We start from the raw sequence: 57,671 nt of genomic DNA, 5'->3' as shown, positions 1-57,671 counted from the left end.
ACAAGGCAAATAAAATAACTAAAGCTCCAACATAAAATATCAGAATTCTATAAATAACCTGATTGGTTGCTTTTGGAATGTTTTTTTCCGGATTTTCTGCTTCGGCTGCCGTAATGCCAATGAGTTCTAATCCTCCAAAAGAAAACATAATCAGTGCCATTGCCGACAATAAGCCCTGAAAATCTCCGGTTGCCGTTTTTTCAAAGATGCCTTTTGGAAAAAAACCTCCATCATTATATAAATTATGAATAGTTGCCTGCTCTCCTCCTGTTCCACTTACCAATAAGTAAGTACCAAAAAGAATCATAGCAATAATAGCTACCACTTTTATGATGGAGAACCAAAATTCTGTTTCTCCATAGACTTTTACGGAAGCAAAATTCAAAGCATTAATCACCAAAAAGAAAAACAAACTGGATGCCCACAGCGGAATTTCGGGCCACCAGAACTGGACGTAGACCCCAATGGCTGTAAGTTCAGCCATACTGACTAAAATGTATAAAATCCAGTAATTCCAGCCCGATGCAAAACCTGCAAAAGAACCGCAATATTTATAAGCAAAATAGCTGAAACTTCCTGAAACAGGTTCTTCGACAACCATTTCACCAAGCTGTCTCATAATAAAAAAGGCGATAATTCCAGCAATAGCGTATCCCAGAATTACAGATGGTCCTGCTAATACTGCTGCTGGACCAATACCAAGGAAAAGACCTGTTCCTATTGATCCTCCTAAAGCAATTAACTGAATGTGGCGATTAGTCAGTCCGCGTTTCAGCTGGCTGTCTTCTACATTTTCATGTTCTTTTTTCACAGATTAAATTTTTAAATGAGTGGAATGTACTCATAAATGTATAAACAGCGAAGATAAGTTAAAAAAGGAATCACACAAAGTATGTGCTATGCTAAAGAACAATCTCATTTTAAGCTGTCTCTTCTTCTTGAATTCGTACGTGTTGTATTTAATGTATCTCTTTCTCTAGGTCGGCGACGTTCTTCTGGTTTTAAATTTTTGAGTTCGCTTTCTTCTGCAAAACTGGTGTCTTCTTTGAATTTTCCAGTAGAAATTTCAAAATCATCTGCAGTACCTGTAATTTTCATTGGAATATTGATAAGTCCCATTGGCGGAAGCCCTAATCGGAAACCTACATTTATTTTTCCGTCCATTGTTACCTGACCTTCCAGTTTTCCCCTAAAACCAGCCATTTTCATAGTGGTAGGCGTAATCGTCATTACATTATTTTTAATGGTCGAATGAATGGCAACTTTATTAAAGGAAGCTTTTTCTAAATCGGCTGCATCTGCTTTTTTGGCTACGTGATTTAAAAGTTTAAAGTTTTTAAATTTAATGTCTTCCAGAGTTAATGTTCCTTCTCCATCAATAGATTTAAAATCAATATCCATATTTCGGTCAATACTTCCTCCAAGCTGATAATCAACTGAAACTAAACCGTACGCATCTTTAGCCATAGAAACCAGTTCAGCAAAAATCGGAATCTCTTTATAAGCACGCTGAATATCAAAATTACTTGCTTTAAAATTTGCATTATATTTCGCCAATAAACGATGCTGGGCTTTGTAATCTCCCGTCATTTCTATTTTGGTGCCCGCCATATTAAAAGCCGCTTGGGTCACCTGAACTTTGCGCTCGTTCACAACAAGGTTTCCAACAAAATCATTAATCTTATATGTATCAAATTCTAAATCGTTAACCTTTGCTGTAATCTTTAAATCGGCTGTTCGTGGAATTCTAATAACGAAGTTTTTGTTTTTATCACCGGCATTTTTAGCAATAGTACTTACAGCTGTAGTATCTGTTTTTTGCGTGGCTTCTTCTTCCGCTTTCTGATCGGTATATTTTGCAATCATATCAAAAAATTCATTGGCATTAATATGATTACTCGAAAGTTCAATATCTGCTTTAAGCTTTTCATTAGATTGTTGTAAATACTTTCTATTAAAAAGATAACGCAAAACATTATGAATATAACCATTTAAAACAATATCAGATTTACCATAAGTAGCGCTAATTTGCTCAAAACGCATTTTATCCTTAAAAAACTTAAATGTCCCTTTAGAAACCTGAAACGGCTCTGGAAACATGGCACTCTTGATTACTAAATTTCGAGCTTCAAGTTTGCCGCCATTTTTAATATTGTCGTAGTTTTTGGCATCTAAATCTTTCTTAGAACCTTTAGCAATAAGATTGGTCTGAATTATTCCTGAAACCGTAACATCTTTCACTGGAAATAATTGCGTTAATTTACCAACATCCAGCGTTCCCTGAGTTTTGATATTATACACTAAATCATAAAGATTAGTAACCTCCCCTTCTACTTTAAAAGGCGATCCAGCCAAAACAAATTCAGCTGGCTGCAATTTTACATTTAAATCTTCTCCTGTACCTCTATTACTGCTTACAGCAGCGCTCACATTTATATTCCCAATAGGAATGTTAGGGAATTTAAGTGATTTTAAATAGCCATTCTTAATATTTACGATGGTTTTCGATGAGGGATATTTTTTCTGCTTACGGTTTAAAACCCCGTGCATGCTAACTTTTAAATTCAAATCACCTTTGACTTCCAAGCTGTCCAAAGGATAAAATTGATGTATGGTGGCTAAGTTAATTTTAGATTCCAATTCGGTATCTACCGTAAAAGGATATAATTTATGAAGTTCAAATTGTCCATGAATAAAATTGCCCAGCGCTTCTGCATTCAAATTGGTTATTTTTCCTGAAACATTTCTTAAAATACTGTCTTTAGCCGTTAAACTCAGATTCAGATTAACATTTTTTATCGCATCTGGTGTTTTGGTATTTTTTAAATAGCCATTTTTTAAACTTAGATTCAGCTGAAACTTTGGAATACTTTTAATTATAGTGTCTATTTTATTCAAACGCGGACTAAATCCTAAATCTCTTAGAAAAATACCATCGGCTTTTAAGTCAAGTGCAATATTGCCACGAATATCATTATCGTTCAGATTCAGTGCATCTTTGAATTTCGCTACATCTAAATCAGCTTTTATTGCCGTTTTAATCTTTAACTTCTTAAAACCTTCTGAATGGAAATTAACCGTTGTTTTCTTTTTATCCAGATTAAACGAAAGATTATCCAAATCAAATTTCAACTTATTAATATCTAAATCTCTAACCAAAGCTTTGGCCGAAATAGTAATATCTTTTACAGGTTCTTTAATTTTTTTGTAGGCAATCGTACCGCTGTTAATTTGTAAATCTGCTGAAACAACTGGTTTCTCCGATTGGTCCTGCATGTATTTACCGCGTGCGAAAATTCCAAAATTAATATTACCCGTAATCGTCATTTGTTCGCGCCATTGGTCATAAGCCGGTGGTACAAGCGACAGCATTTCTTCTAAAGTAGAATTTTTAGAAATCATTCGCAGATCAAAATCGTAACCTCCTTTTATGAAAGCAAAATAACCATTAAACGAAAAAGGAAAATTTTTAATTCGAATAGCATTTCGTTCAAACTTAAATTTAAGGGCTTTTGTATCTATGTAAGTAACAATTTCAGCATTTATGGGTTTACTGCGTACATAATCGACTCCAGCTACACTGAAATCAAACGTCTTTATTTTTACATTAGAATTAAGATCAAAAAAATCGGCACTTAAGTCTCCTGTCCCTTTATAGTTAAGATCTTGAACTTTAAACTTTAAAAGGGTACTTTTATCATTGTAATGGATATTGGTTTTGCTGATAACGACTTTCCTTATCTTAAATTCTGTTTGAGTGGTATCTACAGGAGCTTTAGAAGGTTTTACGATATTAAAGTTCGCATGTCCTTTTGGATCTATCTCGAGGTTTAAATTAGCATCATCCAAATAAACGGCGTCTAAAATTATTTTGCCTTTTAGTAAACTATAAAAATTGACTCCAACAGCAGCTGTTTCAGCCTTAACCACATTTGATGACGTAAACTGAACTTTTTTGTTTACGATGCTGACATTTTTAGCATACAGAATAATTGCGGGAAAATGTTTGAAAGCAGAAAGACCAATTTCATCAAAGCGAACTTCGGCATCCAGCTTTTGATTGGCTAAACTTTCAATTTTAGCTGTTATTTCATCTTTAAAAAAATAGGGAACAATTGTCAGTACAATTACCAAAAGTAAAAATAGGGTTACAATACATATTGCAACTTTTTTTAAAATCTTCTTGATCATTATTGGGGGGCTTATTCTTTAAGATTTTAAAAATAGAGATTTAATAACTATTGATAGTTACTGGAGGTAATATTAACTCAAAAATAACAATTTCCTCTCCAAATCTTCTAGCTACTATTTTTTCGTCGCTGTTTCTAATGTAATTATGTCATTTAAAAGTTCTGTAAGTTTTCTAAAATTCTCATGCTTTTTCAAAAACTGCACTTTTTTGAATTTATCTACAGCCTCTTTCAGCAAAGTTCCTGAATGTCCCGAATAAAGTACAACAGGAATCTTTTTTAGTTCTTTTACACTGCGAAGCAATTTAAGAAACTCCGTTCCATCCAGATACGGCATATGATAATCAAGAAAAATCATATCAGGAGATAACTTTGAATGCTGTAACTTTTTAAGAGCTTCCAAAGCATTGTTTTCTACTGAATATTTTATCTTGTTATTAATTGTCTGTAAGGCGGTTACGAAGATTTCTGCATCATCAGTATCATCGTCTACTAGTAAAATATTTCTGTATTTCATACCTCTAAATTAAATTACACCGAAACCCAATATTTTACATAATTTCAGTCTAAATTTACACAATTCCCATATTTTCAGAATTTTACAAAATGTAATTCTGCAATAAAAAAGATCAAACATTCTGAAACGTTTGATCTTTTAATTTCATTTTAATACGTTTTTCAATCTTGACAGGAGACTTTTTATCTTCCCTCAAATTCCCTTCGGTTGTAAAAAGTATCATCATCAGCATTAAAACCTGACTCATCTGCTGGATAATAGGATCTTAGTACACTACGTTCATAATCCCTGTCGAAATTATTCAGGCTGTTATATCTGCTAGTGCGTCTAAAAGTATCATATCCGATACTATTTGCCATCACAGTCTTAGTATCTTTATTAATATTTACAGATCCAATCGGAATAATAATATGACTGTCTCCATCTTTGTATACAAATTCTTTTCCGTTATCGTATGCAATGGCATCATGCACTTCTTTTTTGCTGTCTTCAATCAATGCTTTATCTACACTTACATCTAGATAAACAACACGCATCATATCTTTATTGACCCAAAGATTATCTATTTTGCCAATAGTACGGTTGTCCGAATCTACGATCTTCCATCCTCTTACATCAGAATAGTTTGAAGCAATTTTATAGTCGGAAAGTTCGTCTAATCTATATAAGTTTTTATCTTTATTTCCCATGAGGTTATTTTTTAATATTGTATTTCTTGATTTAATTTATCGTGTCGGTTATAGTTGTATTTTCAACTTCGACCTCTCTTACAGGCTGCGCCTCATCATTTCTTAAAAACATATAATATATAATTGCGCCAATTAATAACAAGGCTACAACCCAAGGCCATACAGGCTTCTTTTTCTCAATTTTAATTTCTGCCATAACTCATTTATTTTTTTTGATTGTATAATAGTTTTAACGAGTACTAAAGGTACAACCGAGAAAAAGAGAAAGATGTATTTAATTTCAGAATGATATTACACAATTCCCAGTAAATCAGAATTTTAAACACTTAATTTATCTACATTAGCTGAAAATTCTGCAACATATTTAGCAAATAATATAAATACAATTTTACAGAAGATTTTACATTAGCATTATTACATATCATGTTACATTATCTAGACCATAACAGCAAAAATCTGACTGATTTAAAATGAAAACTTTTCTACTTTTTATTACCTGTTTATTGGCTATTTATTGCCAAGCGCAACCGCAAAACTATTCTCCAAAAGTGATGCTGGCAATCGAAACATATGCTTTTCTAAAAGGACAAGGATCTGCGCTGGAGAAAGTCGCAATGCAGTTTCCATCTCTTGAAGATGATGTAGAATCGGTACAAAAGAGTGCTGTATTACACGGAAGAGCTCAGCGAAATATAGAGCAGTTTTTAAAAGAGGAACTGAAAGAGAATCAATTTAAAATATTGCAAAAACATATTGATTCTTTGGTAAATCAGCAATTAAAATATCCGATTGAGCAAGAAAAACACGCAAAGGATTTTATAAAAAAAGTCAAAGACAAAATCCGTTTTAGTTATGATACTATTGGTGAAAAGGGCATCATGTCATTTGCTTACCTTGACGCGCCACATCAGGAATTTGCTGATGGACATACTATGTACTTTTCAACAAAAGATCATCCCAAGGCAGAAGAATCTATTGTCAAAATAGCCATTCCAAGAAGCTGGAATGCTGAAGAAGCACAGATGCCCGCAACCATCCAGCAATTCACCAGTCATGATGGAACTGGCGACGAGAGAATTTTAATCGTAATGTATGAATTAGAGGACGACCAAAATCTTCTCCTAAATGAAAAGACTGTTTCTGAAATGATAGCCCCAGAAAGCAAAATTATTAGAACAGAAAAAGTTAAGATTGACGGAATGCCTGCACTAATGGTAGAAATGGAAGAAATAATAGCTTTTAATACAGATAAAAAGAAAATACGAATGCTGCAGTTTATGTTCATTCATAAACAGAAATTATATTGTCTCCAAGGAAGTGTTGGACCAGCACCTTTGCATCATAATTTAGATCATAGGTTAAGAAAATACGAACCTTTATTCCGTCTTGTTGCTGCTGGTACAGATGTAGTTCATTAATAAAAACATGGATTTATTGCTCGGTTAATTCGGTTTTGGTCTGCAAAGCACAAAACCATTGATTTTTTTATTGAATCAATAAATTGAATAAATCCCTTTTATCATAATTAAACAATTATTGAAAATAATTATATAACTGAAACAGAATCTCTTACTCTAATTTTATACTTCCAAAAAACAAATAAAATTCTAACAATTAAAGAAATAGAATCATGGAAGATATACATAAACATAACAGCAACCTTAAAGGAAAAATTGTTGTTATAACTGGTGCCAGCAGTGGTGTTGGTCGTGCGGCCGCAGAAGCATTTGCTCGTGAGGGCTGTAATTTAGTGATTACAGCAAGAGGAAAAAAAGGTATTGATGAAGTAGTAGATTACTGTCGCGCTCTAAATGTTAAGGCTGTTGGTATTCCCGCAGACATGTCAATTGCAGAAGATGTGGAAAAAGTTGCCGCTGGAGCTCTGGCAATTGGCGGAAGAATCGATATTTGGGTTAACAATGCGGGCGTTATGGCCAGCGGAAAATTTGAGGAAATTCCTCTAGAAGTCCATCAGCAGGTTATTAAAACCAATTTGTTTGGCTATATGCATGGAGCTTACAATGCCATCAAAATTTTTAAGGAGCAAAATGAAGGAATTTTGATTAATAATATATCCATTGGAGGATTTATGCCTGCACCTTATAGTGCTGTCTATTCCGCATCAAAATACGGAATCAGAGGGATGATGGAATGTCTTCAAGGGGAGATTTCCAACAGAAAACATATTCATATCTGTAATCTTTATCCACAATTGCAAAACTCAACTGGTAATCTGCATTCGGCCAAATATTCCGGATTTGATATGACAATACCTTTTATCGCATCCGATCCTCGTGATACGGCCGCTAAAATAGTTGAATTGGCAAAAAATCCTAAAAAAGATTCGTTTCCCGACTTAAAAGCATCTGCAATTACAAAAACCTATAAATTATTTCCTAAAACGATTATGAATACAGCATCTGCTGTTGTAAGAACAAAAATGAAACTCAATCAGACCAAGGAAAATAATTCTGGAAATGTTTTGACAAATTCTAAAGAACCTTTGAGAGTTTATGGCATTCCCCCTTCAAAAACAGCAAATAGCAACTTTAAACTAGCATTGTTTGCAGGATTAGGAATTACTCTTGGTTTATTATTAGTCAACAAAAAATAATAATTTGGTTTAAAAATCTGAAAACCGAACAAAATACTTCGATTGTTCGGCTTTCTTATTTTTATATTTCTTTTAAGTTAATCTCCTTTTTCTCACCATCTTTATCAATGCTTACACGCTTTTCAATATTGGCTTTGTCTGTGTAATATTGTCTCGCTGTTCCATAATTTGTTGTAGAACCTTGATAGCCGAAATAATTATAATAATTGGTATATCCTGATACGTACGAATAGTTATAAGAATTTGAAAAATCAAAACTAACCATGACAATATAAGTTCCAGGCATTAGATCAGAAAACTCGAAATGTCCTTGATCGTCATACACTTTGGCTTTTTTAATAGAATATCCGAAATTGCTATCCAAAGGAACTTCAGGCATTTTTTTCTGTTTACGGATTTTCTTGTTGACTTCCACCCATTCTTCATAATAAGCTGAACTCGGAAAAAGCGTAATCTCTGTTCCTATTGGAGCATATTGTTTCTTAGCTGTATTGACTAAACCGCCTAGTCTCTTGCCAGAATCAGATCTTGCATAAGCTGTACCAATTATAACACTGTTACCGCCAGAGATTTGTCTAGCGACAGCTTCTTTATCAAATTTATTTTTAATAGGCTGATAATCTAGCTCTTCGTTGACTGTGATTTCCCACATTCCGTTTGCCATAGACATTTCGCGTTGCCACAAACGGCGGTCTTTTTTGTCTATAATATAATTATAAGTGGCATTGGTGCTTTCTTCCAAAACCGTAACCAGCCATGTTTCATGCTTGCCAGTTTTAGGAGAGTTATAGATGAAACTTTTTACTTCTTTAATGGTATAATATTCAACCAATACATCGGATCCATCATTATAATAAAATTGAGGAAAACGGGCCTTATACCCTACATCCAATGGAAGTGTTCCGATTAAGTGATCTGTCCAGTTAAAGTCAAAGAATTCCTCTTTAGGATTGAGTTTAAGTTTTTTATCCTTCTTGGTTTTCTTTGAATAATAATTACCTGTAATTGTTCCACCAAAATTAAGATTTAGCTTTGCATTCTTGGTTTCATCAGAGTAGCTAATCGCTTTAAGTGTTAAAGCATCTGCTGTACTAATTCGCGGGGTTGGCTGTCCATTATCTTTTGGAGTAAAAGTATTATTTAAAGTTAATTGATTATTTGCCAATGTAATATCATAAGTCAACGCTCCCATATTTTTCCATTCTTTACCTTTAACGTAATATACGGTATAAAGTGACTTTTCTGGTTTGATATACTTGGTATTGATATCTTTATTACCAGGTGCAATTGCCTTCTGACTGATTGCAATAAATGGAAACAGCATCAGTGCAAAAATAAAGGGATATAATTTCATTCTTTTACTATTGTAATTATCGTTTAACAAATTGGCTTTTATCATTTCGAATACTCTCATTTTGGACTAATAATATCTTCATAAGGAAGATTAAAAGTTCCTTCTGTAATTTCTATTGCTTTACCTGAATCTAAATTCCTAACCTTTCCAGAAAATGTTCCTTTGATGCCATTTTTACTAATAGATTCTATTTTTAATGTAAAAATATCATCTGCTGTGCTGGTGTTGTAAACAATCGTTCCGTTTGCAGTTTGAATAGCATAACGTGCTATCATTTCTGATTCAGCAGGTGTGGAATATATACCTGCTTTGATGTCTCCTCCTATTCTCCAAATTTCAAAATCTAAAGAAGGTGGTATTTGCTCGCCAACTTTTGTTGGATAAGGCGCCTCGAATCCTCCAACTGTGATATGTTCAAATCGATTATCGTTACCGCTTCCTTGAAAATTTACATCGTAAAAATCTATTTTTCGTCCGTCCAAAGTTGCTCTAAAATAATAATCGGATCCTGAATTATCTGATCCATTATCATCACTTGAACAAGAAACTAATACTAAAGCTAAAAAGAATATCTGAAAAAGCTGCTTCGCGAAACTTGATTTCATAACTAAAAATTGGTCTATACCTTTATTTCTCATGATGGCTTTCTTTGATTAGCTACAAATTTACTGACATCAAAGACAAAAAAAAATACCTGATTTCATGGTACTTTACATATATATGAATCAAAATGACTAAATAAAAAAGCTGTCTCAAAAAAATGAGACAGCTTTTATAGTACAGCACTTTACAAATTCTATATCGAACAGATGTAAAGTATTAATCTTTTTTGTTTTGCATAAAATCAGGAAAACCGCTTTCTGTCCACTCCACAACACGAGCTCGGGTTGCACGATTTACATCTGATAACTCATCTCCTTGAATTTCCTTGTAATCTCTCGCATGGTAAATCATTATCGTTGTTTTTCCATCTTCAGAAGTTGTAAATGAATTGTGGCCTGGACCATATCGCTTTAAATCTGGATTCGTATAAAAAACAGGAGCTGGAGATTTATTCCAATTAGCTACATTTAGCAAATCGGCATTTTCATTAATCCAAAGCAATCCCATACAATAATTATGATTCGTTGCACTAGCAGAATAACTAACAAATATTTTTCCGTTTTTTTGAATGACAGCTGGACCTTCATTTACATTATACTTTTCTCTTTCCCAGCCAAATTCAGGTTCTGTAATAACGATTTCTGGACCTGTAAGTGTAGTCGGATTTTTCATTTCTGATAAAACCAAAGCTGTACCATGTTTTCCTCCTCTTACATTCTGCGCCCAAATTAAATATCTTTTACCGTTATGCACAAAAGTTGTAGCGTCTAAAGAAAATGAATCTATTTTAGTTTTTATCTGACCTTCTTCTGTCCATTTACCCTGCATTGGATCTGCTGATGGATTGGACAATACCCAAATTCTGATATTCCATTTATTTTCAGCTTCACCAGCGGCAAAATAAATATACCACTTGCCATCAATCCTGTGCAATTCAGGAGCCCAAATATGATTTGCCATCACTCCTGTTGTATGTTTATGCCAGATTTCTTTTTCTTTGGCTTCTTTTAGTCCGTTAATACTATTTGCTTTTCGCAGTACTATACGATCATATTCGGGAACTGTCGCAATTAAATAATACTCACCCGAATTGGTCTTATACACCCACGGATCGGCACGTTTTTCTGCTATTGGGTTATTGAATTCAATGGACTGTGAATAGCTTTGGGATGAATACACCACAGCTAATAGGGTTAAAATAGATAATCTAATAAATTTCATTTTAGGCTTTTAATTTTTTCTTTAGTTAATAATACAAATATAAAAATGAATTACACCATTATTCGTTTTTAAAATCAACCAGCTTCTTTATTCCATTATTAAATTCTATGCTGACAGTCCCATTTTTCTGTTCTTTAATTTTTAGTGGCATCAATTCTTTATTCTTCCATTTTTCACCTGATTTTTTCCAAAGCATCAAAGTTGCGTAAATATTAGCTTTCTTATTATTCGGATTAAAACTAGCCGTAACATCAATCACTTTGCTGATTTCACTTTCGGGATGTAAATCTTTACAAGTAACAACTTCCGTTTTTTCCCAGCCCAAAAGCGGCATCATCGCCAATTGGTATTTTCCGTTATCAATAATGGTTACAGTTTTACCATCAATATTCTTTGTTGTCGTTTTAATCTCTTTGTCCAATTGCGGTAAAGCATAATGTCCTAATCGCATCGCAACAGCATCTGAACTGCTATTTTTATCAATTCTTAAAATACCGTTTGGCAACGGAATATCAGCCAGATTCATTTGGATATGATCATTGCTTTCCAAAACCGCATTACGGTAATAAATGCCGTCTTCAAACTTTTTAAAAGTAAATAATCTTAGCGGTTCCCATTCTTGTTTAGCATTTTTAAAAACATAATTCATGGCCACTTCTCCATTAGAACTGTCAGCCTGCCAAAGGAAAGCGCTATTATAAGAAAGTCGGTTATAATTTTCTGTAGATCTGAATCCCTGCCAGTCATCTTTCTTTTTTTCATGACACCAAGCTCTGATTTCTGATGCCCCAATATTTGGATAATCTGTAATTAAAATCTTCGAACCGTTTAGAAAATTATTATAAACATTCTCTTTTTTAAATTTGGTTTCCCAATCTCCATCATTCTCTTTTGCTGTCCAAAACGGATTATCATCTGGCAATAAAAGTCCCATAAAGGCTTTTCCCATCCAATACACGCTTCCTCTACAGCTGTACACTTGAACGGCGGGCTCAAATGCTCCATAAAAACCAAGTGTTGGCACATTGTCTTTCATAAAATCAGGATTTTCTAAAAACTGTTTTAAAACTCCTGAAGAAATTCTGCGTAACCAGCCATTATTAACCGAAGGATCATTTTCTAGTCCCATAAACGGAAAAGCGGCAATAGACGCAATTCGATAACTAATGCTTCGCCCAAACATAATCATTTCACCATTTTGGCTGAACATTGAAGGATAATTAGAATTAAGATCTCTAAAATTACTTTTGAACTTCGCCGCATATTCAGGATAATATTTGTTTCCAAAATATTCAGACCAAAGCGCTCCATACAATTGAAATCCCCACATACTGTAGTAATCGTAAGCCGGACTGTCGTTGTACCAGCCATCGCCTCTATAATCATTTAAACATTTTTGCAGATATTCATCCAGCAGTTTTTCATTCACAGCATAACCTTGTTCTTTGAAAAAGCTTAAAACAAAAATGTTGAAAAACTTCCAATTGGAAGATACCGTAGGACCATCGCCGTAACTAAGCATCGATTTTGCCAAGGCATCTTTCTGCTCTTGCAGTAAGGGTTTCCAAAGCACTTCTGGATTGGTAAGCAAAGACATGGCAATTGCTCCATACTCCACCAAATTCTGGCTCGGGCCTCCATTTTTAGCTCTCGGCGTAATATAAGAAGGACTTTTTGGATCGATTAATTTGCTAAACTGATGTCTATAATAGTCAGCAACTTTAATATTATTGATGACCAAATTCGGATTTTCTTTAAGAAGCGGAGAAGCGATAAACAACGTTCTGCTCAATCCTTCCAGTTTCTCTGTCGGTACTCTGCCTTCATCCTGCGGATAACTTTTTCCAGGCTGTTTTGGAAACTTCATTGGATCATCCAGATTATGAATGTAACTAAAAGCGCCTTCTAATAAATAAAGTCCAGCGTCTTTCCAATGTTGTTTTGTCATTCCGGTATAAGGACTCAGCTTATAATCTGGATTAACAATTCTAAAAACGTTATTCGTATTTTCTCTTTGTTGTGAAAATAAAGACAGACTAAACATTGTGGTTAAAAACCACATTTTTAAATTATTCATTCTTATTTTTTTTCAGATTTCTAATGCATAATACAACTATTTGTTTGCTGTAAAAACTTCTAAATTCCATTTGTCAGACCATTTTAAAACAGGCTTATTGTTTTCAAATTCTATTGGCAGCCAAATGTAAGTACCATCAATTGGATTTTTAGGATTCCATCGATCAGCCATAAAAATAAACTGATCCTTTTTGCCTTGTACAGGAAGAATATAAGTGCTTTGTGAATGAAAAGTCAATTCAGCATCTTTACCCACACACGGATTTCCTAACGTTTCCCAAGGTCCCCAAATGGATTTTGATTTAAAAGATCTTGCTGCATTTGGATCCCAGCCCGTACAGCCTGATGTTATCATGTAATAAAACCCATCTTTCTTTAGAATAGCTGGCGCTTCATTATGTCCTGCTGGTGCTACTCTTGTCCATTTATCCGTAAAATCTAAATAATCAGCTGTAAGTTCTGAAATATGAAGCGTCAAATTCTCTTCCGAAGAATGAATTAAATACGCCTTTTCATTATCATCAACATAAACGGTCATATCTCTAGACATTTGCCCTTTGTCAAAATCCCTGCGAACGAGCATTCCGTTATGAATAGCTGTGAGCCATTCTGGACTCCAAGACTTTAATTGTTTTTCATTTGCAGAAGCTGTTTTAAATTCCTCTTTATAATCCAAAGGCCAAACACTTTTATTTGGACGATAGGATTTTACAAATTTAAATGGTCCTTTTGGAGTATCACTAATGGCAACAGCGACTTTTGCGGCATCATAACCCTGCCCTTTTAGTTCCAAATGAAACCACATCACATATTGACCTGTTTTTTTATTGAAAATAACTTTTGGACGCTCCATAACGCATCCTTTTGTAATTTCTGATTTAGGATTTTGTTCGACTCGCAGTACAATGCCTTCGTTATGCCAATTGTACAAATCTTTTGAGGAATAACAGCTGATTCCTTCTAATGAGGTGTTTCCTGAACGCCCCGAAGTTTTATATTCGCCGTACCAGTAATACGTTCCTGCATCAAAAAGAATTCCGCCACCGTGAGCGTTAATATGTACTCCCTCTGTATCTTTCCACTGTTTTCCCGGAACAAAATAATTGTTTTGCGAAAAAACAAAAGAACACACAAAACTGATAATGATTGAAAATTTTAATTTCATTTTTTATTTATTTTTTTTGATAAACCCTGATATAATCTATACTGTATCTTGACGGAAGATCTGCTTTAGTGAAATTTCCGCCATTTATCCCTCCAACAGCCAGATTGACTAATAAATAATGCGGCTGCTGAAATGGAATTATTTCTTGATCTTTTGAGTATATGGTTTTATCAACACTAATTTCATTTAATAATTGATTGTCAACATATAATTTAATCGAATGTGCATCCCAATCCATTTTCCAAACATGAAACTGATCTGCCCATGCTTTGTCCTTAAAATCACTCAGTTTAAATGTTTCACTATCCCAAGCTGTATTCGCTTCTTTTGATTTCCATGCTGCATTCGCCAATATTTTTCCGGTGTAATATTCCATGATGTCAATTTCGCCGTTTGCTGGCCAGTTTCCTTTTACTCCCAAACTCCAAAAGGCTGGCCACATTCCTTTTCCAACTGGAATTTTAGCACGCATTTCGAACCGGCCATATTGCCAGGAATGCTTTCCGCGGGTAATCAAACAGGAAGAAGTCACTTTTATGGAATCTCTATTTTTAGCAAAATCTTTATGCGTTTTAGATACAAAATTTGGGTTGGGTTTATTTTCATTTCTGGCTTCGATAATCAAATAACCATCTTTGCAAAATGCATTTTCTTTCTGATACCACTGGTTTTCTTGATTTCTCACAAAACCTATTTCGTAATTCCAATTCTTTTTATCTGGACGACCATCTGTATTAAACTCATCTGCCCAGACCAACTTATAATCTTCAGAAATTAAAACTTTTTCTTTGTACCTGACGAAACTAAAAAGCAACATCAGAGCAATTCCCACCACTAAAAACTTACCGATAAATCTCATTTTATATCTATTTTTTAATCCTAAATAATCTCTGTTAATTCTGAGATCTTTCTATTTTAACAAGGGATCCCGAAAGATCCCTCGTCAACTCTGCACTAATTAAAACCAAACTTCACTTAACTTTTAAATTAAACACATAGAAACATAGTTGTTCTTTATCTAAAAAAAGAAAACAGAAAGAAACTAGTTTCTAACACATAGTTTCCTATGTGTGTTGATGCTAATGAAATGCCTTTACGCAGTTTTAAAAACCACGTTCCTATGTGTTTAAAAATAATTTCAGTACGCTTTACTTATTTTTTAATATTTTATTTTTTAATAACTCGGACTGTAGCATCAGGATGTGCTTGTATTTTTACCAAATAAATTCCCGAAGGCTGATTTTCAATATTCAAATGAATGCTGCCATTTACGTTTGCATGGTTTGCTGTTGAAATCAGCTTGCCATCCAGTGTATAAATTCCAATTGTGGCATTATCCTCATTTGTTGGCAAGAAAATATCAAACTGACCCGTTGTTGGATTTGGATACGCGCTGATTATTTTAACGCCTTCTCCTAGCGCATTTATGTCTCCTATATTTGCGTTTTTAGCACTCAAAGTACCAGAAGCTGTCAATGTTTTCACTTGTATAGTCGCAGAATATTGACTTTCTCCTCCTGCATTCTCTGATGCAATCTTGTAGAAATAGTCTGTATTTGCTTCTAAATTAGTGTCGTTAAAAATGCTGTCTTTTACATAAGCGTTTATAACATCATAAGTTCCATTAAGTGTTGTGGCTCTTTTGATTTTATACGATTCCGCTCCTGTTGCAAGAGACCATTTTAAATTAATCGTTGATGATGATACTGCTTCACCTATAAAATCTTCTGGAATTGCCGGAACCGCAGGCTGATCGTAAACCATTACCGCAGAATAAGCTGACTCTACATTGTCTTTACCTATAACTTTAATTCTGTATTCGGCATGAGTGCGAACCTGATCTATTTTTGAAATAATAGTATAATCTGTTGATTCATAGAAAACAGAAAACGCATTTTCACCTGTTAGTTTTCTCTCCAAAACATATTTGTTTACCAACTCTTGATTGGTTCCTGTCCATTTTATGGTAATATTTTTATAATCAGAAGAAAGTGTGTAACTCAACATTTCTACTTTTGTTTTCCATAACGGAACATATTCTTTAGCCGAATTATAGGCTTTCGCCGATGCATTTTTAGCATAATATTGACCCGCAGGAGTTAAAACTGTATAATCGGTCGCTGTACTAGAAATTACTGGTGCATTCTGCAGCCAAACGTAATTTTGCCAGTTTGGATTTCTAGTTTTAAAAGCGTCATTAATCGTCACATACATTGCTCTGGCATCCTGAACCCAATTGTAGATGGAATAACGTTCTACATAATCGGCACTTTCCAAAACAGCCAAAATCGATGCTAAATCATTTTTGTGTTTGGTTGCATTGGCATCTGTAAGCGTATTCACATCATCAGGGAAATTATTAGCTGTCCAGTTTGCCCCAATATTCCATTCTGTAATCCAGATTGGTCTTTTGTATTTGTCATAGATGTATTGCAGATCGCTTTTCCATTGTGCAGCGGTTTTAAACCAATAACAGTGTAATGCTACGTAATCTACGCGGTAATTATTAGCCTCAGCCTGAGTCATAAAATTAGCCATCCAGGGATTATACGGATCTGAAGTCGCCGGAGAACCTACTCGTAATCCTGATTTCAATAAAGCTGGCCAATTGCTTATGGCTGCCTCAACGGTCATATTGGCTTGATCTGGACGATCTGGTTCATTAAATCCTAATAAATGAGTGTATCCCTCTTTAGTATAAGCTGGTGTAAAGGAAGGCCACCATTGAGTTTGACGAATTGGAACATATTCTACATTTGGTGTAGTATCCATTCCTGTGTTCCAATTGTAATACCAAGTAATATTGGTTGAATTAATCGCTTCTGTACTTCCTCCAGCAAGTCCTTTTTTAGTAACCTGATGCCATCTCATGGTTCGAACAAACGAAATGGTTCCTTTTAAATTAATGGGTAAAACAGGTACTTCCAAATCTTCATTTTCTGCAATATAAACTCGGCTGTAGCCTGATCCATCTGCACTGGTAGCGAAAGTCGCCATATATCCTTTTTTTAGTTTGAATGATTTAATGGCATTGTCAAAAGCCCCTAAATTATCAAATGGAGTTACGGTAACATACTGCTGTGATGATCCTCCAAAATTTTCTTCAGTAAAAACTTGTAATGGTTGATAGTCTGCAACATAAGGCGAAACCACTGTTCCTCCGCCATAATTAGTAACGTTTACATTTGTACCATTGACCGCCAAAGTACCGTTTACCGAAACATATTGCAACTGTGAACTGATTACCTCACTTGGTTTGACATTTTCAAAATATAAACTGTTGTCTGTTGATGTTAAGTTGACTGTCGAATTGATTAACGGATTGTTTCCATTTTTAAGATACAAAGAAGCTGTTCCGCTTAAAACTACTTTTGATTTCGCAAAAGCTCCTGCAGTCGTATTGCTTGAAATATTTATCGTTTGCAATGACGGGCTAATTACTTTATCAGGAGCATAAGCCAAATTTTCAAATGTAACCGAAGTGATCGCCATATCTACAGCACCGCTTGCATAATTTTTACCAATTACAATGTTGGCTGTTTCCTGTCCTTGCACTTTTAAATCTGCTATTCCAAAAAGTGCTTTGGCTCCTGTAACATTGATATAATACGTTCCTGCACTTTGTGATTGAAATGCCAAATCTCCTTTTCTTAGTTTATTGACAGCTCCTGTCGTAAAGTTTTTAGTTGCCAAAACGGTTCCGCCGCCATTTGCAGCTGTAGAAACTGAAACCGTCATTTGAGAACCTGGACTTAAATTCGAAATGTATTCGTATATCCATGAAAACTGATAGCCTTTTGAGGCTTCTAATTGTACTGGAAATGAATAAACGGAGTTTTCAAGCGCAGTGCTGTCCCATCTAATGTACATTAATCTGCCATTGTAAACTGAATTGTCGGATTCAAAAGTATGTCCCGAAGTTACATCCATAAAACGTGCTCCGCTGGTGCTGTTGGCTGTATTAAAGATAGATGGAGAAGCAACATTCGTCCATCCATAAGCAGCAGGAGTTCCTGCATTATCATTGTAATAACCGTCCCAAGTATTGATTAAATTGGAAGATTTCAATTTTAAGTCGGCAATAGCCATGAGTGCATAATCGCCTGTGATGGTTAAGTAATAATTGCCATCCACATTCGAAACAAAAGACAAATCTCCTCTTCGTAATTTATTGGCACTTCCGGTTGTAAATGTTTTAGAAGCAATAACTCCAGATCCGTCAGCACCTGAGGATATGGACACATTTAATTTGACTCCTGCTGCTGCATTAGAAATATATTCATAAAGCCATGAAAATTCATATCTCAAACCTTGCTCTAGTTTAACAGGATAACTATAAGTTGCTGCCGAATAACTGGCATTGTCCCAACGAATATACATGATTCTACCACTGTAAACCGAATTATCTGATTCAAAAGTATGCCCAGAAGTCACATCCAAATAGCGAACACCAGAGGTAGAATTAGCAGTATTCCAAGGAAGGCTTGTTGACGTATTTGCCCAGCCATAATCGTTTGGTTTTCCAGAGTTGTTTCCAGTTACTCCTGCCCATCTTCCTAATAAATTGTCAGCACCGTATGCTACTGGAGCGCCTGAAGTATCATTTAGAAAATCGAGTGTTTTAGAAGCTAAGTAATGTCCGTCCTGATAAATATTGGCAACACCATCTTTTACAGCATATCGATATGTTTGCTCCTGAGCATTGTCTACAGAAGTACTTAAATTTTCAGGCGTTGATAAGATTGTAGTACTATTAAAAGTGGTTTTATCCAAAGAAGTTCTAAATCCGAGGCCGATTGTATTTTTAACTTCAACATCAAATCCTCTTCCAACAGCTGAATTGACTTTGGCTTTTACTTCTAAAGTAAACTCGCTTTGATTGGATAAGGGAAATGTTAGAATATCTGAAGTCGAAGCATTTGTAAAAGTCTTAGGACCATTTAATGTCGTAGCTAAAGTTGTCTTTACAGGTAAATTAGGGGCTTGTGCCTGTATATTGAATACAAAAACCGATAACCAGAATAATATAAATATGTATAGTTTTTTCATAATGAAATATTTGTTTTAAAAATTGTTTTAAAATTTTTGTTGAATGCTTTCATTGGTAACCAACAAAATTATTGGCGTAAGAAACTCTTAAACCACCGATTTTAAAATTAAAAACTGGGCAAAAAAATTCCTTCCGTGTTTATTAACGGGCAAAATTGTATTGAAATGTATTGTGGTATTTTATATCGTTAAACCTATAATATTTTGATTTACAAAGTATAACTAAGTATTCATGCGGCTTATAATGACTGCTTGTATTATCCCCCTTTTGTAATGGAGGATAATACTTAAACAGTCGGTAATTATAAAAATTTAGGATTTAAGAAATTGGGATATTTAAACCCTTGAAGAATGTATCTTAAACTGCAGCGAAATAATAACCATTCCAATTAAATTACTGCAGTTTAGATACTTTTTATTATAAATCTAATTAAAGCTGACTTTCATCTGCGACAGCATCCTGCCATTTGTCCCAAACCTTAACGTTGGGATCATAACCATCATAACCGTAATTCTGACTTAATTTACCTTTGATATTAGCCGTTATAGCACTATTTGGAATTGGCCAGTAGTTATTACGTTTGTCCATGGTATAAAATTTAGTTCCGTTTGGAACCACGATACCGCTTGGATATTTGTTGTAAAGGGTATAATGCACAATACGTTGATACCAATAACTTCCTCCTGCGTTGTCTGTTCCGGACTGTTTGTCCCAGTTGGTCTTGCTGTAAGTTTGTCCCCATTCATCTGCCTGCCCGCTGAGTGCGAGACAGTGTGAAATACGCTTTAACTCGACATTCCTCCATTCTTCCAGATAAAGCTCTCTTCCTCTTTCAGCACAAATATCACCGATAGTTACTGTACCATACATTTGCGAAGCACCTGCTCTTGCTCTAATAACATTTACGTCTTGAGCTGCGCCTCCAACATTTCCTTGATAAAAACGGGCTTCTGCTCTCAACAAATAAGTTTCAGCCAAACGATATAAATACCAATGTGCTTTACTTCCTGTACTGGCCCCCTGAAAATCATTTGCATTTGGATTCGTTTCATTTACAACATCATGCAGATAGATTTTATACAACGGAAAATCAAACCATTCACGCAATGTATCTTTTGACAACAGTGTAGTACCATTTTTTAATCTGAAATTTTGTCCATAATACGCAGAAGTCTTGTCGCTGTATTTAAGATTCTCCATATTTACCCAGTTTCCAACGGTACTGTTATGTCTAAGGTCCTGTTTGTCTTCCACGCCATTAACCACCCACATTGGATGCTGTGAATAATACGAAGCACTAATCGTAGCAATACCACGTCCTAAAGCTCTAGCATAATCATAGTTAGCCTGATAATTGGCATTGTTTGAGGCAAAACGATTTGCGGCTTGTTTTCCGTCAGGAGTAGTAACTGTACCTGAATTCCAGTTTGGACCAAAAATTCTCATCGATGCAAATGGTAAAAAAGATTGTACGCCACCATTTGGCATTACCAAAATAGCTTCTCTGTTCGCTGCAATAACTTTATTTTCAGGGCGGTGTAAATCCCAGATTACATTTCTGGTAATAGTCCATGTCGCTGGATTTCCTCCTGTATCAAAAGTTCCAAATGAGCCCTGCATTAAAGAATAACCAGAAGAATTAATCAATAAATCGGCCTGATTTTCGGCATCTTTAAATCTACCAGAAGCCAAGTAACATTTAATCAATAATTGACGACATGCTCCTTTGTTTACTACGCCTAAATAAGGGAGTTTTGATTGTTCTGGAACCCATTCTACAGCCTTTTCCATATCTGCTGTAATCATTTCAATAATCGCTTCTTTTTTAGTTGAATAATAACTTTGCTTTGGCACTTCCAAAATCTTTGTAATCAACGGAATATCTCCAAATTGATACACCAAATTAAGATAACGGTATGCTCTATGAAAATAAGCCTGACCAATATATTTACGTTTCACTTCTTCTGTTAAACTTGTTACCTTATCAATATAAGTTAAAACAGTATTGGCATGTTTAATTCCAGTATAAGCTTCTGTCCAGTAAAATCCGAAATAAAAATCATCATTTGTTGACGTCTTGTAACTCATGGTAGGCACCATAGTATTAGCAAAATCAGAAATGGTGCTGGTATTATCTGTTTTTCCATATTTTGACATATCAGAGAAAACATATTCAGTACCAATAGGTACACTATTACCAGCATTATTGTAATGAATATAGTTATTACGAAGCTGTTTATCTGCACTTGCCAAAACCGCCTGTAATCCAGTTTCTGTAGTAAATGTAGCTTCTGGTTCGTAAAACGAAAGCGGATCAGGTTCCAGAAAATCTTCTGAACAGGAAACAAAAAGAGCAGCAACCGCAACTAGAGGCACTATTCTTGAAATTTTATTTTGTATATATCTTTTCATTATTGACTAATTTTTAAAGTGAAACATTAAATCCTAAATTGAACATTCGGGTAGCAAGCCCTCCAGTCTCCGGATCACCATAATATTTCCATTGTTTAGAAGCAGACCAAGTTGCCACATTCTGAACAGAAGTATAGATTTTGAAATTTCTCACATGCAGACGGTTTATAAGATCTTTAGGGAGTGAGTACGCCAACGAAATATTGTCTAAACGAATAAAACTGCGATCGTATAATTTTGCTGTTCCAGCTCCTGCAGGTCCTCTTGCATCAAGACGCGCCCAATCATTTGTTGGATTGTCAATTGTCCAATACGGATTTACAAACGGATTGTAGTTATTGGTATACAAACTACCATCATTGTACGTATTCATATAACGTCCGTCCATTGATTTGTGTCCCATGTATGAATACATATTGATTGCCAAATTCCAATTTTTGTAAAATGTAAATTCATTACGAAGCGACCAGTTAATTGGCGGTGTTGTCTGTCCTAAAAACTGTTTGTCTTTTTCATTATAAGTTGGTTTTCCGTTTACATCATCAGCAGTATAGCTGTTCTCCACTTTTGGATCTCCTGGACGTTGTCCATATTTAGCAGCTTCTACAGCTTCGTCTTTCTGCCAGATTCCAATTACTTTATAATCCCAGATTTGAGAAATAGGTTTTCCAATAAACCATCCATTGGTTTTATCATCTGCTTCTTTTCTTCCAATAACATTTCCATTGGCATCTTTAATATCTTCCATATTGCCATACAATTTGTTAATGGTATTCTTGTTGTATGAAAAAGCAACCATAGTAGTCCATTCAAAATTTGGCTTTTTCATATTCAAAGAAGTAAGACTGATCTCAATACCTTTATTTTCAACTTCTCCAAGATTGGTTGCAATAGATGAGAATCCAGTAAACTCAGGCAGACGCTGACTCATAATCATATCGTGAGTAACCGATTTGTAAACGTCAATTGTAGTTGTAATTCTGTCATTGAAGAAACCAAGATCAATACCAATATTGGAAGCTGTTGTTTTTTCCCATTGCAAATTAGGATTTGCCATACGGTCTATTCCCAGATATTTCATATCCACAATGTTTCCTGAAGCATCAATATATCCCATAGTTGCTCCTGTACCTGAACTTAAATTGGCTAAAGCTAAATAGGGATCAGCAAGCGATCTGTTTCCATTTTTACCCCATGATAAACGTAATTTACCAGTGCTCAAAGGTTCCCAATGAAACCATTTTTCTTTATTAAAGTTCCATCCCAATGCTACAGAAGGGAAAGTGGCGTAAGGATATGAAGCTCCAAAAGCAGAGTATCCATCACGGCGAACCGTTCCTGTAATCATATAACGATCATCAAAGGAATAGAAAAGTCTTGCCATTAATGCATCACCGGTCTGATGTGTATCTGTTGCCGTAAAAGTACTATTGGCAAGTGTTGCATTGGCAATATTATGATAACCTAAAGCATCTGATGGTTGTATGTTATTTGCATCAATACGATCTGACCAAGTTTTTAAATCTTCTGCTTCCTGAACAAATGTTGCGATAATATGGTGCTTCTCATTAAATGTATGATCCCATGTTATGGTATTGTTTAAGTTCCAAGTGAATTTTTTTCCGTTCTCTCTATCCACTCCAATATTAGCAGCATTCCAGTTTTTATTACCGGCTGACTGGAAATAACGATTGTAGAAAAATTCATAACGTGGTGCGGCATTAAATGAATACGTAATACCAAATGGCAAAGTTACCTTTGTATTAAAAATAGTATTCAAGATCGTATATCCTCTATCAAGATCCATATATTGGCGGTCATAATAGTAGTTATATCCTCCAATTGTTGGTCCCATTGGCTGTCTTGCGTAATCACCATTTGCTTCTTTGAAGTTAGCAAACGGGCTGTTTCTTAACATATTGGCATCCCAGTAATTAGTTCCTGTACCAACAGATATATCTCCATCTGAACGATCTTGAAAATTAACATTTGCACCAAATTCAAGCCAATCTGTAATCTTAGCATCTACTTTCATATTCGCACGAACAGCAGTATAATCATTACCCTGAATAGCTCCTTCTGAGGTTAAGTATCCTAAAGACATATAATAATTTACTTTATCACTTGCTCCGGAAACACTTAAATTATTGTCGCGATTTATTCCTGTTCTAAAAGTACTGTTATACCAATCGTGCGTTTTTCCTTCTGTAAAATTCTTTAAAAGTGTTGCATCCGTAATTCCCAAACGCAATCCCCAAACTTCATTCAAACTTTTTCCTTGTATTTGTGAAGCCGGCTGATAAGCCAACCACTGTGCTTCTGTAATTCCGAACTGGCTTAATTGGCTAGGGCTTGCATAGTAGCCCGGTTTACCCGCAGCTGTACCTGTAACCCATGCTTCGTAATTTCCAGTTGCAGTATTGGTACCATACGTTTTAGCCGTTTCCCAATCTTGGCGGTATTTTATATATCCATCAGCAGAATATACATCACGATAAGCACTTTCATTAACAATTGTCATGTTGGTAGTGACGTTGATAATAGGCTTGCCCGTTTTTCCTTTTTTTGTTGAAATAACGATAACCCCTGCCGCCGCTTTTGAACCGTATACCGCTGTAGCAGATGCATCTTTCAAGATATCAATTTGACCAACATCGTCAGGGTTAATTTCTGAAAGCTCTCCGTAGAACTGCATCCCATCCAAAATAATAAGCGGTGAATTATGATTGGCTCCATCAGGATTGTAAACAGAAGTCTGCCCACGAATCTGTAAAGATCCACCTCCTTTTGCAGAAGGGTCATAGCCCACTTTTAGACCTGGAACACCTCTTAATAAATCCTGAACGGTTTGTGGGTTTTGATTGGCTAAAGCTTCGGCTTTTACCTGAACAATGGATCCAGTTAAGTCCTTTTTCTTCATTTTTCCATATCCTACTACCACTACTTCATCTAATGAAGCAGCACTGTCTTCTAGTACTATATTAATATTCGTTCTGCTGTTTACTGCTACTTCTTTAGTTACAAAACCAACAAACGAAACTACTAATACAGAATTCCCATCTCCTGCCAGCGTAAATTTTCCGTCAAAATCTGTGATAGTACCATTTTTTGTTCCTTTGATTAAAACTGATGCCCCTGGAAGTGGCGCACCTTTGCTATCTTTTACCTGTCCACTGATACTATTCTGTGGCTGTACTTTTTCTGCTCCTATCCTGCTACTTGGTTCAGTAGAAAATGCGTGTACTTGAGATAATGAAACCAATACACAAAGTAGTGTAAGTTTTTTTTTCAAATCAAATCCAGATCCATAATCAGGAGCCTTAATCTTCCTAATAAAGTTTGTCATTTTTGGTTGTAAGTTTTGGTTATTGATAAGTTAATTAGTCTGCAAAATATAGAAACGAACATCTGTAAGTGTGTTTTTTACAATTTTCTTTTTCAAAATTTTTTAAGCACACATTATCATGTAATTATCAATAGTTTGCTTTACAAATCTATAGCAAGACACGAAAGCAAAAGGGGGTAATTACAATATTAAAAAAGGGGCAAATCCGTATTTTTGAGGCAAAACGGGATTTCTTTATACGAATGACAAAAAAAGCATCTTCAAAATGTATGATACATAATTATTTAAAAGCCAGATATAAATAAACTTGTGGTACAATCTCTTAGTATTTATCTTAAATAACTTTAGAAAAATGAAAAGAGGAAGCGCAAAATATAGTATTGATTGTAAAACACACTGCTAATTCAATAAGGTACATTGGACGAACGCAGATAAAACGGATTTACTTCGTAAAGACGCGGATTTAAACGGATTTGTTGTTTAAATTTTTTAACAGATTAATAAAAAATCCGTTTAAATTACTTCTCCGAAGCTTAAAACAAGAAAGCTGTCTTTTATGACAGCTTCCTCTTCAAAAACAAAAAAATATTTAATTATTTCACATAACGATAAACCTCTGATACTGCTAATAAAAAAGCGCCAACCCCAAAATCAGCTGTGGAATTTTTATCGACAACTTGTCCGGGAATCGCTTTTTCGCCGATAGGCTGTACATAACCTACTTTTCCATCTGGTTGCAAAGCGAAAGTGGTTAAATAATGCCATGATTTTTCTACAACTGGCAAATACGTTTTCTTATCCAAAAAGCCATTGTTTATTCCCCACATAAAACCATAAGTAAAGAAAGCCGTTCCGCTGGTTTCAGGTCCTGGTGCGTGTTCGGGGTCTAGAATACTTCTTGTCCAATAGCCGCCTTTCTGCTGTGCATCTGCCAAAGCTTTAGCCATCTCTTTAAAACGATTGATATATTCATTTCTATGTTTAGCAGACTTTGGTAAATCTTGAATAATTTTAGCATAACCGGCAAAAATCCAGCCGTCTCCCCTTGCCCAAAAATCTTTTTTTCCATTTGCACTTTTATGCTTTGGATACACATATTTGGAATCGCGGAAATATAGTTTGGCTTCTTCATCATACATAATACTGTCTGCATAATACAAATAAGAGTGTAATTTCTCTAAGTACATTTCATTTCCTGTAACGTTGTACAGCTTTGTCATCACCGGCATTACCATATACAATCCGTCAACCCACCACCAATAATCGTTTTGTGGCGTACTCATTTCGTATTCCATCACTTCTTTTGCTCTTGCAATTTTTTGAGGATCCTTTTTTCCTGTGAAATTGTACAAATCGATATAAGTCTGGAAACAAATCTGCCAATCTCCAAACAATACATATTGATCTGTTTCACCATAACTGTATTTCCATTCGGATTTATCATTGGATTTTGCTCCCATCCATTTATTTTTCTCGGCCCAAGCCAATGAATAATCCAAATACTTTTTGTTTTGGGTTACTTTATAAGCCTCCATATTTCCTGTATGATAAGCCGAAACATGCCAAAAAGCATTTCCAAATTCAGGATGAGTACTTTGCCAATTGCTGTTTACTTTATCGATAATCGCAACAACTTCTTTTTTAGATTCTTTTATGCCGTTTTTTTGTTTTACACTTCCTGTTTTACAGCCAATTGCTCCAAGTGAAAGAGAAGCTATTGCCATAAAAATTGTCTTTCTAAACTTCATTATTATATTTTTTTTTAATGTTAAATAGTAGTTCTGCCAAAATTTGCTCAAATCTGCAGAAATCTGCGTGAAATAAATCGTAGCGCTCTTTTTGTGCTCCTTGATTTTAAAAATCTTGCGAAACCATTTTTTTTTTTCGCCACGAATTCCACAAATTTTCACCAATCCATACAAGTAAATTGTTGTTGCAATTAATTTCACTGATTTAATTTCGTGTTAATTCGTGCAATTCTTGTTTTATTTTAAATTGTGTCCTTTTAATGTCTCATTAATTGTTTTTTTTCCAAATCTATTTTAACTATCAAGCTGATTTCCAAAAACTTTCATTCAGTATATATTTATTATCCTTTACATTTTGATACTTCTTCTTAAACTCGGAAGGATTTATATTATAAAACTGTTGAAAGTGTTTCCTGAAATACTTAATATCTCCAAAACCAGCTATCGAAGCGGCCTGACTAATCTGTAGATCGGTTGTAATTAATAAGGTCGCTACTTTTCGCAAACGCACATTTCTGGTAAATTCTGAAACCGATTTACCTGTAATCTTTTTAATTTTTTTATACACCAAAGAATAACTCATTCCTAAATGAAACGCCAAATCATGTACATTGAAATTCTCCACATCTAAATTGGCATCAATTATGTCCACAATCCTTTCGATGAGTTTTTTATCTTCATCGGATAATTTTAGATTTGCTTCTTTTTTGGTAACTGAATTAAGTAAATAATGCTGTTCGCTGTCGCGTCTCGCTAATATACCACTGATTCTGGCCAATAAATAATCATTATCAAAAGGTTTTGTAATGTAATCATCAGCACCAACTTCGGCTCCTTTGAGTTTTACCTCTTCGGAAGTTCCTCCAGTAAGCAATATCACCGGAATATGTTTTAGCTCTTCGTCTGATTTGATGTGCTTGCAAAAGGCAACGCCATTCATTTCTCCCATTACAACATCAGAAATAATCAAATCGGGTTGTACTTTTCTAATTAGAGTTAAAGCCATTTCAGCATTTTCGGCTAGTGTAATATGATATTTTGCAGATAATATTCGTTTTAAATAATTTCTTATTTGGGCATTATCATCTACAACCAAAATACTTTTGGCATCTTTAATCAAATCACTGACTGTTTCAGATTCTTTAATAGTCTGCAATACATTTTCCTGTATCACGGTGTCTTCCAAAGCTTCTTCTAAAAATAAGGTTCTGTCACTTAAATCTTCCCTGATTTCAATATCTCCAAAATGTTCTTTTCCTAAAGGCAGTTTAATTTCAAAAATGGATCCGCCATTTTCATTATCATAACAACCAACTGACCCATGATGCTGATTCACAAATTGTTTCACCAAATAAAGTCCAATACCAAATCCCTTGCGGTTGTTTTTTATGTTATTATTGGACTGATAAAATAAATTAAATATTTTCTCTTTATCAACATCTGAAACTCCTTCGCCATTATCAATCACTTTTATAATAACTTCATTGTCTGTACAGCGCAAATTAACCGCAACACTTCCGTTCTCCTTTTCTGTAAATTTTAATGCATTCGAAATCAAATTAAACAGAGCCATTTCTATTTTTTCTCGGTCTACATACACCAATACTCTTTCTTCAGAAATACTAAAACTATAATCTATTTTTTTGACTTTGGCGTGATGCACAAAACAGCTGAAAACCTCTTTGGCCAATTCAACAATATCAATTTGACCAATTTTAAGTTTTCCCGTTTCGGTTTCCGTTTTTCTAAAAAGAAGCAATTGATCCACCAAACTCAACAATCTTCTGGAATTGCTGTAAACCATTTCAATAGCACCGGGATCAATCTGTTGCTCGGTTCCGTAAATGATATCCTTTAAAGGATTAATAATCATGGTTAAAGGCGATCTGAATTCATGAGAAATATTGGTAAAAAAGGTTATTTTTTTCTCATTCAGTTCTTTTTCCTGTTTGGCCAAATCCTGCGAAAGTTTTACTTCATATTTAAGTTTGGCCTGCTGACGCTGATATTTGTCAACTACATAAATCCCAAGACAAATAAGCAGGAAATATATAAAATAAGCAAAACCGCTTCTGTACCACGGAGGTAATATGGTAATTGGAAGTGAAATAGCGCTTTTATTCCAGATTCCTTCAGCATTAGTAGATTTGATTTTCAAGACATAATCGCCTTCTGTGATTTTGGAATAATTGGCACTCCGAATATTATCTACATAATGCCATTGCGAATCCCATCCTTCTAAAAAATATGCATAAGAAATTTTTTCAGGAAGACTGTATTCTAAAGCAGCAAAATCAATATTGAGCATTGATTCATCATAAGGCAATTTCAGTTTATCGATTCCAAAAGAAGTTAAATTGGATTGATCATAAACCTTATTATTTACTTTTATTGTAGTGATAACCAGCTTTGGAAAATCATGAATCTGGGTATTGATTTTGGTGTTTATGATGTTAAAACCTTTAATTCCTCCAAAAAGGATTTCACCTGTTGAAAGTTTAAGCGCCGCATTATAATTAAACTGATTACTCTGAAGACCATCAGCATCATGATAACTTGTAATATGTCCCGTTTGAGCATTGTAAACAAATATTCCATTATAAGTACTGCACCAATAATCTCCTTTATTGTCCTTTACAATATTTAATACCGAATTATTTGGAATTCCATCTTTTTGGGTCAGGAATTTCTTTTGCAGCGTCTGCGGATTAAAAATCAAAAGTCCTCCTCCTTCTGTTCCCACAAGCATTTTTTCAGGCGAAACAGCAATAACAGATCGTACAGGATATTTAAGATCAATGACTTTACGTTGCATTGTTTTTGGATTGAATTCGACTAAATCCGTAAAATTCCCTATCCAAAGATTGGCATTATGATCCTCTGCAATAGAAATAATTCCTCTAATTTTTGCATCAACAAAATCAAATTTATCCTGTATTTCATTATAGCGATATAACCCTTCATCATCTGGAGAAGCCGCCCACAAAACATTATTCTTAGCGCGAAAAAGCACCCAGAAATTCTTTTGATTGGCACCAACTTTAGGATTAAAAAAGGTGTACTTTTTGAAATTATGAGTCTGCGAATTAAACAAACAAACACCGCCACCATAGGTCGCAAACCAAGTTCCTCTGCTGTCGGTTACGATTGAGGAAACAAAATTATTAGATATCGAATTGGTATTATTGGAGCTATGAGAATAATTTGTAAACGTATTAGTCTTTCTATTCCATAAACTTGCACCCGCTCCATCTGTTCCTATCCATAAATGTTCACTATCTTGTTCTGACAAGGAAAGAATAAAATCACTTGGAATCGTATTTTTTATCTTTTCATTTTTAGAAATGGTCGTAAAAGGACTTTTTCTTTCCTCAATTTTATTAACGCCTCCTCTTAAAGTTCCAACCCAAACTCTATTTTCATTATCCGAAAAAAGTGAAGAAATGGCGTTACTATTCAATTTTTCCTCATCAGAATTGGCATTAAACAAAGAAAAACTATCCAATGCATAACTGTATTTTACTATTCCATTCCCATTGGTGGCAATCCAAAGTTCTTTTTTGTCTGGTTTGCACATCAAATCGGAAATAGGATACTGAACTTCCTGATTTCTATACATTTGATGTGTTTTATTTACGGAATTATATCTCAATAAACCTTCGTCTGTACCAATCCAAATGTTTAAAAATTTATCGCATAAAATACAGCTTCCAACAGTAAAATCAGAGAAAACGACAATCAGTTTTTTCGCCGTTGCATCCATAGTTACCAATCCAATTCCCTGAACAAAACACCAAAATTTACCCGATTTGTCGAAATCCATTCCCTGAACATGATAATCCCATTGCAGTTTTCCATTTACATACAGCGGAATCTGAATGATTTTTTCCTGCTTGTCTTCGTAATAAAGCAGTCCCTGACCAGCAGTGCCGATATACATAACTGATTTATGATCTATAATTTTGTTGACTACAAAATCTATCGGCTCAATCTTTGAAGTTTTAGCATTTAAGTAATATTTTCTACTAAAATGATTGTTTAGATAATTGTAAACGCTGATACCGCCTTTTGTACCAATCCAGATTTCATCTTTGGTTCCGCAAATGCTTACAACCCTATTATTATTTAATGAACTATAATCGTTTGGTTCATTTCTAAAATTTAAAAAATTATAACCATCATATCGGCTTATTCCATCATAAGTACCAAACCACATTAGGCCTCTTTTGTCTTTATAAACCGAAGTAACAGCGTTATTGGCAAGTCCGTTTTTGATACCGATATAGCCAATAGTATATTTTTCCTGTCCAAATTTAGAAGCAGATAATCCCTCAGCCGACTGTGGTTGAGCCGGAAAGCAAACTAAAAGCATTAAAAATAATAGCATTCTATTTTTCAAAATGTGCAGTGGTTAGGTTAGGTTAAGTTTTTGATGAATCTATAAATAGATGTTTGTTATTTTAAAAAAGCATTTGTTGTAAAATTTTATTCCTTAAAAAGGCCATTATTCTTAAATATTTAAAAATCAGAAAAACCTATGATGTTTACTCATAGGTTTTTCTTTCCAAAAAGACGAACTACTAACTAATTAATCAATGATACGGTATAGGAATAGCTGTATTTTTTGCCCAACAAACGATATTGCTCATGTGGCAGACTTCCCCAGCTGTCATCGCCGCCAAGACCTCTTTGCTTGTAATCTACATGCAGGTAAACTGCTTCTTTAGAATCTAAGTTTAAATCAGTCGGATGACGTTGCTCCTTATTTTTTCCCGGATCCAAATCTTCTGTCGAAATATTCAGTGCACTAAAACCAATTGGCTGTGCGCCATCAATTCTTAAACCTTGTCCCGCATTGTTTTTTAAAGTCAGCCAACGGACATCTGTTTTATATCCCGATTCCTGCGGACGAATAAAATTTCTTGCATATTGATTGCTCACCTTATCTGAATATTCTCCGATAAATGCGGCCGAATTTCTATCTGAATAGTTTTCCCAAGGTCCTCTTCCGTAATAACTTAAATTATCAAATGATCCGTTTAATTTCATACGCATTCCAAAACGAGGCAGTTCCGGTAAATCTTTTCCTGTCATATCGATTGAAGATGTGATTTTAATTTCTCCATTATTCTGAATTAAATAATCTACTGTATATGGAACATCGGCTTGCGCTAATTTATAAGCTACTTTTATTCCTAATCCTGCTGTATTTTTTTCATCTAAAACAACACTTACAACTGTCGGATTTTTTGATGCTTCTTTCCAAATTCCTAATTTATTTGGCATGCCGCTTCCAAAATCATTATCTGTTGGAGCACGCCAGAAATAAGGTGTAGGGAAATTTTTAATTACATTCTCTCCATTTTTTGATGCATATTTCAGAATTTCTCCATTTTTAAGATCAAACTCTCCTTTAATACTTTCTGTTTCAAAAGAAAGAATGTTGTTTGCTTTTGAATATTTTAATTTAGAGGCATTATTTGGTTTGGTGTTCGATGCAAAATAATTTCCTTTTGCTATTTCAAATTGTGCTCTTGCAAATTCAAATCCTTTTGCGACCAACGGTTCATCGTATTTTGAAACGGCATAAACATTTAAAAAATATTCTGAATTTTCATCGATATCACCTAAATAGATTGCTACTTTTTTACTTTGTTCCGGTTCTAAATCAAAACTAAATTCACCTGATTTTACTTTTGAACCGTTTTTAATTACTTCATACTTAAAGTTGTAATTGGACAGATTGGTATAATTAAAATGATTTCTGATTAGTAGTTCCGTTCTGCTGTTCAAAAGAATTTCAATGTTTTGATATACTTTTTTAACTTCCTCCAAAGCTGGTTTTGGCGTTCTGTTTGAAAATACAAGTCCGTCTGCACAACCGTTTTCGTCATTTTGTAGGGCAGCACCTCCTAAATCGCCTCCGTAAGCCCAGAAAACCTGTCCTTTATCGTTTTGAGTTTTGATTCCCTGATCTACCCAGTCCCATATAAAACCACCTTGCATGCGTTTGCTATTATTGATAATATCCCAATATTCCTGAAAATTACCACTGCTTTGTCCCATTGCGTGTGCATATTCACACATAATATACGGACGAGTTTTGTCAGAGTTTGCATAATTTTTCATGCTTTTGATACTTGGATACATTGGAGCTACGATATCCGTATTTCTATTTTCTCCTGCCTGCTCAAACTGAACCGGACGTGTAGTATCGACTTTTTTCAGCCAATCGTAAGCATCATAAAAAACCGGTCCGTTACCACATTCATTTCCTAAAGACCAAACAATAATCGAAGGATGGTTTTTGTCTACCGCAAACATTCTTTCAATACGGTCTAAATGTGCCGGTGCCCATTCCGGAAGATAAGCCGGATGTTTTTTCTGGTCAAACCAATTCTGCCATTCTGCTCCCATTGCATGACTTTCGATATTGGCTTCATCTACCACATAAAAACCATATTGATCGCACAACTCATAAATATGAGGATCGTGCGGATAATGACTCATTCTGATGGAGTTAATGTTGTATTCTTTCATCAACTGAAGATCCTTCAGCGTCAATTTTTCATTTGGAACGTGACCGTTTACATCGTCATGTTCATGAATATTAACTCCTTTTACCATAATGACTTTACCATTTACCAGCAAACGAGCATTCTTAATTTCTACTTTTCTAAAACCTGTTTTTTTAGAAATAATTTCTAATGTTTTGCCTTTATTATCTAATAATGTAATGGTATATCGGTACAGATTTGGTGTTTCATTGCTCCATAATTTTACATTTTCAATTGTTTTTTCAAAGCTTACATTTTTTGCTTTATCATTGACTTTTTTGCTTTCAGAATACATCACTTTATCCTGATTGTCAAACAATTCAACTTTTACAGATGGATTTTTTATTTTATTCTTTTCAAAATATTTTAAAGTGACATCCACATTAAAAAGTCCGTTTTTGTATTGATTGTCTAAATCACTTTTTACAAAATAATCCCAAACGGTTGTTTTAGGCATTGCCTGCAGATAAACGTCTCTTTCGATACCGCTTAATCTCCAAAAATCCTGGTCTTCTAAATAACTTCCATCATGCCAGCGGATTACTTGAACTGCCAATAGATTTTCTCCTTTTTTTAAATATGAAGTAATATTAAATTCAGCCGGAGTTTTCGATGCTTTCGTCATTCCTACTTCTTTTCCATTCAGGAATACTCTCGCATATCCTGAAATTGAAGCAAAATGAAGAATAATTTCTTTATCTTTCCATGAATCAGCTACTTGAAAAGTGCGTCTGTAACTTCCAACCGGATTATAATCACCATTTATAAAAGGCGGATTTTTTGGAAAAGGATACGTAATATTGGTATAAATTGGAATATCATAACCTTGTAGTTCCCAGTTAGAAGGCACCTGAATGTTTTTCCAATTGGAGTCATTCAAATTGGATGCATAAAAATCCATAGGTCTTTGAGAAGGATTTTTAACAATATTGAATTTCCAATTTCCATTCAAACTCTGATACAATTCTGATTTTTGAGGATCATTTGCTTTCAGTTCCTTTTCGTTACTGAATAACAAGAAAGAACTTCTGCCTTTTTCTTTTCCTCTGTCCAGAATCTGAGGATTTTCCCATTCATTATTCTGGGCATAATTATTTTGCAGACTCCAAAACAAAGCAAGTGCTAATACAATTTTTTTCATTTAACTACACGAAGGTTTTTAAAATTTACTATTCCAAAATTTATTTCGACCAAAACTGTCGATGCTTGACATCAAAATAAAAATCAACTTCACAAATTTAAATAACGACCTATAAGATAAGAGGGACGTTACAGTAAATTAGAAGGGGTATATTAGCATAAACAGCCAAAAAGCGAGCTAATAAGACGACAGCTTACATTATTCATAATTATTAATTCAAAAAATGTTAAACGAGAAAATTATATTTATGCTAAAAAACAACTCTTTTAATCCATTATTAATTTTTCAAAACAGGCAGCTTTTTAACTTCTAAAACCTGTACAGGTTCCGGATTTACTTTTACTAATCCTTCTCCATCTGCCTGACTTACATTTTGAGAAAAAATGTGCAATTGTTTTTTCTCTTTCCAAAGTTCTTTATCCAAATTAGGTTCCCATTGTCCAACTGTAAAACGACTTAAATCTGTTAACTGCCATTTTTTATTTCCTAAATCAGCATAAGCTAATGTGATTTTATTGTCACGTTCTTCATCTCTAAAAAGCAAATAGAGCATCGATTTATCAACCAAAATCTCTGGACGTGAAATCGGAATTCTTTTGGTTCCGCCTCCTCCTAAACTAAAAGGTTTACTATGAAAATCGGTATTGATTAAATTCCATTTTCCATCAGATATATATACGACTTTATATTGCGGAATACCAGTATTGTCCCAATAAGTAGTAATGTATGGATTTCCTTTTTCGTCGACAGTCATTGCGGTTTGGTTAATTAAACTGCTGTTTTGTGGTACGTTCCAAGCATGTTCGGCTGTTTCCTTTGTAATGGGTAAAGTGTATTTTTCTCCTGTAGATTTTTGCCATGTTTTTCCTCCATCGGCTGAAAAAGCGTAACAGAGATCATGATTCGTTGATACATCCCAGCTTTCTCTCCAAACCCACGAAATGTAAATTCCTTTTTTACCTATACACATTTGCCAATAAGCACTGCGCTGATTTTCACCATCAAGCAAGTTATTTTGTAAGGATGTCCATTGCTGTTTTTTAACATCATAAGATTTAATAACTAAATTTCCTCTTCCAGAAGCTCCGGAACGGTAACAAAACAATAAATTTCCATTAGGAAGATTATGAAATTCAGGATACGTTACTTTATTCTCGTCTACACCAGTCATAGCTATTTCTTCGCCTAATTCTAAAGAAAACGGTTTCTTACTTCGCGCATAACGTAAACGTGTATCATGATGGTCCCAGCTCACGTGAAGATAACCATCACTATCAATTGCAATACTGATATCGTTGTGGGCGTCTTTTACATTTCCGCTGTAAGGCGTAATTACTTTATCCCAGTTGTTTGAATTTAGTTTTCGTTTTGCCAAAACCATTCTGCCTTCCGGATCATAGTAAGCTGTATATTGATTTCCTTTAAACGATGTCAGTGCGCTATTTCTAAAAATAACCGTATTAACAGAATTGTTACTCCAACCTAAACCTACTTCGCTTTCTGTAGTTTTTAACTGGGCATTTAGATGAAATGAAAAAAAGAGTAATGCTAAAAATAAACTTGTCGTACGAAATGATTTTTTGTTTGATTGAGTATATAAATCGATTTTCATTTAAAAAAAAAAAGTTAATTCAACGGATTAGATTCCATTAAAGCCATAAGTATTGCATTATTTTGCTTCCACTTTATTTTTGAGTCAATAAGTGTATCAACAACACTTCAAATATAGCAAACTTTTTCAAATTATATAATCTTAATTAAAAAACACAAAAAAATACGTTTTATAAAAAATTACAATATAAATATTACGATAAAATAAATATTTACGCCAAGCTATATTTTTTTTAAAAATTAATTTAACATTTTAAGATTATGGACGTTTAAACAAACCTTTTTAGGACGTTTGAACAAAGTTGTCCTTTCTTATTCCCTCTAATTTTGCTTCATCATAACAATTAAAAATTAAAAAAATGGAACAGAATAATTATTACGGAGCATTGCAGCAACCAACAGGTTCTGGATTTAATGCCAAATCAACAACAAATGAAGTGATAAAAGGAATTGATCTTACAGGAAAAACTGCTATTGTAACTGGCGGTAATACTGGGATAGGTTTAGAAACGGTTAAAACACTTGCCGGCGCAGGTGCAGTTGTAATTGTACCCGCAAGAGACATAGAAAAAGCCAAAAGAAACCTCAACGGAATTGCAAATATAATTATAGAAAAAATGGATTTAATGCAACCTGATTCTATTGATGCTTTCGCAGAAAGATTTCTGAAATCAAACCAACCACTTCATTTACTCATTAACAACGCTGGTATTATGTGGGTGCCATTGCGAAGAGATTATCGAGGATTTGAATCACAATTGGCAACCAACTATCTCGCTTTGTTTCAGCTTACGGCTAGATTATGGCCAGCTTTAAAAAAAGCAGACGGTGCAAGAGTGGTTAATGTATCTTCTGGTGGTCATCAATTTTCTGATTTCAATTTTGAAGATCCCAATTTCTTTTACCGAGAATATGAAACTCTACTGGGATATGGACAATCAAAAACCGCTGTTAATCTCTTCTCTATGGAATTTGATAATAGAGCAAAAACTCATAATGTACGTAGTTATGCTTTGTGTCCAGGAGCAGTTGGAGAAACAGAATTGGCAAGAGAAGCACCAATCGACTTACTTCAAAAATTAGGTTATTGCGATGCGGAAGGCAATATACTGCCAGAAGTTGCTGCTTCATTAAAAACTATTCCACAAGGCGCTGCGACAACGGTTTGGGCCGCCACAAGCAACTTGCTTGCTACTATTGGAGGTGTTTATTGCGAGAATGTTGATATAGCCTCTTTAAACTCCAATACAGCTGTTATAGGCGGTATTAAACCTTATTCGCTTGACGAAAAAAATGCCAAACAATTATGGAAATTAAGTGAAGAGATGACTGGAATCAAATTTGATCTTAATTAATATTTGTATCTTTATACCACACTAGCATTATGGACTATCAAGTAAATTACATAAATCCTGAAATTAAACTTTCCAATTATACTGGAAAGCTCTTTAAAACGGAAGCGGCATTTAATGACCATTTGCTCGTGTGGTTAATTTCTGGGGAAACTAAAATCATTCAGGCAGATGAAAGTTTTGTATTTGGTTCTGGAAGTACTTTTTTGATTCCTAGAAATCAGCTGGCAACCATTATCAATATTCCTAAAGACGGACTGCCACACAAAGCTGTTGCTATGCATTTATCTTCAAAAAGACTTAGGGAATTTTACGGTCAGGAAAATATAAAACACAAAAATACTGTATCAAAAATTTTCAGTTTTCACAAACATCCCTTGCTCGAAAGCTGTCTGGCTTCTCTCATTCCGTATTTTGAAATGCAGGAAAACTTTCCTGAAAACATTGCATCATTAAAAATCACTGAAGCCATTTCAATTCTTACCACAATTAATAAAGACATTGATTCTATTTTAGCAAACTTTGATGAACCTCATAAAATTGATTTAATCAGTTTTATGGAAAAGAACTTTATGTTTAATATGTCGTTAGAAAAATTTGGTTATTTAACGGGACGAAGTCTCACCACATTCAAAAGAGATTTTTATAAAGCTTTTAATGAAACCCCTCAACGCTGGCTGAGCAAAAAAAGATTAGAATTGGCTTATTATCAGCTGATAGAAAAAAATAAAAAACCAGTTGACGTTTATTATGAAATTGGATTTGAAAATTTATCGCATTTTTCATTTGCATTTAAGAAACAGTTTGGCTATTCTCCAACCGAACTGCAAAGAATAAAAACCAATATTTAATTTTTCCTACAAAAAAAGACGCCTTTATGGGCGTCTTTTAAAATTCATGCTTCTCAGTTGGATTATGCTTTTAAATCGAATCTATCTAGATTCATTACTTTAGTCCAAACTGCAATAAAATCATGTACAAATTTTTCATGGGCATCACTAGAAGCATAAACTTCTGCTATTGCTCTCAACTCTGAATTTGAACCAAAAACAAGATCAGCACGTGTTCCAATCCATTTAGGCTGTCCTGTACTTCTGTCATTTCCTGCATACAATTCTTTATCATTAGAAACTGATTGCCACTGCGTGTTCATATCCAACAAGTTTATAAAGAAATCATTCGTCAAATGACCTGGTCGATTTGTTAATACACCGTTTTTAGTACCATCTGTATTAATGTCAAGTACACGAAGTCCTCCTAAAAGCACTGTCAATTCTGGCGCAGTAAGAGTCAATAGATTTGCTTTATCTATCAGAAGTTCTTCTGTAGTTATAACTGATTTTGTTTTTCTATAATTTCTAAAACCATCTGTTTTTGGTTCTAGATATCCAAATGATTCTACATCGGTCTGCTCGGCTGAAGCATCCATTCTTCCGGGTGTAAAAGGTACCGTAGCAACAATTCCGGCATTTTTTGCTGCTTTTTCAATACCAGCACTTCCTGCCAAAACAATTAAATCTGCCAATGAAACTTTTTTACCATCACTTTGTCCTGCATTAAATTCGTTCTGAATATTTTCCAATTTGTCCAAAACTGTTTTTAATGCTGCAGGATTATTTACTTCCCAGTCTTTCTGAGGAGCAAGTCTAATACGGGCACCATTTGCTCCACCACGTTTATCTGATCCTCTAAAAGTAGAAGCCGAAGCCCATGCTGTAGCAACTAACTGTGACACACTTAATCCTGAATTGACTATTTTATCTTTTAGCTGTGCTGCATCCTGCTCGTTTATCAAGGTATGATTTACTGCTGGAATAGGATCCTGCCACAATAATACTTCTTGTGGCACATCAGGGCCTAGGTAACGTGCACGTGGCCCCATATCACGATGTGTCAATTTAAACCATGCTCTAGCAAAGGCATCTGCAAATTGGTCCGGATTTTCTAAAAAGCGACGAGATATTTTCTCATACGCAGGATCTAATCTTAAAGATAAATCTGTAGTAAGCATTGTTGGCAGATGTTTTTTATTTGCGTCAAAAGCATCTGGAATAATTGGTTCCGCATTTTTTGCTACCCATTGATGTGCACCGGCAGGACTTTTAGAAAGCTCCCACTCAAAAGCAAATAAGTTTTCAAAAAAGTTATTACTCCACTGAGTTGGTGTTTTTGTCCAAGTTACTTCAAGTCCGCTTGTAATAGCATCAGCTCCTTTTCCAGAACCGTAACTATTTTTCCATCCAAATCCTTGTAATTCTAAACCTGCTGCTTCTGGTTCTTCCTGTACATGATCTGAAGAAGCTGCACCGTGTGTTTTTCCAAAAGTATGACCACCGGCAATTAATGCTACAGTTTCTTCGTCGTCCATAGCCATACGACCGAAAGTATCTCTTATATCTTTCGCAGCGGCAATAGGGTCAGGATTCCCGTCAGGTCCTTCAGGATTTACGTATATAAGTCCCATCTGAACTGCTGCAAGCGGTTTTTCAAGATTTCGGCTATGAATCTTACCGTCTGGATCATCATCTGATGATACCACACCATGATCTTTAGGCACACCTTCGGAGCCATCTTTATAACGTTCATCACCTCCAAGCCATGTCGTTTCAGATCCCCAGTAAACAGACTCGTCTGCTTCCCATACATCGGCACGTCCTCCTGCAAAACCAAATGTTTTAAATCCCATTGATTCTAAGGCAACATTTCCCGTCAAGATCATTAAGTCGGCCCAAGAAATTTTTTGTCCGTATTTTTGTTTTATCGGCCAAAGCAATCTTCTTGCTTTATCAAGGCTCACATTATCAGGCCAGCTGTTAAGAGGTGCAAAACGCTGCTGTCCTGCTCCTGCGCCACCTCGTCCGTCGTGTACTCTGTAAGTTCCTGCACTATGCCAAGCCATTCGGATAAAAAGACCTCCATAGTGTCCAAAATCTGCAGGCCACCAATCTTGTGAATCAGTCATAAGAGCATGTAGGTCTTTCTTCACTGCTTCAAGATCGAGGCTTTTAAAAGCTTCTGCATAATCAAAATCCTTATCCAACGGATTTGATAATAATGAATTCTGTCTCAGGATATTTACCTTTAACTGTTTTGGCCACCAGTCACGATTCTTTGTGCCTGAAGCTGCCTGCTTGTCCATGCTCCCATTGTGAAAAGGGCATTTGCTGATGTCATTAGATTGATTGTCCATATTTGAATTTTTTATTTTTTACTAAATTAAGAACTAATGAAAAAGAAAATTAGGTGAATGAATCATAAATAATACTTATACAATAGACAAAATCTATTTACAATCCCCTTTACGGTTGTAATTGCTTATAAGCTTACTCGTGGCTCTAAAAAAATACTTTGCTTTTGGAAAGAATCAATTTTATAATACGGCATTACATCATATAAATTTAGTAAAAAAGAATTTCTATATTATAAAATTGGTTAATAGATATTTGTTCTATAAATATTTTCTCCCCTTCTTCTATGAAATTTGATTCTCTGTAATGAACTCAAAGTGCTTTCTACCTAATACAATCAATATTTTTAATTAAGTGTTCTCGATTAGTCCTTTAATTATCGGGCATTCTCTTTTGATAAATTTCCTATAACGGTCTTATTTTCAAAAGGTAAAAAATATACTTAAAATATACAAGCTGAATTTTTATGTACGTAAAAACGGACTTAATTACTCCTTCTGTAAATTTTAATTAATCAATTTTACACTGTGAATGATGTAACCACTAATCTATTATTCACTAACTATCAATTCATTAACCTTAAAATTTCAAAAAATGAAAAAAATCTTAAAAGTTACCAGTTTAGTATTTATCGCGCTTTTGGCGCTTAGTTCCTGTGAAAAGGAGCAGGATTTAAATGAAACGCAAAGCATTAACAAAGAAGCTTTGGAAAATACAGACAAGGACGTGTCGCAAACTGCGGACAAGGATGCTGTATCAACTGGCATCACTGCAAAAGGCAGTACTGGAGCTAGAACTATTACTTTACAGACAAACACACTATCATGTCCCGGCGGTTTGTGTACATCTTATGGCGTTTGGTCAACGGGAGTTTACACTGTTTGGTTCCAAATGAGATTTAACTCTGGTTTTTACTGGAGCAGAGGCGGTAAATGCGGTTACGGTATCTTAATTGGCGACCAAAATACCGGCGGTGATCCGGGATGGGACGGAAACGGTGGCAGTGCAAGATTTATGTGGTATTGTCCAAATGGATCTAATAGTGCTAAAGGTAGTGGCGCTTATCTGCAACCTTATGTTTATTACAGAGATCAGCCTGGACAATATGGTAATGATTTCGGAAAAAAATACTACATACAAGAGAACGTAACGTATAATTGTCAAATATCGGTTAAAATGAATACAGGTTCAAATACTGATGGATACGTTAAATATTATGTAAATGGTACAGAAATATTAAATCAAAAGATTCGCTGGGTAACAAATGACTCTAAACGTAACATTAATGCTGTAAGCCTTCATACTTTCCGCGGAGGTAGCCAAGAATATTGGAAAGCTCCTGTTACAAGTTCTATTTATTATCCAAGTGCGTCTTGGGATGCTCTATAATTTTAAATATTTGCTGGTTTAAAAGACATTTAAGCAAATTGTTCATACAAAAGCTCTAAATCAGTGATTTAGAGCTTTTTTTTCAATGTTTCATTTAATTTCTTTAAGAATGTTCTCTGCCATTTTGTTATAGTCATTATTAAAATGATGTGAACCAGGTATTTCAATAGTCTTAATACCAGACTCTGAGAAACGATTGCGCGTTTCTGAATCTTCTTCGGTTCCAAAAAAACAAACCGGATTGTACGCTTTGATTTTTTTCATTTCTGAAATTACATCATAATTATCACTGGAACTTTCTAAGCTCAGCATATCAGCAATATGAATTTCAAAATCAGCTTTTACATCTGGAGAAAAAGCGTAAACACCTTTTAATTTTTCTTTTAAGGATTCCGGAAAATTAGCAGCTGCAAAAGGAACAACCGAAGCACCAAACGAATAACCAACAAGTACAAAGGTCTTTTTATTCCATTGTTGCATATAATGTTCTGTCGCTTTTGCTATTGCATTGGCTGTTTCTAATGGCGTTTTGGCGTTCCAAAAATATTTTTGTGCATCGAGCGCTATTACAGGAATTCCTTTTTCCGCCAGAGCTTCACCAAAAGACTGATCAAAGCTTGTCCATCCTCCGTCACCCGAAATCAAAAACGCTACAGGCAAATCTTCATTCTTGTTTTTAGTTGGAATTAAAGTTAAAGGCATTTCAAATGAAAGCGGTGTAAGATGCTGTTCTTTTAATAAAGAATTTTGTTGTGATTGTTGTTTAGCATAATTAGGCGTACTTAAGACTTCCTTATAAGCTTCAATGAACTGAGGTAGCCAGTTTCTGGTGACTGAGAATCCATGTCCCACTTTGGATAAGGATATTAATTTTCCTTGTTTTAGTCCATCCATATATATTTTTGTATCGGCATAATTACAAACTTGGTCTGTAGTTCCCTGTAATACAATAAAAGGAGCGGTTAATTTTTCTGTTTTCTCCAAATAATAGGCCTTCCCTTCTTTTAAAACATGAGAAGTTAATCCAGTTCCATCACACAATGTTTTGTCGGTTTCTATGTCTGGACAAAATCCTAATGCAATAGCTCCGCTGAAAGTGTTTGCTGGAGCCTGAGCCAGCATTCCGTATACAAGAGTTGCGCCTGAAGAATAACCGACTAATATGGGTTTTAGATATTGGTTTATTTTTAGCTTTTTCTGCAAAATCATACTCAGCTCTTCAAAATCTCCAGCTGGATAATAACATTTGACTTTTTGTTTTTTGATGGCTTTAAAATAATGCTGAATATCAATTCCTGCTACTAATGCACCCTGATCGACTATATTTTTCGCCATATCTACAACACCGCTGTTCCAACCTCCGTCACCCGAAACAAATAAAACAACAGCATTAGGAGCTGTCTTAGGTTTATAGATAGTGACTTTACCAAATGCTCCAACTGTGATAGTATCGGCTGCTGATGCAAATGTCTCGAAACAAGAAATAAAAATAGAAAGCGTAAGAATTACAATTTTATTCATCTTAATAACTTTTTAGCATTATGAAATTAAACTATACTTTTCTTATGATACATTATGATGGAAATTGCAGTAAAATAAACATAGAGATTCAACAGAAACAATCGCTGCCACAATCCTTTAAAATGTATAATAAGATTGGTTTCATCTGAAGAAAAACGAATAGTGAACAACAGCATGGTTATGATTCCAAAAACAAAAACAATCCATGACAATCTATAAAAAAACGGATTCTCTTTTTTTGAGATTACTTTGTTCATAAACAACGGTAAAAGCAATGCTGCTATAAGACCAATTCCACCTGCAAGATCATGCATTACAAAGGAACTGGTCATTTTTCCTGCTATTCTATCGGCTTTAAAAATACCAGAACCTATTCCTTCTCCCAATCCATACAACATAATTAACCCTGAAGCAATTTTTACATTTTTAGCATTACTGTCAAAAGCTTTTCTAAACTGAAATCCGAAAAAAACAAATACAATTCCAATACCTATCCACCATGTAGAAAGTATCGCTGATACAGGACTTACCGAAGCTCCCAAAGAACTCATTGTATTTCTTAAATGACTGTATCCCGGATAGTAGTTTCCTAATACAAACAATACAATAAAATCAGCAATGCAAACTATAATACAAAATAAAGCCGCTATTTTAATCCAATTTGACTGCTTTGTATTCATATATCTGTAGTTTGTAATTATGATTTAACTACTTTATTTAAAACTAATGGAGCCTGAAGCAGATCATAATCATGAGAATACACTAAATATTTATTGTACCATATTGGAGAAAATTTTTCCTTAAAATCTCTAAGGCCTTTATAATGCGAAAAGAATTTAATTCGTTCGTAAGCAAACTTCATCGATTTTTCTGGAAAAGTTTCTGCCTCTTGTATTCCGCTCATCGCTGCCAGTCCTAAATTTACTGAGGTACAGGCCTGAGATTTCAAATATGTAAAAAGTTCCAAAAGAATAAAATCCATAATACCATTGGGCGCATCATTTGTTTTTCTGATCAAATCGTAAGTGCCTTCACCATTGGCATAATCCGGAATTACATTTATAAAAGCGACAATCTTTTCTTCGGCACTTTCGACTGTGATAATGGTCTGTTGTTTGAGTTCTTCCCAATCAAATCTTCCTTGCGAAAAAATGATTTCGCTTCTTCCCGTATTAACAAGCCATTCATCGCTTACTGCTTTTATTTTCTGCAACAATCCATCCTTAACTGGCGCATTATGAATTGTGGCCGTAAATCCTTTTTCTTTTACTTTGCTTATGGCGTTACGAAGTGATTTCTTAGCGCCGCCTTCTAAACTAAATGTATTAAGATCAACTACTCCTTCCTGACCTATAAACAAACTCTTTTTATGCAGTGAATGAAACAAAGGCAGACTTTCTTGCGGAACTCGATAATAAAGGCTTCTTAATCCGTTTTCGTAACAATAAGCATCAAATTCTATAATACATTGTTTCATCTCAGTATCAGACGCGGCAACAGGATTCTCTAAAACAACAGCAAAATTATCGGTTACGCGATAGGCCAAAAAAGATTTCTTATCTGCAGTAATAAAAATGACTTTATCATCATAGGTTTTAAAATAATCCAAAGCAGAATTGCCGTACTTTTTTACAAGTTCATCAGCCGTCACAAAATCATCTTCTATCATTTGTTTTTTGACTGTATAAGGTCGTATTAAAGCAAAAATCAAAAATCCTAATGACAGAAATCCGCATATGTTTATAGAAAGTAAAAAGCGTTTCGCAAAACGATCTAAAGGCACTAAATCAGAACTTCCGATTAAAAAATAATTCTGCAGTCCGTATCGAATCGATTCAAGCCAGTTAAAATCGATATTAAAATGTTTTTTATCCAGAAAATAAAACCCTAAAATACTGTATACCAACACCGCTACAATGCTGATTAAAACCGTTTTTAAGCCTATACTCTGCAAATGTGAATTGCTCTTTATATAATATTCTTTTCGTGTAAAAATCAAAGTAAGAAGGACCAACAAGGCAATTGAAGCTTCTTCATAATCAATTGCTTTAGTAAGATTTCCAATAATAGAAATTCCAGTCAAGAAAACTGCAAACCACCATGCAGTACGCAATCCTTTGAGCATAAAAGCGGCATTTACAAGCATAAATAAACCAGCAGTTATCACAAAATAATTTGAAACTTTAATAGCCGAAATCGGAATAACATTTTCTAAAACATGCAAACGTTCTGAAATTGCTGGAGTCAACACCGACACTATATTGATTAATCCTAAAATGAAAAGCAGAAAAGAAGGCACAACTCGCATCAATAGTTTGTTTGCACTAAAAAGAAAAAGTGATGCTCCTGCCAATAATGGAATCCAAAACTCAAAAAAACGATACAAAAAAGTAATCGCTATAGCATTAACATTTTCAAATCCATATTGAATAAGTATAAAGCTCATTGAAATTTCGATGGCTCCAAGTCCTCGAAGAAAAGGAGAAACAATCAAAAATATAACTGAAATAATATATCCCATTGCGGCCGCCGCCAATGAAGGAGCAAATCCCAAGGCAATCATGGCCACGTACAAATGCGCAATTCCAACAAACTCAATAAGCACAGAATAAAAAACAACCTGCAGGAACTTCCTTTTAATTATTTTGTTGTTTCTGAAATCATCAATAAATATTTCTGCCGAAGGAGAAAATTTTAATATCAAACGATAAATTGCTCCTTTCTTGATAATCGAATTGTAAATAAAGAAAACAAGAATGCTTAATCCTACAATTGCTGCAAAAGCGCACCATTCTCCAGACCCAACAGTTCCCTGAAATAAAGAATAAATCAAAGCTGGAATGGCTACAATAATCACAGAAAGAATCCCTACAAAACCATATATCAGAGAAGCAAAATGAATTTGAATAGGTTTAACACCACTCTTTTCAATAGGTTTGGTAAAAAATGCTAGAGAAGAAATGCCTCCTGCAGGCAGAAAAACACTAACGAAATTTCGTTTAAGAAACAGAATAACGGCCTGTTTAAAGGAAATTTCGCTTTGAACTGCTTTAAAAGAAGCAAAATACATTAATGCCTGAAGCACAATATAAAAAGCTGCAAGTGCAATACCGCATGCAACCCAGAAACTTTTGGCGTCTGCCAATACATTATTTACTTCTTTTAATTCTGAATTTTCATGTTTGATAAACCAGATTCCAATTCCTATAAAAAAAATGGTGAGTATAAACTGTCTGATAATTTTATCATTTTCACGTAAAAAAGAAATTCCTTTTCTTTCTTTAAAAGAACTCCAAAACCTTTTGGAAACGGCTACTATTTTCATACTTATGCTATAGATAGAATAATTTATTTATGAAAAAAAACACAATAGAACTTATATAAATGTACAACATTTTTGAATTAAATTTTAATTGGTCCTTTGAAAAACAGCAGCATTATAAACCTTAAAAATCAGGAAGAAAAAAGACGTCATTTTTAATGACGCCTTCTATACTATTTATAATAATTTGATTTATCCTTTATGGAACCAGAACAGCTCTTCCTTTAATTTGTCCATTACGCATTCTATCATATACTTCGTTAGCCTGTTCCAAATTAAACTTTTCAATTTTTTTACAGAATATTTCTCCCTCAAATACATCGTTATTAAGCTATAACTGCGGCGGCTTTAAGCATTAAATTATGTAGTTCTATGTTTTGCACAAACGGCTTCAGCATTTCACTTCCTGGTCCATACATTGCCAGTTCTACATAATCTCCTGAATGATCCATACTGATCCACCCCACATTATTGTGCTTTTTCTGAATTTCAGAATAGGCTTTAAAAGGCAGTTTTTTATAATTGTAAAGCCCTGTTTCCTGTTTTTCAAGCCCAGAATAAAAGCTTAATAAATGTTTGGCTTCTTCATCGGTAAGACTGATTTTATTGGTTTGGTAGATCAAGTCCTTAATTTGCTGCAGATTAAAATCGGCATGAATCGCGTTTAATATATATTCGTTTGTGTATTTGTAATTGGCAATGCTGTTGAAATTTTCTACTGCTTCTTTTCCGTATATAAGTCCCGGATTTGCATTACCGTGATCGGTTGTGATGATCACTAAAGTCTCCTTATCTTTTTCTGCAAAATCAATAGCTGTTTTTACCGCTTCATCAAAAGCCAACTGATCGTGAATTAAAGCCGCAATATCATTGGCATGTGCTGCCCAGTCAACCTTTCCTCCTTCAATCAATAAAACAAAACCATTTTCGTTATCTTTCATCTGATTGATTGCCACAGCACTCATTTCTGCCAGAGTTGGTGTATTTTGTAATTCAGCGATATTGTTTCGATCTATAGTGTATGGAAGTGCGCCTGAATTAAAAACGCCTAGCGTTCTCTGCCCTTTTTTAATGTTTTCCAAATCTGATTTTTCCTTTAAAACCTGATAGCCTTTCTGCTCATACATTTTATAAATGTCTTTTTTGTCTTCTCTTTTTGAAGCATTAAAAAATTCATCACCGCCTCCCATCATAACATCCAATCCCAGATCGGCGTACATTTCTGCAATTTCATTTTCGGCATTTCTGCTGTCTGAATTAACACAGAAACCAGCCGGAGTAGCATGTGTTATCGTCACGGTAGTAACACAGCCCGCTTTTTTACCTGCATTTTTGAATTTCTGCCATATCGGAAGGTATTTTTCACCATTTGGTCCAATATTCAACACACCGTTTTTAACTCTGTGTCCGCCACCAAAAGAAGAACTCGCAGCCGCTGAATCGGTTACAGCTGAACTTGCCGATGCAGTATCCATCAAAGCTCTGGAAACTTTATTTTCGGCATACAGATTCATCCAGTTTCCATTTTTTCCTAAAATGTTCTTAGAATATAGATTCGCCATCTGAAGCGTTCCTGAACTCATTCCGTCACTTATCAGAAAGATTATGTTTTTTGCTTTTTTGCCTTTTTTAGCAACTGCTTCTAAATCATTGGAAAAAATAACTGAAGGACTAATTGTAAAAAGTCCTGTTAGTACTGTGGTGCCTCTTAAAAATTTACGTCTGTTCATGAATTGACTATTTTGAATATCTTGTAAATTAATATACTTTTTATTAATTAATGAAACTTTGTTGCGTTAATTAATTATTATTTTTTTGCCCGTTAATTAATTTTCTTTTTTCATGACCATAACAGGATTTTGTCTGGTTTTAATACAAACTTTGATTTTAATACTGCTATAATAGCCTATTTTTTATTTCTTTATACTTGGACCGTCCAATAGGCAATAACTCTCCGTTTTTTAATTGCATACTATACTTTCCTCCTGTTTCTACAACAATTTTTTCAATCTGTTCCCAGCAGAGAATGTAGGATTTATGAATTCTTTCAAAGGCTTCGGGAAGCAGTTTTTCTAATGCTTCCAGCGATTTATCGTGTAATTCTATTTTATTATTTGATAAATGTAATTCAGTATAAATTCCAGCTCCTTTAATGTATCGGATTTCATTAATAGGAATAAGACGGAATGTTTTTGCTTTTCTAACGGCCAAAAAATGAACATCGCCACCAGATTGTTTTCCAGATGAAGTATAACGAGTAAAAGCTTGAACCAATCTATGTTCATCAAAAGGTTTGGGTACAAAATCGAGTACGCCATAATTGAACGCTGTAATAGCTTTATCCGTATAAGCCGAAATAATAATGGTCTGAAATGGCCCAGCCACAAATGTCTGCAAAATCTCAAATCCATCTTCCCCATTTAGATTTAAGTCCAACAAAAGCAGATCAATCGAATGTTTTTCAATCGTATCTAATCCGGTTTCCAGTGAATCAGAAAGAAGAATGTGTACGTCTTTATCAAAGAAATCACGAGTCATTCTTTCGATTCTTTTGGCGATACGGGCTTCGTCTTCAATTATTAGTATTTTCATTTTTTATCAAAAATTTTAATGGTTGTCTTCCACCCTTTTTCTGCAGAATGAGAATCGAAAGACCAATTTTCCCCATAACTTTCTGTTAATCTCGCTTTGATATATTTAAAACCCGTTCCTTTTGTTTTGTTATTTTTAGTTAATCTGTTTTCCGCCAAAGTCAGCAATGTATACTGTTTGAAGTGTTTTTCTTTGGAAAAACTTAAACAGAAAACAATACAGCCTTGTTTTGGAGGAAAACTATGTGTAATCCCGTTTTCAATAATGGTATGAAAAACTGCTGGCGGAATGGTTTCATTTTCCTCAATTCCTTCTTCTTTCCATTCATAGCAGATTTCTTTACGAAAAGACATTACATCTAAATGTCTTCGGCACAAATCAATTTCCTGCCTTATTGGTATCAGTGTGTCTTCGGCAATATCATTCATAATATCAAATTCTTCTGCCAAAGCACGAATAAAAACGACACCGTCTTTGGGCGATTCTTCTATCCAGTCTATCAGTGAAGTCAAAGTATTTCGAAGAAAATGAGGCTGAATATTTTTCTTAATCAATTCCAATTGCAATCTTGACGAGAGCAGTAATGATGCATTATGAGCTTCTTCTATAGCTTTGGTGCGTATGGTGTGCAGATAAAGCATACATAAGACCAAAATGGTAAAAGCAATAAACAATCCGAAATCATAAAACATAAAATAGTTGACTGCAACGCCTGCCAATAAACCTGTTGCAACTATAAATCCGCCTTTAGTCTTTCTAAACACAGCATCGATAGCAATAATAATAGAGAAAAAACGAGCCACAATGGTAAAATAAGCCGCCGAATGATCAAACTGACCATAATAAACGATATAGATTGTTACGAGTGTGATGAATAAAAGAAGCAAAAACAATCTCTTTCTTTTAAATTCAAACTGAAGCATAAAATACCACGGTATCAGCATTGAAACAGCAAAGGTAAGGTAACCAATAATTTTTAAACGGGTATAAAACTGGTTATAGGGAATAATTACATAATACTTAACATATTCTAAAATCAATAAAAAGAAAAAAAGAAGGCAGATTATTCCGAAAAGCAATACCGATAATTCTTTTCTTGAGCTATTTACGTAGAGAAAGAAATAATACACTGCGGCAATCAGGAAAGCACCAGCCATAAGATTCATAAAAGAAACCACAATAAGCGGTGAACGATGAAGCAATAAATAACTTTTAAGTTTTACATGGATATCGCGCTCGGCATCGCGGCAATAATGTCTTGTACCAATTATAGTAATAACGTGTTTTCCAATGTTAGATAATTTCTCAGGAATTTGATAATAGGTGGTTTCTGTTCCAGGTACTTCAGCACGGTCTGGTTTTGTCATTTGACCATTTCTTCCCACTAAAATACCATCCCAATACACATCAAAAGCACCAAAAGCATTTATCTGAAGTCCCAATGATTCAGATCCATTTTCGCGTTTTAGGATCTCAATTTCTACTTCAAATTTAAAAGAAGAACTATCTGTTTTATTCTTTTCATACAGCTGATGATCGTAATCGACATCATAAGTTACATCAGATTTAATGTACTCTTTATAATGTTTACACGAGGAGAACAGCAACAAAAATAAAACGGTAAAAAACAGTGATTTATACATAAGATAAAGATAAAATAAATATAGAATTGGGAAATGCATTTGAGAAGTCTATAGAGCCGTTCGCATGTTTTCAGGAACGGTACTTTATTTTATCGGCTAATCTTGTACTGCAAAATCAATCAAAAATCAATCAAAAAATGAAACAGTCAATAATCCGTATTTTAATTTTATGTATGCCGCTTTTTGGCGTTGCACAGCAAACCATTATTTCTGGTAAAGTAAGGGACAATGCCACAAAAGAAGCATTGCCCTATGTAACGGTGACAATCCAAGATAACGCATCAAAAACAATCATTACTGGTATCACTGATCATAATGGTTTCTTTAATCTGGAAGCAAATCTAAAAGGCAACGTAACAATTTTATTAAGCTATACTGGCTATCAAAATTATACTAGAACATTGGAAATCGCATCAAACAAATCAAAAATTGAACTCGGTACAATTGATTTAATTGCCGATGCTGTACAATTAAAAGCAGTAGAAATTACCAGCGAAAAATCCAACATCAGCCTAAAACTGGATAAAAAAGTTTTTGAAGTTGGCAAAGATGTACTCTCGCAAAATGGTTCTGCTCACGATGTTTTAAATGGGGTTCCATCTGTTGCTGTCAGTCCAGCTGGAGCAATAAGCCTTCGTGGCAACAGCAATGTTTTAGTATTAATTAATGGACGACAATCCGGTCTTACACAAAACAATGCACTTGATCAAATTGCTGCCGATCAAATTGAACGAATTGAGGTTATCACCAATCCGTCTTCAAGATATGATGCTGCAGGCTCTGCTGGTATTATTAATATCATTTTGAAAAAGAACAAAAAAAGCGGGTTCAGCGGTCAAGTCCGATTAATGGCGGGTTCACCGAATGACAGCCGTTTGAATCCAAGTATTAATTACAAATCAGACAAAATCAATATTTTTTCAAATTTTAGTATACGTTCAAGTGATTATGAAGGCTTATATACCACCAACCAATCTACTAATACTAATGGTACTGCTAATTTTATGGACCGCGTTCAGAATGAAGACCGCCATGACGATGGCAAACTGCTTTATCTGGGTGCTGACTATTATATTAACGAACATCAAACCATAACTGCAGCGTTTTTAAAGAATGGCACACACGACAATGACAAAACTGATTTATTTTATAATTATAGAAGTAATCCGAATAGTTCAACTCCTGACAGCCTTTTAACAAGACACGGAAAATCATTAGAAAAACGTGATTACAGTCAGTTTGAATTTAATTATACCAGAAACTTCAAACAAAAAGCAAAAAAATGGACTATTGATGTTCAATACGACTGGTGGAACAGCGATAAAAAATGGGATCTTTCTACACAACGTTCACTTCCTGATCCATTGATTTATCCTAGTATACGAACCAAATCAATAGGAAACAGCAGGGATTTTCTGGCTAAGAGTGATTTTATACAGCCCATTGACAGCGTTTCGATTTTAGAATTTGGAATAAAAACGGAAATAAGAAAAGTTTCTAGCAATTATTTGGCAGAAGAACAGCAAGATGATAGTTGGGTTATTTATCAAAATATTGATAATGACTTAAATTACAATGAAACCATAACAGGTGCTTACACGCAATTTAGCGACAAAATGAAGGCATTTAGTTATATGCTGGGACTTAGAGCGGAGTTTACAGACATTACAATTAAAGACTTAAATAATACTTACAATGACCAAAAAAATTACAATAAACTCTTTCCAACTGCTAACTTGAGTTATAAATTGAATGCGTCGACTTTACAGTTAAATTACAGCAAACGTATCAGACGTCCTTCGTTATATGCTTTATACCCTTTCAATGAAGTCACAGATTTAAATGCGCAGTATATTGGAAATCCCGATTTGAATCCGTCTTATACAGATGCTTTTGAAATGGCTTTTCTTAAAACTTGGAAAACATTTACTTTAAACCCTTCTGTTTATTATCAATACGAAAAAAATTATATTCAGGATTTTACCTTTCGTCAGGATGATATTTTCCTTACAATGCCTATTAATATCGATTACGAAATACGGAGCGGAATCGAATTGTCTACATTGTACAATCCGTTAAAAGGGCTTCAGATCAATGCTGAAATGAATTTTTATCATTTTAAGCAAAAAGGAAATTATATGGAGAGAAATCTTGATTACAGCAGTAATAACCTGACTGGAAGATTAAGCACACAAATTAAACTACCTTCAAAATTCAGTTTTCAGGGACGTTACAATTTTCGCGGAGCAAAACGTGATGCTCAAACTACCAACAAAGCATTACAATCGATTGATTTTGGACTTAGCAAACTACTGCTCAAAGACAAAGCGACTATTGTTTTTGATGTCACGAATGCCTTTAATCTCCGCCAGATTAAAAACACTACAACAGGAAGCGATTATTTTATTAGCAACAACATTATCCCCAATGCCGCACGATATCGCCTGAGTTTTGTTTATCGCTTTAACCTGACTGACCCAAAAGCAATCAGACAGGCTAAAGATACTAATAGGAATTAGTTATTTATAAATAGCTCCGTAAAGGCTCTTAAAAATCCTATTTCTAACGAAATGGGATTTTTTTTATTTACTTTTGCAAAACACAATCAGCTCAAATGCAACGTTCCGGTACAGCAGATCTTCCTTTACATTACGGACAAGTACCGCTATGGCTTTCTGAGCGTATGTCAAAATTGGGACTGTCAATTGTCGAAACAATTGCTTTGGAATTTTCGACATCCGAAGTAATAAGCAAATTAAGTAATCCTTTCTGGTTTCAAAGTTTTGGTGCCGTTATGGGAATGGACTGGCATTCGTCCGGAATTACCACATCTGTCCTTGGAGCATTAAAAAGATCTGTTAATCCACATTCAAAAGAACTTGGAATTTACATCTGTGGCGGTAAAGGCAAAAACTCTCTTTTGACACCTCAGGAACTTTTATTTGTGGGAGAAAAAACAGGCCTTGACGGAAATAATCTTGCAAACTGCAGCCGATTAACCGCTAAAGTAGATAATACCGCCATTCAGGATGGATTCCAATTGTATCAGCATAATTTTATTGTGGATAATAAAGGACAATGGGCAGTGATACAACAGGGAATGAATCCTTACTCCAAAACAGCCAGAAGATATCATTGGCATTCACAGGATTTAAAATCATTCATAAATGAACCTCATACTTTTATTTATGGTGAAAATCAAGGTACAATCTTAAATCTTACCGCTCAAGCTGCCGAAAAATCAAGAGAAGGTATTTTAGAATTAATACAAGAATCTCCTTCAAAAATCATAAAAGAAATGCAGCATCTCTCAATGCCTGCTCATCATGATGTGAGACTGGAAGATGTTAATATGAAGAGACTTGGCGCAATGCTTTGGACCACCCACGAAAATAAACCAGAAGATTTTGAAGAATTACTGCTTTTAAAAGGAATGGGACCAAGAGCACTGCAATCTCTGGCTTTAGTAAGTGAAATTATTTATGGCACTCCTACCCGATTTGAAGATCCTGCACGTTTTTCTTTTGCTCATGGAGGAAAAGACGGACATCCATTTCCGGTTCCTGTAAAAATCTACGACGAGACTATCGATACGTTACAACGCGCTATCAACCGTGCCAAAATTGGCAATACAGATAAAATTGATGCCATCAAAAAACTGTCTGAAATCTCAAGAAAAGCAGAACAAAGCTTTACACCCAACACAAATCTTGATGCCTTAATCCAAAAAGAAAGAGCGGAATCATATAAATACGGCGGAAAAACTGTTTTCGGAGATGCCAAACCTCCAAAAAACAAGCCTATAAATCCCAACAATCAATTGGAATTGTTTTAACCAAACTTCAAGAAAAACAGTTCTAAGATTGCTGCAAAAAAAGAATGTCTTCAATAGTATTATAAAAGACATTCTTAATTCTTAATTCTTAATTCTTAATTCTTAATTCTTAATTCTTAATTCTTAATTCTTTTCTTCATTATTTAACTTATCATCGAAGTCAGGTTCTTCTCCCTTAAATTCATGAGTATCAGAATCATAATTTTCATCATTAGTTAAAACTTCATCATGATTTCTATATTGATGTTTCCTTGTATCGCTTCGATTATCAGAACCACTTTTATGAGCAGTATCTGGATTTTGATTGTTTGTTTTCATAATCTATAAAATTTAAATTTTAATAAAATTACTTGAAATCCCAAAATACTTGCTTATACAATCACTTCTAAAAGTTATAAAACTAGCATAATTGTAAAAAGTGCATAAGATGCCGTTGTGAGAACTTATGAAAATAATAACTTTATTACTTAATTTTATTTCTAATTTATCCATTTACAATGACTAAGGCTTTTCCAAAACATTCATCTAAACTGCCGTATTCCTATTATTTAAATCGTGATGTAATTTTTCTGGCTAAAGATCTTTTAGGTAAATTGTTGTACACTCAAATCGATGGAAAAATTACAAGTGGCATTATTGTAGAAACTGAAGCCTATTTTGGTGTTCAGGACAAAGCCTCGCATGCATACGGAGGCAGACGAACCAACCGCACCGAAATCATGTATGGCAATGGTGGAGTTTCCTATGTTTATTTGTGTTATGGTATTCATCATCTTTTCAATATAGTAAGTTCTATTGAAGGCGAACCACATGCAGTATTAATTCGGGCAATTGAACCTTTTGAAGGAAAAGAATTTATGGAAGAAAGAAGAAATATGACTGCTTCCAAAGCCGCGATTTCAGCAGGTCCAGGCTCGATGGCAAAAGCATTAGGAATTGATGCTGCTTTTAATAAAAAAGATTTAAATGGCGATGAGATTTGGATTGAAGATCATGGTATTCGATATTCTGAAAAAGAAATTGCTGCTGTTCCGCGTGTTGGCGTTGCGTACGCACAGGAAGATGCTCTTTTACCATGGCGTTTTTTCATTAAAGGAAATAAATACGTCAGCAAACCTAATAAACTGTAAATAAAAAAGTTGTAACAAAATGCAACTGATAATACTGTAAAATAGAAATTTTAAACTATAAAATTTTATTAACTCCACTTTGTAACTTTGGAATGATTTACAATCTTAATTTGATTACATTTTCAAAACCATTAAATTATAATCAGAATCGTTTTAATTAACTTCTAAAAATCTAACAATGGAAAATTTAAAAACAGACCGTGACAAAAAATACTGCAGTATTTCCCATACTAAAATTTATTCTGTTGATAATGATGAATTAGTATGTTTGAAAATCTATCAAGGGGATTGGGGAGATTGGGACGAAACACCTGATCATATTCAGAATTGTGCGTTAAACACAGATGATGTTTATAAAGTCGTTGATTAACTGACTTAATTTTATCGTAAAAAGTCTCATTCAATATTTTTACTTAGAAAATTGTAAATGCCATAATAACAAAATATAAGCCAAATAGAAAATCAGAATAATAAAATCTTTTAAAGCATTATTATAATTAAAAAAGCCTCTAATCTCAAAAATTAGAGGCTTTTCACATTTTTATTCGGGATTGTAGAGCATGGCCGTACACAAACAGTTTTTTCTTTCTTTACTCATTAGTATGGAATAATTTACACATGATTTACAACTCTCCCAAAACAAATTTTCTGAAGTCAATTCAGAGAACGTAACAGGTTCAAATCCTAACTCGTGGTTCATTTTCATTACGGCAAGACCAGAGGTTAAACTGAAAATTTTGGCATTAGGATATTTCTCTCGACTCAATTCAAATATCTTGTTTTTGATCTTTTTTGCAAGTCCGGTATGACGAAATTCAGGTGCTACAATAAGTCCCGAATTAGAAACATAGGCACCGTCTTCCCACGAAGAGATAAAAGAAAAACCAGCCCATCTTCCGTCCGAGGCAAATGCAATGACAGCTTCCCCTTTATTTATTTTATTTTCAAGTAATTCAGCAGAACGAATTCCAATGCCTGTTCCGCGGGCTATTGCAGACGATAAGGTTACTTCACAAATTTGTTTGATCCAATAGGTATGAACAGATCGGGTTTTTTCAATTGTAAAATCAATGTCACTTTCAGGCTGTTCAATAGTTGAAAGAACAGAATTATTGCGAAGTGGAATTGAAAAAAAACTTTTCTTACTTAAGTTGATATCGGGGTCGATTATAGGATTTATAATTTTCATAACTATCTAATATTTTAATTAATAAATAATTTTAGATAGCAGTAAAACAGCAACAAAAAAGACAATACCAAACACCATTACGTTTATAGCCTTGTCTTTATTCTTTTTAGATTTATTGGATAGATATTCTTTTGTAATTTCCTTACTTCTTATTTTATGAGTTTTCATATTGATTTAGTGTTTTTATTTCCATACACTAAAAAACAAGCTACGTGC

Annotated in this window: 37 protein-coding genes (1 of these 37 running past the window's edge); 9 read left to right on the top strand and 28 right to left on the bottom strand. The window is 34.4% G+C overall.

The window, feature by feature from the left end; translation table 11 throughout:
• The 5 genes from BM289_RS16160 to BM289_RS25465 form a co-directional block, all read right to left on the bottom strand.
• A protein-coding gene (locus BM289_RS16160) for an amino acid permease (RefSeq protein WP_091495391.1) crosses the window boundary here: on the bottom strand, window positions 1-811 show its 5' portion. The gene continues 614 nt to the left of window position 1, outside the view; the window shows 811 of its 1,425 coding nt (coding positions 1-811); its start codon is at window positions 809-811; the stop codon falls past the left edge of the window.
• Window positions 812-915: 104 nt separating this feature from the next.
• Window positions 916-4,191 carry an AsmA family protein gene (locus BM289_RS16155; protein WP_091495390.1) on the bottom strand — a complete coding sequence of 1,092 codons (3,276 nt, stop codon included), beginning with the start codon at window positions 4,189-4,191 and terminating at the stop codon, window positions 916-918.
• 114 nt (window positions 4,192-4,305) lie between these two features.
• Entirely contained in the window at window positions 4,306-4,707 is a 402-nt protein-coding gene (locus BM289_RS16150; protein ID WP_091495389.1) for a response regulator, read from the bottom strand.
• A gap of 182 nt (window positions 4,708-4,889) precedes the next feature.
• The gene (locus BM289_RS16145) at window positions 4,890-5,396 is read right to left on the bottom strand and encodes a PRC-barrel domain-containing protein (protein ID WP_091495387.1); all 507 of its coding nucleotides are present in this window, start codon (window positions 5,394-5,396) and stop codon (window positions 4,890-4,892) included.
• Between the two features lie 31 nt (window positions 5,397-5,427).
• Entirely contained in the window at window positions 5,428-5,592 is a 165-nt protein-coding gene (locus BM289_RS25465) for a hypothetical protein (RefSeq protein WP_167365440.1), read from the bottom strand.
• A gap of 274 nt (window positions 5,593-5,866) precedes the next feature.
• On the opposite strand from BM289_RS25465, the gene BM289_RS16140 reads away from it, so the two are divergent.
• Together BM289_RS16140 and BM289_RS16135 are read left to right on the top strand one after the other, a co-directional pair.
• Window positions 5,867-6,814, top strand: a complete 948-nt coding sequence (locus tag BM289_RS16140; protein WP_091495386.1) for a hypothetical protein — start codon at window positions 5,867-5,869, stop codon at window positions 6,812-6,814.
• Between the two features lie 212 nt (window positions 6,815-7,026).
• Window positions 7,027-8,010, top strand: coding sequence for an SDR family NAD(P)-dependent oxidoreductase (locus BM289_RS16135; protein WP_091495385.1), 984 nt, complete (start codon window positions 7,027-7,029; stop codon window positions 8,008-8,010).
• Between the two features lie 61 nt (window positions 8,011-8,071).
• Here the strand turns inward: BM289_RS16135 and BM289_RS16130 are convergent, their stop codons facing one another.
• From BM289_RS16130 to BM289_RS16070, 13 genes are all read right to left on the bottom strand, one after another.
• Window positions 8,072-9,424: a DUF3108 domain-containing protein gene (locus tag BM289_RS16130; protein WP_244165389.1), complete on the bottom strand. Its 1,353-nt coding sequence runs from the start codon at window positions 9,422-9,424 to the stop codon at window positions 8,072-8,074.
• Window positions 9,421-10,002 (bottom strand): hypothetical protein, encoded by a 582-nt coding sequence (locus BM289_RS16125; protein ID WP_091495383.1) that lies wholly within the window; start codon window positions 10,000-10,002, stop codon window positions 9,421-9,423. Before BM289_RS16125 ends, BM289_RS16130 begins: the two co-directional genes overlap by 4 nt.
• A 181-nt stretch (window positions 10,003-10,183) precedes the next feature.
• Window positions 10,184-11,188, bottom strand: a complete 1,005-nt coding sequence (locus BM289_RS16120; protein WP_091495380.1) for a glycoside hydrolase family 43 protein — start codon at window positions 11,186-11,188, stop codon at window positions 10,184-10,186.
• Between the two features lie 58 nt (window positions 11,189-11,246).
• Window positions 11,247-13,265 carry a DUF2264 domain-containing protein gene (locus tag BM289_RS16115; protein WP_091495378.1) on the bottom strand — a complete coding sequence of 673 codons (2,019 nt, stop codon included), beginning with the start codon at window positions 13,263-13,265 and terminating at the stop codon, window positions 11,247-11,249.
• 36 nt (window positions 13,266-13,301) lie between these two features.
• Window positions 13,302-14,429 carry a glycoside hydrolase family 43 protein gene (locus tag BM289_RS16110; protein ID WP_091495376.1) on the bottom strand — a complete coding sequence of 376 codons (1,128 nt, stop codon included), beginning with the start codon at window positions 14,427-14,429 and terminating at the stop codon, window positions 13,302-13,304.
• A gap of 7 nt (window positions 14,430-14,436) precedes the next feature.
• Window positions 14,437-15,288, bottom strand: coding sequence for a glycoside hydrolase family 16 protein (locus BM289_RS16105; protein ID WP_091495374.1), 852 nt, complete (start codon window positions 15,286-15,288; stop codon window positions 14,437-14,439).
• Window positions 15,289-15,596: 308 nt separating this feature from the next.
• The gene (locus BM289_RS16100; RefSeq protein WP_091495372.1) at window positions 15,597-19,478 is read right to left on the bottom strand and encodes a glycosyl hydrolase; all 3,882 of its coding nucleotides are present in this window, start codon (window positions 19,476-19,478) and stop codon (window positions 15,597-15,599) included.
• A 430-nt stretch (window positions 19,479-19,908) separates the two neighbouring features.
• Entirely contained in the window at window positions 19,909-21,891 is a 1,983-nt protein-coding gene (locus tag BM289_RS16095) for a RagB/SusD family nutrient uptake outer membrane protein (RefSeq protein WP_091495370.1), read from the bottom strand.
• 13 nt (window positions 21,892-21,904) lie between these two features.
• Window positions 21,905-25,237 (bottom strand): SusC/RagA family TonB-linked outer membrane protein, encoded by a 3,333-nt coding sequence (locus BM289_RS16090; RefSeq protein WP_091495368.1) that lies wholly within the window; start codon window positions 25,235-25,237, stop codon window positions 21,905-21,907.
• Between the two features lie 593 nt (window positions 25,238-25,830).
• Complete coding sequence (locus BM289_RS16085; RefSeq protein ID WP_208610256.1) at window positions 25,831-26,985, bottom strand: glycoside hydrolase family 88/105 protein; 1,155 nt, start codon at window positions 26,983-26,985, stop codon at window positions 25,831-25,833.
• A 301-nt stretch (window positions 26,986-27,286) separates the two neighbouring features.
• Window positions 27,287-31,372 carry a hybrid sensor histidine kinase/response regulator transcription factor gene (locus BM289_RS16080; RefSeq protein ID WP_091495366.1) on the bottom strand — a complete coding sequence of 1,362 codons (4,086 nt, stop codon included), beginning with the start codon at window positions 31,370-31,372 and terminating at the stop codon, window positions 27,287-27,289.
• Between the two features lie 197 nt (window positions 31,373-31,569).
• Entirely contained in the window at window positions 31,570-34,683 is a 3,114-nt protein-coding gene (locus BM289_RS16075; protein ID WP_091495364.1) for a beta-galactosidase, LacZ type, read from the bottom strand.
• A gap of 277 nt (window positions 34,684-34,960) precedes the next feature.
• Window positions 34,961-36,295, bottom strand: coding sequence for a BNR repeat-containing protein (locus BM289_RS16070; protein ID WP_091495362.1), 1,335 nt, complete (start codon window positions 36,293-36,295; stop codon window positions 34,961-34,963).
• A 358-nt stretch (window positions 36,296-36,653) separates the two neighbouring features.
• Here BM289_RS16070 and BM289_RS16065 point away from each other — a divergent pair, with 358 nt between their 5' ends.
• Both BM289_RS16065 and BM289_RS16060 read left to right on the top strand, forming a co-directional pair.
• Window positions 36,654-37,649 carry an SDR family NAD(P)-dependent oxidoreductase gene (locus tag BM289_RS16065; protein ID WP_091495360.1) on the top strand — a complete coding sequence of 332 codons (996 nt, stop codon included), beginning with the start codon at window positions 36,654-36,656 and terminating at the stop codon, window positions 37,647-37,649.
• 29 nt (window positions 37,650-37,678) lie between these two features.
• Complete coding sequence (locus BM289_RS16060) at window positions 37,679-38,497, top strand: helix-turn-helix domain-containing protein (protein WP_091495358.1); 819 nt, start codon at window positions 37,679-37,681, stop codon at window positions 38,495-38,497.
• Between the two features lie 62 nt (window positions 38,498-38,559).
• On the opposite strand, the gene katG is transcribed toward BM289_RS16060, so the two are convergent.
• A complete protein-coding gene (gene katG / locus BM289_RS16055; protein ID WP_091495356.1) occupies window positions 38,560-40,836 on the bottom strand; it encodes a catalase/peroxidase HPI in 2,277 nt (758 codons plus the stop codon).
• Between the two features lie 592 nt (window positions 40,837-41,428).
• Here katG and BM289_RS16050 point away from each other — a divergent pair.
• On the top strand, window positions 41,429-42,223 hold the full coding sequence (locus tag BM289_RS16050) for a polysaccharide lyase (protein WP_091495355.1): 795 nt from the start codon (window positions 41,429-41,431) through the stop codon (window positions 42,221-42,223).
• A gap of 90 nt (window positions 42,224-42,313) precedes the next feature.
• Here the strand turns inward: BM289_RS16050 and BM289_RS16045 are convergent, their stop codons facing one another.
• The 6 genes from BM289_RS16045 to BM289_RS16020 all read right to left on the bottom strand — a co-directional run bounded on the left by BM289_RS16045 (window position 42,314) and on the right by BM289_RS16020 (window position 51,301).
• Entirely contained in the window at window positions 42,314-43,744 is a 1,431-nt protein-coding gene (locus tag BM289_RS16045) for an AcvB/VirJ family lysyl-phosphatidylglycerol hydrolase (RefSeq protein ID WP_091495353.1), read from the bottom strand.
• A 26-nt stretch (window positions 43,745-43,770) separates the two neighbouring features.
• Window positions 43,771-44,424: a DUF998 domain-containing protein gene (locus tag BM289_RS16040; RefSeq protein ID WP_091495351.1), complete on the bottom strand. Its 654-nt coding sequence runs from the start codon at window positions 44,422-44,424 to the stop codon at window positions 43,771-43,773.
• Between the two features lie 17 nt (window positions 44,425-44,441).
• Entirely contained in the window at window positions 44,442-47,069 is a 2,628-nt protein-coding gene (gene mprF, locus BM289_RS16035; RefSeq protein ID WP_091495349.1) for a bifunctional lysylphosphatidylglycerol flippase/synthetase MprF, read from the bottom strand.
• A 323-nt stretch (window positions 47,070-47,392) separates the two neighbouring features.
• Entirely contained in the window at window positions 47,393-48,796 is a 1,404-nt protein-coding gene (locus BM289_RS16030) for an alkaline phosphatase (protein WP_091495347.1), read from the bottom strand.
• A 166-nt stretch (window positions 48,797-48,962) separates the two neighbouring features.
• Window positions 48,963-49,658, bottom strand: a complete 696-nt coding sequence (locus BM289_RS16025) for a LytR/AlgR family response regulator transcription factor (RefSeq protein ID WP_091495345.1) — start codon at window positions 49,656-49,658, stop codon at window positions 48,963-48,965.
• Window positions 49,655-51,301, bottom strand: a complete 1,647-nt coding sequence (locus BM289_RS16020) for a histidine kinase (RefSeq protein ID WP_244165388.1) — start codon at window positions 51,299-51,301, stop codon at window positions 49,655-49,657. Before BM289_RS16020 ends, BM289_RS16025 begins: the two co-directional genes overlap by 4 nt.
• Before the next feature lie 137 nt (window positions 51,302-51,438).
• Between BM289_RS16020 and BM289_RS16015 the strand changes: the two genes are divergently transcribed.
• Window positions 51,439-53,820 (top strand): TonB-dependent receptor, encoded by a 2,382-nt coding sequence (locus BM289_RS16015; RefSeq protein ID WP_091495417.1) that lies wholly within the window; start codon window positions 51,439-51,441, stop codon window positions 53,818-53,820.
• 95 nt (window positions 53,821-53,915) lie between these two features.
• A complete protein-coding gene (locus tag BM289_RS16010) occupies window positions 53,916-55,136 on the top strand; it encodes a DUF763 domain-containing protein (RefSeq protein WP_091495341.1) in 1,221 nt (406 codons plus the stop codon).
• Between the two features lie 123 nt (window positions 55,137-55,259).
• Here BM289_RS16010 and BM289_RS16005 read toward each other — a convergent pair whose 3' ends face one another.
• Entirely contained in the window at window positions 55,260-55,454 is a 195-nt protein-coding gene (locus BM289_RS16005; protein ID WP_091495339.1) for a hypothetical protein, read from the bottom strand.
• A 179-nt stretch (window positions 55,455-55,633) separates the two neighbouring features.
• Between BM289_RS16005 and BM289_RS16000 the strand changes: the two genes are divergently transcribed.
• Together BM289_RS16000 and BM289_RS15995 are read left to right on the top strand one after the other, a co-directional pair.
• Window positions 55,634-56,266 carry a DNA-3-methyladenine glycosylase gene (locus tag BM289_RS16000; protein ID WP_091495338.1) on the top strand — a complete coding sequence of 211 codons (633 nt, stop codon included), beginning with the start codon at window positions 55,634-55,636 and terminating at the stop codon, window positions 56,264-56,266.
• A 178-nt stretch (window positions 56,267-56,444) separates the two neighbouring features.
• Window positions 56,445-56,636, top strand: coding sequence for a hypothetical protein (locus BM289_RS15995; protein ID WP_091495336.1), 192 nt, complete (start codon window positions 56,445-56,447; stop codon window positions 56,634-56,636).
• Window positions 56,637-56,807: 171 nt separating this feature from the next.
• Here the strand turns inward: BM289_RS15995 and BM289_RS15990 are convergent, their stop codons facing one another.
• Both BM289_RS15990 and BM289_RS25460 read right to left on the bottom strand, forming a co-directional pair.
• Window positions 56,808-57,455, bottom strand: coding sequence for a GNAT family N-acetyltransferase (locus BM289_RS15990; protein WP_091495334.1), 648 nt, complete (start codon window positions 57,453-57,455; stop codon window positions 56,808-56,810).
• Between the two features lie 18 nt (window positions 57,456-57,473).
• Entirely contained in the window at window positions 57,474-57,623 is a 150-nt protein-coding gene (locus BM289_RS25460; RefSeq protein ID WP_167365439.1) for a hypothetical protein, read from the bottom strand.
• Between the last annotated feature and the right edge of the window lie 48 nt (window positions 57,624-57,671).

The sequence above is a fragment of the Flavobacterium phragmitis genome (assembly GCF_900112575.1).
In the GTDB taxonomy this organism is placed as follows: Bacteria; Bacteroidota; Bacteroidia; order Flavobacteriales; family Flavobacteriaceae; genus Flavobacterium; species Flavobacterium phragmitis.
Note: the sequence above shows the minus strand (reverse complement) of the source record. Positions and strands in the feature narration are given on the sequence as shown.

Bases quoted from the DNA above. Each gene is read 5' to 3' on its own strand.
- BM289_RS16155 (WP_091495390.1), bottom strand. From the start codon at position 4,191: ATGATCAAGAAGATTTTAAAAAAAGTTGCAATATGTATTGTAACCCTA.
- BM289_RS16150 (WP_091495389.1), bottom strand. From the start codon at position 4,707: ATGAAATACAGAAATATTTTACTAGTAGACGATGATACTGATGATGCA.
- BM289_RS16145 (WP_091495387.1), bottom strand. From the start codon at position 5,396: ATGGGAAATAAAGATAAAAACTTATATAGATTAGACGAACTTTCCGAC.
- BM289_RS25465 (WP_167365440.1), bottom strand. From the start codon at position 5,592: ATGGCAGAAATTAAAATTGAGAAAAAGAAGCCTGTATGGCCTTGGGTT.
- BM289_RS16140 (WP_091495386.1), top strand. From the start codon at position 5,867: ATGAAAACTTTTCTACTTTTTATTACCTGTTTATTGGCTATTTATTGC.
- BM289_RS16135 (WP_091495385.1), top strand. From the start codon at position 7,027: ATGGAAGATATACATAAACATAACAGCAACCTTAAAGGAAAAATTGTT.
- BM289_RS16130 (WP_244165389.1), bottom strand. From the start codon at position 9,424: ATGAGAGTATTCGAAATGATAAAAGCCAATTTGTTAAACGATAATTAC.
- BM289_RS16125 (WP_091495383.1), bottom strand. From the start codon at position 10,002: ATGAGAAATAAAGGTATAGACCAATTTTTAGTTATGAAATCAAGTTTC.
- BM289_RS16120 (WP_091495380.1), bottom strand. From the start codon at position 11,188: ATGAAATTTATTAGATTATCTATTTTAACCCTATTAGCTGTGGTGTAT.
- BM289_RS16115 (WP_091495378.1), bottom strand. From the start codon at position 13,265: ATGAATAATTTAAAAATGTGGTTTTTAACCACAATGTTTAGTCTGTCT.
- BM289_RS16110 (WP_091495376.1), bottom strand. From the start codon at position 14,429: ATGAAATTAAAATTTTCAATCATTATCAGTTTTGTGTGTTCTTTTGTT.
- BM289_RS16105 (WP_091495374.1), bottom strand. From the start codon at position 15,288: ATGAGATTTATCGGTAAGTTTTTAGTGGTGGGAATTGCTCTGATGTTG.
- BM289_RS16100 (WP_091495372.1), bottom strand. From the start codon at position 19,478: ATGAAAAAACTATACATATTTATATTATTCTGGTTATCGGTTTTTGTA.
- BM289_RS16095 (WP_091495370.1), bottom strand. From the start codon at position 21,891: ATGAAAAGATATATACAAAATAAAATTTCAAGAATAGTGCCTCTAGTT.
- BM289_RS16090 (WP_091495368.1), bottom strand. From the start codon at position 25,237: ATGACAAACTTTATTAGGAAGATTAAGGCTCCTGATTATGGATCTGGA.
- BM289_RS16085 (WP_208610256.1), bottom strand. From the start codon at position 26,985: ATGAAGTTTAGAAAGACAATTTTTATGGCAATAGCTTCTCTTTCACTT.
- BM289_RS16080 (WP_091495366.1), bottom strand. From the start codon at position 31,372: ATGCTATTATTTTTAATGCTTTTAGTTTGCTTTCCGGCTCAACCACAG.
- BM289_RS16075 (WP_091495364.1), bottom strand. From the start codon at position 34,683: ATGAAAAAAATTGTATTAGCACTTGCTTTGTTTTGGAGTCTGCAAAAT.
- BM289_RS16070 (WP_091495362.1), bottom strand. From the start codon at position 36,295: ATGAAAATCGATTTATATACTCAATCAAACAAAAAATCATTTCGTACG.
- BM289_RS16065 (WP_091495360.1), top strand. From the start codon at position 36,654: ATGGAACAGAATAATTATTACGGAGCATTGCAGCAACCAACAGGTTCT.
- BM289_RS16060 (WP_091495358.1), top strand. From the start codon at position 37,679: ATGGACTATCAAGTAAATTACATAAATCCTGAAATTAAACTTTCCAAT.
- katG (WP_091495356.1), bottom strand. From the start codon at position 40,836: ATGGACAATCAATCTAATGACATCAGCAAATGCCCTTTTCACAATGGG.
- BM289_RS16050 (WP_091495355.1), top strand. From the start codon at position 41,429: ATGAAAAAAATCTTAAAAGTTACCAGTTTAGTATTTATCGCGCTTTTG.
- BM289_RS16045 (WP_091495353.1), bottom strand. From the start codon at position 43,744: ATGAATAAAATTGTAATTCTTACGCTTTCTATTTTTATTTCTTGTTTC.
- BM289_RS16040 (WP_091495351.1), bottom strand. From the start codon at position 44,424: ATGAATACAAAGCAGTCAAATTGGATTAAAATAGCGGCTTTATTTTGT.
- mprF (WP_091495349.1), bottom strand. From the start codon at position 47,069: ATGAAAATAGTAGCCGTTTCCAAAAGGTTTTGGAGTTCTTTTAAAGAA.
- BM289_RS16030 (WP_091495347.1), bottom strand. From the start codon at position 48,796: ATGAACAGACGTAAATTTTTAAGAGGCACCACAGTACTAACAGGACTT.
- BM289_RS16025 (WP_091495345.1), bottom strand. From the start codon at position 49,658: ATGAAAATACTAATAATTGAAGACGAAGCCCGTATCGCCAAAAGAATC.
- BM289_RS16020 (WP_244165388.1), bottom strand. From the start codon at position 51,301: ATGTATAAATCACTGTTTTTTACCGTTTTATTTTTGTTGCTGTTCTCC.
- BM289_RS16015 (WP_091495417.1), top strand. From the start codon at position 51,439: ATGAAACAGTCAATAATCCGTATTTTAATTTTATGTATGCCGCTTTTT.
- BM289_RS16010 (WP_091495341.1), top strand. From the start codon at position 53,916: ATGCAACGTTCCGGTACAGCAGATCTTCCTTTACATTACGGACAAGTA.
- BM289_RS16005 (WP_091495339.1), bottom strand. From the start codon at position 55,454: ATGAAAACAAACAATCAAAATCCAGATACTGCTCATAAAAGTGGTTCT.
- BM289_RS16000 (WP_091495338.1), top strand. From the start codon at position 55,634: ATGACTAAGGCTTTTCCAAAACATTCATCTAAACTGCCGTATTCCTAT.
- BM289_RS15995 (WP_091495336.1), top strand. From the start codon at position 56,445: ATGGAAAATTTAAAAACAGACCGTGACAAAAAATACTGCAGTATTTCC.
- BM289_RS15990 (WP_091495334.1), bottom strand. From the start codon at position 57,455: ATGAAAATTATAAATCCTATAATCGACCCCGATATCAACTTAAGTAAG.
- BM289_RS25460 (WP_167365439.1), bottom strand. From the start codon at position 57,623: ATGAAAACTCATAAAATAAGAAGTAAGGAAATTACAAAAGAATATCTA.